Source organism: Amycolatopsis sp. NPDC043887 (assembly GCF_056435665.1).
Window position 1 is genome coordinate 1 of the sequence record NZ_JBWKEB010000021.1, and the last position, 56382, is coordinate 56382.

A 56382-nucleotide genomic window follows, 5' to 3' on the forward strand; every position below is an offset into this window, starting at 1 on the left:
GGGGCGTGGGGAAAAAACGTCCAGACTTTCGTTCATTGAGACCCCCCCAACCCGGCAAAATTGTTCCGGGGGGGGTAGAGGGGGTGGGGGGTGGCGATTCGGGTTCCACCCCGAATCGCCACTCACGACCAGCTGTACCCACACGTGTCCGCAGGTTCGGCTCCGACCGCACCTTTCCTGCACAGCTCACCTGAGTTCCACCTCCGCCCCGCGGTACAGCGGCCCCACCAGCAGACTCCCCCAGTTCGGCACCTGATCCGGCGTCGTGCCCATCGCCGGCGACACGAGGAGGTCGATCAGCCGCTGCTCGTCCGGCGTGTTGATCACCGAACCGCCCGCGCTCCCGCCCGAAGGCACGGTCCCGTTCGAGGGCAGGGTGCCGTCGGGATCGCGCGGCGGCGCGGGTTTCGAGGACCCGTCGTCGATGGCGCCGTCCGGCGGGTACTGCGGCCAGCGGCCCGGCGGCGGCACCTGGGGGTAGCAGCGCGGGCCGCGTTTGTCGTTGTACTTCGGCTCGTCGACGCCGGGCAGGTACTTGCCCCGGCTCGGCGTGAACTCGATGGTCACCCGGCTGACCTCGGGATGCGCGGTCCCCTTGCCGAACGCGAGTTCCGCGCGGGGCACCGATTCGGCCAGCTGCTTGAGCAGGCACGGGTACTCCGGCGCGTACTTCGCGAAGACGTCCAAGGTGGGCTGGAGGTTGGTGGTGAGGCGGATCAGGTTGTCCTGATTCACTTTCAGGAAACTCGTCAGGTCGATCGAGGCCGCGGTCACCGTCGAATACACGTCGGCGAGTCCGCGCTGGCTCTCGACCAGGGTCTTGCTCGTGGTGGTCAGGTCCGAAAGCGCGGCCAGCAGATCCGGCGCGGCCTTGTCGTAGACGGCGGCGGCGTCGGCCAGCCCGGTGATGTCGGCCTTGAGGTCGGGCAGCGACGGGTTCACCTTGCCGAGATAGCCCGAAAGCCCCGCCAGCGTCGCGCCGAGCTGCTTGCCCTGACCGTCCAAAGCGGACGCGACGGCGTTGAGCGTGCTGGCCATCTTCTCCGGCTGGACGGCCTGCAGCAGCGGCATCACGTTGCCGAGCACGGTTTCCAGCTCGATCGCGCTACTGCTGCGGTCCTGCGGGATGACGTCGCCCTCGGCGATGTGCCGCTCCGGCTTGTTCGGTATCTGCAAAGCGACATACCGTTCGCCGAACAACGTCTTGGGCAGCAGCCGCGCGGACACGTTCGACGGGATGACCGACGTCTTGTCCGGTTGCAGCGCCAGTTCCATCGTCGCGCGATCGCCGTGCGCCTGGATCGTCCGGACCTCGCCGACGACCATCCCGCGCACCTTCACGTCCGCGCCCACGCGCATCTGGTTGCCGATGCGGTCGGTCTCCAGTTTCACCAGGGTCACGGTGGTGAAGGCCTTCTGGTAGAAGGCGATGGTGGTGACGAAGAACAGCACGACCACCACGAGGAAGATCAGCCCCAGCACCTGGTGCCGGAGCCGCTGCAGCAGAGTCCTCCTGTTCACCCGGAAATCCTCACCGTCGTCGTGGCGCCCCAGATCGCGAGGCTGAGGAAGAAGTCGAGGACCGAGATCAGCACGATCGACGTCCGCACCGCGCGCCCGACCGCGACGCCGACCCCGGCGGGCCCACCGCTGGCGGTGTAGCCGTAGTAGCAGTGCGACAGGATGACGAGCACGCTGAAGATGATCACCTTGAGGAACGACCAGAGCACGTCCTCGGGCGGCAGGAACAGCGTGAAGTAGTGGTCGTAGGTGCCCGACGACTGGCCGTAGAGCCAGATCGTGATCTGCCGCGAGGCGAGGTACGACGAAAGCAGGCCGACGGCGTAGAGCGGGATGACCGCGGTGACGCCGGCGATCACCCGCGTCGTCACCAGGTACGGCAGGCTCGGCACGCCCATCACTTCGAGCGCGTCGATCTCCTCGGAGATCTTCATCGCGCCGAGTTGCGCGGTGAACCCGCAGCCGACGGTGGCCGAAAGCGCCAGCCCGGCCGAAAGCGGCGCGACCTCGCGGGTGTTGAAGTACGCCGAGATGAACCCGGTGAGCGCGGCGGTGCCGAGCTGGTTCAGCGCGGAGTAGCCCTGCAGACCGACGATGAGACCGGTGAACAGCGTCATCCCGATCATCACGCCGAGCGTCCCGCCGATCACCGCGAGCGCGCCGGTGCCGAAGCTGACCTCGGTCAGCAGGCGGAAGATCTCGCGGCCGTAGCGCCGGATCGTGCGCGGGGTCCAGGCCAGCGCGCGGAAGTAGAACGACAGCTGGCCGCCGAAGCCTTCCAGCATCGCGCCGGGACGCGCGATGATTTCGAGCGTCCGGTCCGAAACAGCGGGTTCACCTGCCATGTCACATCGCCTTCGGCGGGACGATCCGCAGGTAGATCGCGGTCAGCACGACGTTGATCAGGAACAGCAGCAGGAACGTGATGACCACGGCCTGGTTCACCGCGTCGCCGACGCCCTTCGGCCCGCCCGCCGGGTTCAGCCCGCGGAACGCCGCGACCACCCCGGCGACGAAACCGTACAGGAGCGCCTTGATCTCGCTGATCCACAGATCCGGCACCTGGGCGAGCGCGTTGAAGCTGGCGAGGTACGCGCCGGGGGTGCCGCCCTGCATGACGACGTTGAAGAAGTAGCCGCCGAGCACACCGACGACGCTGACCAAACCGTTCAGCAGCACCGAAACCACGATCGCGGCGAGTACGCGGGGCACGATCAGGCGCTGGATCGGGTTGACCCCGAGTACCTCCATCGCGTCGATCTCTTCGCGGATCTTGCGGGCGCCGATGTCGGCGCAGACCGCGCTGCCGCCCGCGCCCGCCACGAGCAGCGCGGTGATCAGCGGGCTCGCCTGCTGCACGATCGCGAGCGCGCTGGCCGCGCCGGTGAACGACTGCGCGCCGATCTGCTGCGTCAGCGAGCCCAGCTGCAACGCGATGACGGCGCCGAACGGGATCGCCACCAGCGCCGTCGGCAGGATGGTGACACTGGCGAAGAACCAGCACTGCTGGATCCATTCGCGGAACTGGAACGGGCGTTTGAAGATCGCGCGCAGGACTTCCCACGACAGGGTCGCGAGCCTGCCGACCTGTGTGAGCGCACCCGTACCGGGGACGGACACCGTCGCTCCCACAGAACCTCCCAGTCGCCTGCCCCGAGTCTTACTCCACCTGTCAACGCCCCAGTGCGTTAGCGGTGTTCACTTTGCTCTCGGCACCTCCGCGTCAGTCCATCCATGCCCCCACCACCACCCTCAACGGAGGCGCTTCGCGCCCGATCAAAATCTGAGAGCATGCGTGGCCGTGGCGCCGCCGTCCGCGACGAACTCCGCGCCCGTGCTGTACGAACTTTCGTCACTGGCCAGGAACAGCACGAGTTTCGCGATGTCCTCCGGCTGCCCGACGCGGCCGAGGGCGACCTTCTTGCCCACCCACGACATGTCGACTTTCTGCCCGCCCGCGGCGGCCGCGACCATCGGGGTGTCGATCGCGCCGGGATGGACCGAATTGACCCGGATGTTCTTCGCGCCGAGTTCGAGCGCGGCGACCTTGGTCATCCCGCGGATCGCGAACTTGCTCGCGGTGTAGGCGACGAGGAACGGCATTCCGGCGAGCCCTTCGACTGAGGACACGTTGACGATGGAGCCGCCTCCGGCCCCGGTCATCGGTTCAACGACCGAACGCATCCCGAGAAACGCGCCGATCTGGTTGACCCGGATGACGCGTTCGTAGTCGGCGAGCGTGGTCTTGCCGAGTTCCGAGAAGTGCAGGATGCCCGCGTTGTTGACCAGTACGGTCGGCGGGCCGAACTCCGAGACGGTGCGCTCGATCGCGGCGTCCCATTCGGCCTCGTCCCCGACGTCGAGATGCTGGTAGACGGCGGACTCACCGAGATCGGCGGCCAGCTTCTTGCCATCGAGGTCGTTGATGTCGGCGATCACCACGCGCGCGCCCTCGGCGACGAACAGCCGCGCGGCCGCCTCGCCCTGCCCGCGGGCGCCGCCGGTGATCAGCGCTACCTTGTGATCGAGCCTGCCCATCGTCATCCACACCTGTTCCTGTTGTTCACGGCAGCGACATGATCTCGGACGCGGAGAACATCCGCTCCGGGTCGCGGTCGGCGAAGTAGCCGCCCACGCTGGTGGCGAGTTCGTCGGCGGTCCAGGTGCCGTTGACGGTGTCGAACCGCTGTTCCACCGACGGCGGCCGCATCAGCGCGACCATCCCGCCGTAGACGAGGAACACCTGGCCGTTGACCCGATCGGCCTCGGGCGAGCAGAGGAACGACACGAACGGTGCGACGTGGTCGACCGAAAGCGGGTCGATCCCTTCCGGCGCGTCGGCTCCGAAGACCGCTTCGGTCATCGCCGTCCGGGCGCGCGGGCAGATCGCGTTGGCGCGGACGCCGTAGCGGGAAAGACCGCGTGCGGTGGAGACGGTGAGCGCGGCGATGCCCGCCTTGGCCGCGCCATAGTTCGGCTGGCCAGGGGCGCCGAGCAGGAACGACTCCGACGCGGTGTTGACCACCCGGCCGTACACCGGCGCGCCGTCCACTTTGGACTTGTCGCGCCAGTACGCCCCGGCGTTGCGCGAAAGCAGGAAATGCCCGCGAAGGTGGACCCGGAGCACGGTGTCCCATTCGTCGTCGGACATCGAGAACAGCATCCGGTCGCGCAGCACGCCCGCGTTGTTGACCAGGACGTGCAGCCCGCCGAAGTGGTCGACGGCGGCGGTGAGCAGCGCGTCCGCGGTCGCGGACTCCGACACGTCGCCGGTGACCGCGACGGCCTTGCCGCCCTCGGCCTCGATCTCGTCGGCCACCGCCCGCGCCGCGGCCGACACGTCGTTGACCACCACCGACGCTCCCGCGGCGGCCAGCGCCAGCGCCTCGGCCCGGCCGAGTCCCGCGCCGGCCCCGGTCACGATGGCCGTCCTGCCGTCCAAACTCACTCCGGGCCTCCTTGCCTCTCCGCACACATTAGAATCTGTTCTTGCTCGATGCAAGCAGCAAATAGACGGTGTTAACCACGTATGAGCAGGGCATTTTTCGGACAGCTCGCCACAGCCTGAGTAACACGTTCTACTTGATTCTGTGGAACTTCGGCCGACGCGAGGACAAGTTCCTCGTCGTCGTCGAGATCGAAGACCTCGGGCACGAAGCCGACACAGATCGCGTTCGCCTCGCAGAGCGAGCGATCGACGTCGATCTCCATATTCCCTCCTCGCCGCCATACCTGGTACAACTAGAACAGGTTCTACCCTACCGCTGCGAGCGGCCATGGCACCAGTAACGAGCACCGACGGCAGAGGTGACGGATGCGGATCGACTACACGCCGGAGCAGCGGGCGCTGGCGGCGGAACTCAGGGAGTACTTCGCCGGGCTGATGACCCCCGAACGCCGTGAAGCTCTGGCCGGTGACGGCGGCGAGTACGGCAACGGCCTGGTGTACAAGGAAATCGTCCGGGACCTCGGCGGTGCGGGCTGGCTCGCGATCGGCTGGCCCCGCGAGTACGGCGGGCAGGACCGGCCGATGCTCGATCAGCTCATCTTCACCGATGAGGCGGCCGCGGCGGGGGTGCCCGTCCCGTTCCTCACGGTGAACACCGTCGGGCCGACGATCATGCGCTACGGCACCGAAGAACAGAAGGCGTTCTACCTGCCGAAGATCGCCGCCGGCGAGCTGCACTTCGCGATCGGCTACTCCGAGCCGGGCGCGGGCACCGACCTGGCGTCACTGCGCACCCGCGCGGTCCGCGACGGCGACGACTACGTCATCAACGGCCAGAAGATGTGGACAAGCCTGATCGAGTACGCCGACTACGTCTGGCTGGCCGCCCGCACCGACCCCGACGCCCGCAGGCACAAGGGCCTGAGCATGCTGATCGTGCCGACCTCGGCCCCCGGTTTCTCCTGGACGAAGGTGCACACGGTCGCCGGTCCTGGCACGAGCGCGACCTACTACGACGACGTGCGCGTCCCGGTGACCTCCCGGGTCGCCGGGGAGAACGAGGGCTGGCCGCTCATCACGAACCAGCTCAACCACGAACGTGTCGCGCTGACCTCGGCCGCCCCGATCCAGACGTCGCTGCGCGAGGTGCGGAGCTGGGCGCAGACCACGAAACTGCCCGACGGCTCGCGCGTCATCGACCAGCCGTGGGTGCGGCTGCACCTGGCGCGGATCCACACGCACGCCGAATACCTGAAGCTGCGGAACTGGCGGATCGCCTGGGCGGCCACTAGCAGCGAGCTCGGCCCGGCGGAGGCGTCGGCGACGAAGGTCTTCGGCACGGAGTTCGCGACCGAGGCGTACCGGCTGATGATGGAGATCCTCGGCGCGGGCGCCGTCGTCCGCGAGGGCTCCCCCGGTGCCCAGCTGCGCGGCCGGATCGAACGGCTGCACCGGTCTTCGCTGATCCTCACCTTCGGCGGCGGAACCAACGAGATCCAGCGGGACATGATCGCCGCGACCGCCCTCGGCCTGCCCGTCACGCGCTAGGAGACACCCATGGACTTCACGCTCACCGAAGCGCAGCAGGATCTCGCTTCGCTCACGCGCCGGATCCTGACGGACAAGGTCACCCCCGACGTGCTGGGGCCGCACGGTTCCGGCGGCTTCGACGCTCCACTGTGGACTTCACTGGCCCAGGCCGGGGTGCTCGACGCCGCGTTGCCGCAGTCGGTCGGCGGTGGCGGATTCGGGCTGCTGGAGCAGTGTTCCGTGCTGGCCGAGATCGGCCGCGCGGTCGCGCCCGTGCCCTATCTGACGTCGGTCGTCCTGGGCGCCGCCGCCGTTGCCGAATTCGGCGACGGACGGCTCGCGGAGCGCTGGGTCGTCCCGGTCTTGCGCGGTGACCACGTCCTCGCGGTCGCGCTGCCGGACTACGGCGTGCCGTGCGGGTTCACCGCCGAGGCCGACGGCGACGGCTGGCGGCTGACCGGCGCGCAGACCGCGGTGCCGTCGGGCGCGTTCGCGCACGGGTTCCTCGTCGAAGCCGCCATCGACGGCGGCCGTCAGGTGTTCCTGCTCGACCGGGACGCCGTGACGGTCTCGCCGCAGCGGACCGTCGACCACGCCGACGCGGCACTCGTCGAGCTGTCCGGCGCGAAGGCCGCCACATCCTTGGGCGACATCGGCGAATGGCTGCGACTGCGGGGCACGGTCGGCGTCTGCGCGCAGCAGCTCGGCGTGGTCGAACGGGCGCTGGAGCTGACCGCGGCGTACGCGCGGGAGCGCAAGCAGTTCGGCCATCTCATCGGGAGTTTCCAGGCGGTGCGGCAGCGGCTCGCCGACGCCTACGTCGACGTCGAAGCCGTCCGGCTGACGTTGTGGCAGGCCGCCTGGCGGCTCAGCGAACGGTTACCGGCGGCCGAAGAGGTCGCGACGGCGAAGTTCTGGACGGCCGAGGCCGGGCATCGCGTCGCGCACACCGCCGTGCACGTCCACGGCGGGGTCGGCATCGACGTCGACCACACACTGCATCGCTACTTCGTCGCGGCGAAACGGCTCGAGTTCACCCTGGGCGGAGCGACCACGCAGCTGCGGGGCCTCGGCGACCTGCTGGCCGCGGACCCGGCATGACCCCCACGGTCACGGAACTCCTGCTCGCGCGGGCAGAGGACCGCTCGACCGGCCTGCTGTTCGAAGACCGGCGCTGGACGTGGGCCGAGCACATCCGGGCCTGCGCCGGGCACGCCGCCGCGCTCACCGCGATCCTGCGGCCCGGCGGGCACTTCGGGCTGCTGGCGGACAACGTTCCCGAGTTCTCGTTCCTGCTCGGCGGGGCGGCGCTCTCGGGACACGTGCTGGTCGGCCTGAACCCCACGCGCCGGGGCGCGGCACTGGCCCGTGACGTCGCACTGGCCGACTGCGAGGTGGTGTTCGCCGAGGAAAAGTACCTTCCGCTGCTGCCCGACGCCGGTGTGCCGGTGCTGCCGCTGAGCGAGCTGGGGCCGGCGCGAGAAGCTTTCGAGCCCGTGGCCGCGAAGCCGGAAGACCTGCTCATGCTGATCTTCACGTCCGGCACCAGCGGTGACCCGAAGGCCGTCCGGTGCACGCACGGCAAGATCGCCTACCCCGGCGAGATGCTGGCCACCAGGTTCGGTCTGTCCACACAGGACACCGTGTACGTGTCGATGCCGATGTTCCACTCCAACGCCATCATGGCGGGCTGGTCGGTCGGGCTCGCCGCTGGCGCGGGGATCGCGATGCGGCGGCGGTTCTCGGCCTCCGGTTTCCTGCCGGACATCCGGAAGTTCGGGGCGACATACGCCAACTACGTCGGCAAGCCACTGTCCTATGTGCTCACCACTCCCGAACGGGACGACGACGCCGACAACCCGCTGAAACTGGTCTACGGCAACGAAGGCGCGGAAGCCGACCTCGCCGCCTTCGGCACGCGATTCGGCTGCCACGTGGTCGACGCCTTCGGTTCGACCGAGGGCGGAGTGAACTTCGGAAGGGACGCCTCCACCCCGCCCGGTTCGCTCGGCCGCCTGCTCGACGGCGTCGCCGTCCTCGACCCGGAGACCGGAAAACCCTGTCCCCCGGCGGAGTTCGATGAAGGCGGAAGGCTACTCAACGCCGCCGAGGCGGTGGGCGAACTGGTCAACACCGGTGGCCCGGGCTTCTTCGCCGGTTACTACGGCGATCCGGCGGCCGAGGCCGAGCGGATGCGCGACGGGATGTACCACACCGGTGACCTGGCGTACCTGGACGCGGACGGCTACTGCTACTTCGCGGGACGGCTCGGCGACTGGCTGCGCGTCGACGGCGAAAACCTCGGCACCGCCCCGATCGAACGCGCGCTCCTGCGACATCCCGCCGTCAGCGAGGCCGCCGTGTACGGCGTGCCGGATCCGCGGGTGGGTGACCAGGTGATGGCCGCCCTGGTCTGCCGGTCGCCGATCGACGCCGACGAGCTCGCCGCTTTCGTTGTCGCGCAAGGCGATCTGGGACCGAAGCAGCGGCCCCGGTTCATCCGGACGCTCGCCGAACTGCCCAGGACGGCGACGCACAAGGTGCTCAAACGGGAACTGGCGGCGGAAGGTTCCCGAGCGGCGTGGGAGCTGCGCTACCCCCGCGTTTAGTCCTCTGAACGCGATAGTTCGCGCTGACAACTACCGCATTCAGAGGACTAAACGCGGCAGTGAGCCCCGGGGCTGATCCCAGGGTCGGCACCGGTGATCTTCCCGATGCCCCGGCACCCGCCCGCTGCCTACGTTCGGTGCCATGAAACGAACAACGCGCCGGATCGGCGTACTGGCGACCACTCTCGCCCTGCCCGCCGTCCTCCTCGCGCCGCCCGCGTCGGCGGCGCCCGTCCGCTTGAGCCTTCCCGCGCCGACAGGTCCGTACGCCGTCGGCAGCACCGACCTCCATCTCGTCGATCACTCCCGCCAAGACCCGTGGGTTCCCGGTGCGACAAGGGAATTGATGGTCACCGTGCGGTACCCGGCCTTGCCGAGCGGAAAGCCGAAAGCGCCGTACATGGCGCCAGGTGTCGCGAAGGTGGTGGCCGAGGGCGACGCCGTCAAGCTGGGCATGACGGCGGACCAGCTCGACTACCGCTTCCCCACCCACTCCCGGATCGGCGCGCCCGCGATCGGTGGCAAGCGGCCCGTCGTGCTGTATTCGCCCGGCGGCACCCTGTCGCGTTCGCACGGCACCACCCACCAGGAACAGCTCGCGAGCGAAGGCTACGTCGTCGTGGCCATCGACCACACCCACGAAGCGGAAGCGGTGGAGTTCCCCGGCGGCCGTGTCGAGAAGAAGGCCTTGCCGCCGTCGAGCATCGAGGTGTCGAAACGCGTGATCGACACTCGCGTCCGTGACACGCGCTTCGTCCTCGACTCGCTCGGACTGACCGAGGCCGGCATGTTCGGCCACTCCGCCGGCGGGTTCACCGCGGGCGAGACGATGGTGAGCGACCGGCGCGTCGTCGCCGGAGCGGATCTGGACGGCAGCATGGCCCACTCGCAGTCGCAGCGGATCTTCGGCCGCGTCGCCGACGAGGGACTGGACCGGCCGTTCCTGCTGATGAGCGCCGGTGACCACAGCGCCGCGTCGGACGCGTCCTGGCAGGAGTTCCTCCGCAACCAGCGTGGCTGGACCCGCGAGGTGCGGTTGCCGGACGGGGAGCATTTCAGTTTCACCGACTACCAGACGCTGTTGCCGCAACTGGGCAACGCCCCGGCCGCCTTCGTCGGCACCATCGATCCGGCGCGGAGCGTCGCCACGCAGCGCGCTCAGCTCTCGGCGTTCTTCGGCAAGACCCTGCGTCACCGAAGCAGCGCCGTGACCAAGGTGTCCTTGAGCCAGGCTTCGTAGTCGTCGTGACTCCACCCGGCCTCGGCGACGAGGCTGGTGTGGACGTCGGCGCTCATCAGGGCCACGGCGATGTCCGCGGCCCTGGGTACCACGGCGCGCCCGCTCTCTCGGACGCGGCCGACGACCATCTCGACGCCGAGCCGGTTACGCCGGGCACCTTCCGCCTGTGTCGCGGCGATGTCCGGATCGACGGCCGCACCGGAGCCGAGGATCGTGACGATGTCGCCACAGCGTTCCCGGACCTGGCGGGCGACCGTGGCCAGGAGGCCGAGCAACGCGACCGGATCCTCGGTCCGCTGCGCCTCGGCGACGAGGTCGGGGATCCCGGCCTCGTCGTCGAGGAGGTCGACGAGCCCGCCGAGGACACCGGCCTTCGAACCGAAGTGGGCGTAGATGGTCTGCGGGGACACCCCCGCTTCCTGGGCGATGAGGCGGATCGGTGTCCGCGCGTACCCGCGCTCGGCGAAGAGGCCGCGGGCCGCCGTCAGGATCGTGCGCAGCGTCAGCGCCTCACGACGGTCGCGCAACCGGACGATGCCGGGCAGGTCCGCGGGCATGTATGCTCCTCGAAAATTTGGAACGTTGTTCTAACCAATAGATCGATGTTCTGGAAAGGATAGCGATGACCACCGAGGAGATCATCACCGCGCTGGAACGCGCCTGGAACGCGGGCGACGGCGAGGCGTGGGCCGCGAACTTCGCCGAGGACGCGGATTTCGTCGACGTCCTCGGCCGCATCCAGCGCGGCCGCGCGACGATCGCACGCGAGAGCCAGAACATCTTCGACACCATCTACCGGGGCAGCACGCTGCGGATCCGCCAGGTGTCGAGCCGTCCGCTCGGCGGCGGGTTCGATCTCGTGCACACCGCCACCACGCTGACCATCCCCGCCGGTCCCCTGGCCGGGGAAGCACGGGCGGTGCAGACGAAACTCGTCCACGACGGGCGGATCGTCGCGTTCCACAACACGATCCGTGGCGATATCGCGGCGTTCACCGGCCACGACGCGGATCTCGCGGCCCGCTCGCCCCAGGAGTGGGATTCCTGACGGGGCTCAGGCAGGGGCGTTGATCGGCCGCAGCCGTCGCGGTCCCGTGTCGGGCCGGGACGGCGGCGGGCCCAGCACGATCCGCGCGTTGGCGACGAAGGCGCCGTCCGGCGAGGCGAGGATCGGGTCGAGCGTCATCGAGCGGACCTCGGGGTTGTCCTCGGCGAGCGCCGCGACGCGCAGCACGATGTCCTGGAGCGCGGCCAGATCCGCCGGTTCGTCGCCGCGGTACCCGGTCAGCAGCGGCGAAGTCCGCGGTTCGCGCAGCAGCGTGGCGGCGTCGACGTCGGTGAGCGGGACCGCACGGTAGGCCCTGTCCCCCAGCAGCGTGCTGACCAGCCCGGAGAGACCGAACGACACGAGCGTGCCGAACGACGGATCGTCCTGCAGCCCGACCACGCACGAAATGCCCTTGGGCGCCATCCGCTGGACGTAGACCTCGTCGTCATGGGAGATCTCGCGCAGATCGGCGTACGCCCGGCGTACTCCGTCCACAGAGGACAGATCGAGCCGCACGCCCGCGAGGTCCGGCCTGCCGCGCAGCCGCTCGTCGACGGCCTTGAGGGCGACCGGGAAACCCAGCTCCTCGGCCGCTTTCACCGCCTCGTCCGCGGACGAGGCGACCTGGAACGGGACCACGTCGATGCCGTAGCAGCCCAGGAGCCGGACCACGTCGTCATCGGAGAGCAGCGTCGTTTTGCCCTCCTCGGCCGCCAGCAGTTCGCTGACGATCACCTGCGCCTGCTCGGCGTGCAGGCCCACGGGCCGCACCAGGTTCCCCTGCGGCCGCTGCCGCCAGGCGGCGTAGCGCACGACTCGCGCGAGCGCGTTCACCGCACGTTCGGGGCTGGGGTAAGACGGGACCGAACCCCGCGTCGGCACCCCGTCCTCGGACAGCACGGCCAGCTCGTCCGGCACCCCCTCGACGGCGAGGAAGGTCGACACGATCGGCTTGTTCTTGTCCATCTCGACGACGACCTCCCGCAGCGCGCGGGCGTACGCGGTGCCCGGGATCGCGAGCGGCGGCACGAAGACCACGACGAGCGCGTCGGTCTCCGGCGAGTTGAGCGCCTCACGCACGGCCGCGGCGAATTCCTCCGGGCTCGCCTGCGGCCCGACGTCGACCGGATCGGCGGCCAGCCGGAGGCCGTGCGCCCGCGCGGTGTCGGCGGCGAGCAGCCCGATCGCGCTGGAGTTGCCCACGATCGCGACCCGTGGGCCGGCGGGCAGCGGCTGATGCGCGAAGACCAGCGCGGTGTCGAAGAGCTGCGCGAGCGTGTCGACACGGACGACACCCGCCTGTTCGAACAGGGCCTGGACGCTGGACTCGTCGACCTCCGCCGACGTCGCGGCGAGCTGCGGACGGACCGCGTGCCTGCCGGATTTCACCGCCACCACCGGTTTCGTCCGCGCCAGCCGCCGCGCGAGCCGCGCGAACTTACGCGGGTTGCCGAACGATTCCAGGTACAGCAGGACGAGGTCGGTCGCCGGATCGGTCTCCCAGTACTGGAGCAGGTCGTTGCCGGAGACATCGGCCCGGTTCCCCGCCGAGACGAACGTCGACAGCCCGAGACCTCGCGCCTCGGCGTCGGCGAGGATGGCGGTGCCCAGCGCGCCGGACTGGCAGAAGAACCCGGTGCGGCCGCGCGCGGGCAGACGGGGCGCGAGGGTGGCGTTGAGCCGGACCGACGCGTCGGTGTTGAGCACACCCAGGGCGTTCGGGCCGACGACCCGCATCCCGTGCGCCCTGGCCTCCCCGACCAGCCTCAGCTCGGCGTGCAGCCCGTGCGGCCCGGCCTCGGCGAACCCGCCCGAGACGATCAGGAGGGTCTTGACCCCCTTGGCCAGCGCACCGTCCAAAACGGACTCGACGGCCTCGGCGGGCACGGCGACCAGCGCGAGGTCGACGTCCTCGGGGATGTCCACGACGGACGGATAGGCACGGACGCCGCGGACGGACTTGTGCTCGGGGTTGACCGGGTAGACGGTGCCGGCGAAATCGGCGCTGAGGAGGTTGGTGAGGGCGACGTAGCCGATCTTCGTCGGATCGGTGGACGCGCCGATCACCGCGACCGACTTCGGGTGCAGCAGATTGTGCACGCTGCGCGCCTCGGCGGCCTGCTCCCGGGAACGGGCGACGGCGAGCGACTCCTCGGTCGGGTCGATGTCGAACTCCAGGTGCAGCACGCCTTCCTCGATCTCGCGGCTGACCTGGTAGCCCGCGTCGCGGAAAACGCGGACCATCGCCGCGTTCTCGGCGAGCACCTCGGCGACGAAGCGGCGAAGTCCGCATTCCGAGGCGGCGGCGGCCAGATGTTCCAGCAGGATCGACCCGAGCCCGCGGCCCTGGTGGGCGTCGTCGACGACGAACGCGACCTCGGCCGACGGCCCGTGTTCGAGCCGTTCGTACCGGCCGACCGCGACGATGTCGTCGCCCAGCAGCGCGACGAAGGCGACCCTGTCGTGGTGGTCGACGACGGAGAACCGTTCGAGGTCGCGCTGCGGGATCCGCGGATAGGCGCCGAAGTACCGGAAGTACCGGGTGCGTTCGGACAGCCTGCCGTGGAAGGCGACGAGCCCGTCGGCGTCGCTGGGGATCACCGGACGGAGATGCACCGTGCCGCCGTCGGAGAGCAGGACGTCGGCCTCCCACTCGCGCGGGTAGTCGTACGGGTCGCGTTTGGTGTCCTCACTGGCCATGTCAGTCCCTCGGATCGTCCGGATCGAGTCCGTGCAGCGGGAAGATCGCGCGGCGGGTGTCACGGATGGCGATGTCGACCGGCTCGTCCTCTCCGTCTCCCCACGGGACGAACACGGTCTCGCGGCCGTCGGACATGCCTGCCGGGAGCTCGGCTTGCGGCGCCGCCCTGGAGATCGACGCGACCCAGTTCGGCGGCAGCGCCGTCGCCGGGTCGACGTCGCGCCCGAGCACGGTGGCGAGCAGATGGGTCCAGGAGCGCGGCACCACCCGGATCAGCTGGTAACCACCGCCGCCCACGGCGAGCCAACGGCCACCGGCGTGTGCTTCGGACAGTTCGCGCAGCCGCCGGTAGATGGCGCGATGGCCGTCCACCGACAGCGAGAGGTCCGCCAGCGGGTCCTCCTCGTGCGAGTCGACGCCGCACTGGGTGACGAGGATCTGCGGCCGGAACTGTTCCAGCAGCGACGGCACCACCGCCTCGAACGCCCGCAGCCAGCCGGTGTCGCGGGTGCCGGGCGGCAGCGGGAGGTTGACCGCGGTGCCCTCGGCCCCGCCCTTGCCGATCTCCGCCGAGTACCCCGTTCCCGGCCACAACGTGAAGGGGTGCTGGTGCAGGGAAACGGTCAGCACGCGCGGATCGTCGTAGAAGGCCGTCTGCACGCCGTCGCCGTGGTGCACGTCGGTGTCGACGTAGGCGACGCGGTCGAAACCGTGGTCGAGCAGCCACGAGATCGCCACCGAACAGTCGTTGTAGACGCAGAAACCCGACGCCTTGCCCGGCATCGCGTGGTGCAGCCCGCCGGCGATGTTGACCGCCCGCGTCGCCTCACCCTCGGCGATCTTCCGCGCGGCCAGCAGCGTCGAGCCCACGACCAGCGCGGAAGCCTCGTGCATCCCGGTGAACACCGGGTTGTCCTCGGTGCCGAGCCCGTGCGCGAAGTCGGCACCGGTCATCGGCGCCTGCCGGACGGCCTCGATGTATTCGGCCAGGTGCACGCGGCACAGCTCGTCTTCGCCCGCCGGGCCGGGGACGAGCAGGTCGACCCCGTCGAGCACGCCGAGCTCGGTGGCGAGCCGGATCGTCAGTTCGAGCCGCACCGGATTGAACGGATGCTCGCCGCCGAGGTCGTAGCCCAGCAGCGAGGAGTCCCATACGACGGCCGGTGCTCGCATGGTCCGAACTCTAGTGCCCGGACGCGGCTCGTGCGTCGTTCCGGACGCCCGCGGGTCAGCCGGGCAGATCTCCGGTGGCCACCGGGCGCCCCGGATCGCGCGACCAGTGCGACCACGAACCCGCGTACAACGCCGCGGGCTCCGGGTGACCGGCGACCTCGAGCGCGAGCACGACGGACGAGGCGGTGACGCCCGATCCACAGTAGACACCGACCGGGGTCCCCGGGGTCACGCCGAGACCTTCGAACCGCTCGGCCAGTTCCGAGGCGTCGCGCCAGCGCCCGTCCTCCCCGAGATGCCCGGAGAAGGGCGCGTTGACCGCGCCGGGGATGTGCCCGGCGCGCGGGTCGATCGGCTCGGTCTCCCCCGCGTACCTCGGCCTCGCCCGCGCGTCGAAGAGCAAGCCGTCCCTGGCGAGCGTGGCCGCCTCGTCCGCCTCCAGCACCGGCATGCCGCCGGGCTTCACGACGATGTCCCCCTCCTCGGGCGAAGGGGCCTCGGCGGTGACGGGGCGCTCCTCCTCGGTCCAGGCCGCGAACCCGCCGTCCAGCACGGCGACCTCGGCGTGCCCGGCCCAGCGCAGCAGCCACCACGCCCTGGCCGCGACCGAACCGTCGGCGTCGTCGTAGACCACGACCGGATGACCGGCGCGGACCCCGGCCGCCCGCAGATGCCGCTGAAGCGTCTCCGGTTCCGGAAGCGGGTGACGGCCGCCGTCGCCCGGCTCCCCGGCGAGCGCCGTGTCGAGGTCGACGTACACCGCGCCCGGGAGATGCGCCTCACGGTAGGAATCGGCGCCGGGCGGGCCGGCGAGCCGCCAGCGGACGTCGAGCACTACGGAGCGTGCCGATTCCGGCCCGGACAGCTGCGCGGCGAGTTCGCTGGTGGTGATCATGGGGCGCATGGGCCCATCTTTCCGTGCCGCACGGCTCCCTGCCCAGCTTGGGGGACTTTTCCCGCCTCGGTGCTTGTTCTCCCCACGCCTGCGTCGCTGTCAGTGCCAGCGACTACGATGAGCAACGCGGACGAAGGGGACAGCGTGAACGATCTCATCGACACCACAGAGATGTACTTGCGTACCATCTACGAGCTCGAAGAAGAAGGTGTCGTCCCGCTGCGGGCCCGGATCGCGGAGCGGCTGCAGCAGAGCGGCCCGACCGTGAGCCAGACCGTCGCCAGGATGGAGCGCGACGGACTGGTCGTCGTCGCGGACGACAGGCATCTGCAGCTGACCGAGCACGGTCGCGAACTCGCCATCGCGGTCATGCGCAAGCACCGGCTGGCCGAGCGCCTCCTGGTCGACGTCATCGGCCTGGAGTGGGAGCACGTCCACAACGAGGCCTGCCGCTGGGAACACGTGATGAGCGAGGCCGTCGAGCGCAAGCTGGTCAAGCTGCTCGACCACCCCACCACGTCGCCCTACGGCAACCCGATCCCGGGGCTCGACAAGCTCGGCGACGGCGATCCCGCTCCACCCGCCGAAGCCGACCTCGTGCGGCTCGACGAGTTCGCCCGCATGGGCGGCGGCGAGGTCGAGATCCGCCGCATCGCCGAGCACGTCCAGCTGGACGAGACGCTGATGACGGAGCTCAAGTCGGTCGGCATCGTGCCCGGCAGCCGGGTCAAGGTCGGCAAGACGGCGCCCGGCGGCACCATCGAGGTCACCGGCGGGAGCAACACCGCGCAGGTGCCCGTGTCGGCGCTGCACGCCGTGCTGGCGCAGGCCAGGTGAGCGCCGCGTCCGACGCCGCGGAGACCTTCCTGGCCCTCCACGGCCGGGCTCCGTCCGGGGTCTGGTCCGCGCCGGGCCGGGTGAATCTGATCGGTGAGCACACCGACTACAACGACGGTTTCGTGCTGCCGTTCGCCCTGCCGCACCGGCTCGCCGCCGCGGCGACGCCGCGCGAGGACGGTGTGCTGACCGTGGCCACCCTCGGCTCGGACGGCCGGGTCCAGGAATCCGGCCCGCTGACCGTCGCCGACCTGCGGCCCGGCTCGGTCGAGGGGTGGGCCGCGTATCCGGCGGGGGTCGCGTGGGTCCTGCGTGACCAGGGCCTCGGCGCCGGCGCGGACGTGGCGATCGCGGGGAACGTGCCGTCGGGGGCGGGCTTGTCCTCCTCCCACGCGCTCGAATGCGCTGTCGCGCTCGCCCTGCTGGGGCTGGCGGGCACCATTCCGGGCACCGGCGGGGGTTCGCCGAGCCTGCACGAAGTGGCCCGCTGGGTGCAGCGTTCGGAGAACGACTTCGTCGGGGCGCCGACCGGTCTGCTCGACCAGACCGCTTCCCTGTGCTGCACGGAATCGAACGTGCTGTTCCTCGACGTCCGCTCCGGCGAGATGGAACAGGTGCCGTTCCCGCTGGAGGAATCGGGCGTCCGGATCCTGATCATGGACACCCGCACGAAGCATTCGCACGCCGAGGGCGGCTACGGCGAACGCCGCCGGGGCTGTGAGCGTGCCGCGGAACTGCTCGAGGTGAAGGCGCTGAGGGATATCAGCGTCGATGGGCTGGACGCCGCGCTCGGCAGGCTGCCGGACGACCTCGTACCGCTGGTGCGCCACGTGGTGACCGAGAACCAGCGCGTCCTCGACACCGTGGACCTGCTGCGGGCGGGCCGCATCACCGAGATCGGTCCGCACCTGGACGCCTCGCATGTGAGCATGCGCGACGACTACCGGATCTCCACCCGTGAACTCGACCTCGCCGTCGATTCGGCCCGCGAAGCCGGGGCCCTCGGCGCGCGGATGACCGGCGGCGGCTTCGGGGGTTCCGCGATCGCGCTGGTCCGCGAGTCCGATGTGGACACCGTCGGGCGAGCGGTGAAGGCCGCGTACGAAGCGGCGGATCTGCGCCACCCCAGGCTGTTCACCGCCGTGCCATCGCGTGGCGCGGGCCGCGACGAGCTCTAGCGCGGGTTCGGCCCCGCTTTGGCGTGATTCGCGTGTCCAGGCACGGGACACGCGTGCTTGGAGACGGAACACGCCGACGCCGGATTCCGTGAGCCGCACCCGCACCCCGGGGCGCGGCCGGTGCCCGGGGGCGAGGACACTGGGCCGCGACCGCATCCGCAGCAGAAAGGCGCGAACGTGACCGACGAACCGACCAAGACCCTGAAGCTGATGGTGACGGGCGGAGCCGGTTATGTGGGCAGCGTCTGCGCGGCCCGCCTCATCGAGGCCGGGCACGACGTCACCGTGGTCGACGACCTCTCCACCGGGCACGCCGACGCGGTGCACCCGGACGCCACCTTCGTCGAGGGCGACGCCGCCGAGGTCGCCCGGCGGCTGCTCGGCGACGGCTTCGACGGTGTCCTCCACTTCGCCGCCAAGTCCCTGGTCGGCGAGTCCATGACGGATCCGGCGAAGTATTGGGAAGGCAACGTCCTGACCTCGCTCCGCCTGCTCGAAGCGATGCGCGACCACGGCACGAAGCGGCTGGTGTTCTCCTCCACCGCGGCCACCTACGGCGAGCCCGAGTCCTCCCCCATCCCGGAGACGGCGCCGACCCAGCCGACCAACACCTACGGTGCGACGAAGCTGGCCATCGACCACGCGATCACCTCGTTCTCGCGCGCCCACGGCATCGCCGCCGTCAGCCTGCGCTACTTCAACGTCGCCGGCGCCTACGGCTCCTTCGGCGAGCGGCACACCACCGAAACCCATCTGATCCCCCTCGTGCTCCAGGTCGCCACCGGGGACCGCGAGCGGATCCAGATCTTCGGTGACGACTACCCGACCGCGGACGGCACCGCCATCCGCGACTACATCCACGTGGTCGACCTCGCCGACGCGCACCTGCTGGCCGTGCGCCACGCGGCCGACGGCGAACACCGCATCTACAACCTCGGCAGCGGCACCGGGTTCTCGGTGCTCGAGGTGATCGAGGCGTGCCGCCGCACCACCGGCCACGAGATCCCCGCCGCGGTGGCCCCGCGGCGGGCGGGCGACCCGTCGGTGCTGGTGGCCTCCAGCGAGCGGGCCGGTGACGAACTCGGCTGGAAGCCCGAGCGCACCGACCTCGACGGCATCGTCGCCGACGCCTGGGCGTTCACGCGGTCCCGCCAGAACGCCTGAGGCCGATCTCTTGCGTTCCTTCGGCTCGCTGCCGAAGGACCACGTCGGCGACGTCGGACGGCGGCACCATCGCGTCCAGAGCCCTGGCCAGGAGTTTCGTCAGCCCGTGCCCAGGGTCGGCTTCGCCTGCCCTGGCCAAGGCGATCCCGGCGGTCGCCAGGTCGCCCCGGACATAGGCGGCGTGCGCCTTCAGGGCGAGCGCCTCGGCCGCTTCCGGTGGCGGGATTTCGCGGGCAAGCGTGAGCCAGAGATCCTCCGCCGCGCGGGCGAGCGCTGAGTCCGCGGGGGCGGCGGTGAGCATGCAGGCGCCGCGGACCTCGACCAGGGAAAGCGCCCAGGCCAGCCGGACGGCCTGGTCGTCCGTGATCGCCGGGTCGCCGCTGTCCGCGCGGGCGAGCGCGGCGTTCACCTCGGCGATCCCGGCCTGGACGAGGTCCGGGGCCCTCCATGGTGGATCGTCCAGCCTGGTGAGGAGATCGGCGCGTCTGGCGAGCGCCTCCGGCGCGACGGGGTCGAAGAGTCGCTCGAGTTCGTCCCGGCTCGCGTGGGTGACCTGCCCGGCACCGGTGACGACCGCGGCGGCCACCGAATCGCGCGGATCCGGCAGCAGACCGCCACAGGTCCTTTCCCGGTAGCACGCCCAGCGCACCTCGGCGGCGATACGCGGTGCCCATACCGAATGCAGCAGCGGGATGCCGTACTCGGCCAGCGAGGCTTCCACGCGCCGGACGAACCGGCGGCGCGGGGGCCGTCCCGCCTTGTTCGCGGGACCGCCACCGACCACCGCGACGATGGCGCCGGTGTGGCCGGTCAGGGCGAGCCGGACCGCGAGTTCACGCGCCTGGTCTTGTTCCAGGCCCGGCGGCGGCAGGTCCACACGCATGAGGAGGCCCTGACGCTTGCGGTCCTGGTCGCGGAGGCCGAAGACGACGACGGAGTCCTCGGGGTGGAATCCGAGGAGGTACGGGATCGCGGCGAGCAGGTCCGCCGGATCCGTCAGATTGACCTTGGTCCTGCCGGTCGGAGTCGATGTGGTCATGCCCCCACCTTGCGGCGGGAATGGGGCCGCCGGGTGGGGGCACGACACATCTGTGGACAGCCGGGACCGTTGTGGACAACCGCCGCGGGACCGAGCGCGGGGACGCCGATCCTGTCGGTGGGGTGGTCTACAGTGCCCGGCCCGCGGGGTCAGCCGCAGTGTTCGAACGGGCTCTCGTAGGCGTTCGACCCGACCGAGCCGCCCCACTTGACGCAGGTCGCGGCGGCCGTCTTCTTCACCGGGCCGGCGTAGTAGGCGAAGCTGCCGGAGTCGGTCACGCGAGCGGAACCCTGGCCTTCGAGGAACGCCGACACCGGCGACGCGGTGCCGAGCGAAACCGCCTTCAGCGTGGTGACGCAGTTGGCCTTGGTCGACGCGTTGTAGAGCAGGTACGCGGTACCCGAACCGTTCGCGAGCCCCTGCGAGTCGACGACCGAGAACCCGCTGCCACACACCTCGGTGGCCTCGTACGGGTTGCCGCCGCACGAGTTCTTGCTGGTGAAGTTGGTGTGGCCGTAGTACGGCACGGCGACCCCGTTCAGCACCGCCTTCTGCGCGACCCCGTTGAGCCGCTGTTCGAAGTGCAGGTGGGGGCCGGTCACGCCGCCGGTCGCCCCGGCCGTGCCGATCTGCTTGCCGAGGCTGACGGCCTGGCCGACCGAGACGGACTGGGTCGACAGGTGCGCGTACCGGGTACGCCAGCCGCCGCCGTGGTCGATCTCGACCCAGCGCCCGTAGCTCGTGCTGCCCTCGTTGGCGACCCTGGTGACGGTGCCGCCCGCCGACGCCAGCACCGGCATCCCGGTGATCCCCGACTTCTGGAAGTCGACCGAGTTCGCCGGGCTGTGCCCGCTGAACGTCGCCGCCGTGACCGTGACGCCGCATTTGAACGGGACCTGGAAGTTCGGGGCGGCCGACGCCTGCGTCGTACCGGCGAGGGTCAGGCCGAGCGCGGGGATGACGGCGGCCGCGGCGAGCACTGCGAAACGGCGCAACCTGGACATGGAGACCTCCATCAGGTGGGGAAGCCGGACAGCCCGAAGCAAAGCCGGGGGAAATACATTTTCCGTACAAGCCCGAGGTCGGGTCGGGGTTTTCCACCCGAAACGCCGGACCCCGTCCCGTCCGGCGCCGCCATCGCGTGCCGCGAAAGCCACTTCGCAACACGCCCTCGGCCTCGGCGTCACCACGGCACATCGATGACGTAGTGAAGGCCTCCTTCCCTGCCCTCAGGGTAAGGAAGGAGGCCTTCACGGACGTCGCGGCAGAGTGAGCGCCGGACATCCGGAGCAGGCTCGCTCAGCCGAAAGCGGCTCGCAGCGCGGGTTTGCCACCCGCCACCGGCAGCACCAGCGAAGTACGGTTCAGCTCGACCGAGACACCGGCGCCCGGCTTCGGCCGGAGCGTGTAGTCGTGGTCGCTGGAGGCCACCAGGAACTCGATCTTGTGCCCGGCCGCGAGCAGGTAGTCCTTCGCGACCAGTTCCACCTCGACCTTGTAGTTCTCACCAGGGGTGATCGGGTCGGTGCGGGCGGGGTCGCGCCGGTTCTGCGGGTCGGTCCAGCCGCGGGTGATCACCTTCGCCGTCCCGTCCGGAGCGCGGTCGAGGAGCACCGCGGTCACGTTCGCGGCCGGCTTGTCGAAGGACAGCGACAGGTCGGTCTTCACGGTCCCGGAAAGCCGCACGGGCTGCTTCGCCGCGGTGGTCGAGTACAGCAGCCGGTGGCCCGACGACGCCGCGGCCGCCAGCTGTTCGATCGTCTTGCTCGCGTCGTCCGCCAGCGTCTCGACGGCGGCCTTGCCCGGAACGGGGTTGCGCGTGTCGAGCTTGCCCTTCGACGAGCCGCCGGGCCACGGGTAGAGCTTGACGTCCTGGGTGCCGGGCAGCGGCCACTCCGGCTCGTCCACCCACGACTTGTCCTCACGCTGGATGGTGGCCTTCGGCTCACGCTCGATGCCGTTGTCCACGTCGTAGAGGTAGTGCGACATCCACTTGTTCAGCGTGGCGAGCCAGACGTCGCGGCGGAGGCTGTACGGGTCGGCGTGCCCGGCCTGGTGCAGCCAGATCTTGTGCTCGACGCCGCGCGCCTTGAGCATCTCGTACCAGCGGGTGCCCTGGTCGGTCTTGACATTCCAGTCGCCGAAGCCGTGCACCACGAGCACTGAGGCCCGCACCTTGTTCACGTCGTTGCGGTAGTTCCGCGCGTCCCAGAAGCGGCTGTAGTCACCGGTCACGCGGTCCTGGTCGACCGCGATGCCGTCGATCAGCGGACGGCAGACGGCGCGATCCTGTCGCGTGTGGACGTAATCGGCGAGCACGTCCGCGTCCTCGCCCTGGAATCCGCCTGCCGCGACGACGGCGCCGTCGTTGCGGTAGTAGTCGTACCAGCTGGAGATCGCCGCGATCGGGACGATCGTCTCCAGCCCCTCGACGCCGGTGCTGGCCACGGCGTTGGGCAGCGTCCCGTTGTAGGAGACGCCCATCATGCCGGTCTTGCCGGTGCTCCAGTCCGCGACCGCGGCCTTGCCCGCCGCGTCACGCGCCGTCGCGCGGCCGTTCAGCCAGTCCACAATGGACTTCGCGCCGATGGTCTCGTTGACGTCGCCGCTACTCGGGCAGCCGGTGGACTGGCCGCTGCCGAGCGATTCGCCGTACACCACCGCGAACCCGCGGGCGGTGAAGTAGTCCTGGTAGCGCCAGCTGATCGGGGCGGCGTTCGGGCCGACGGTCTTGGTCGCGATCCGCGGGCCCGCGGGGACGCGCTTCGCGCCGGGCACGTACAGCTCGACGTCGACGTTGTGGTTCGCGACGTCGTTGCCGCCCGCGTAGTACGGGCTGGCCTGGTAGACGACCGGGACCTTCATGCCCTGCTGCGTCGCGCGGGGCCGCACCACCTCCGCGTGCACGAGGTCGTCCTTGCCGTCGCGGTCACTGTCGACCGGCGCGGTGACCCAGACGTTCTCCCGGATGACGTCCGCCGGGTCGAACACCGGCTGGGCTTGGCCGTCCTTGAAGACCGGCGTCGGCGGCGCGTCGGCTTGAGCGGGCAACGCCGTCGCCGGAAGGACCAGAACGGCGGTGAACAGGGCAGCGAGCCTGGCGACTCTCACAGGACCCCCAATGGCGGGCGGGCAAGACCCAGCTGAGGTTTCCGGCCACCCGAACAGGTGTCAAGAGACTAACGTCGGAGGCATGCCGAGCGCACTGGAAGCACCGATCGTCGCCGTCACCGTCTACCCGCACCACGCCCGGATCACCAGACGGGCTTCGGCTGTACTCGACGGCGAAACGCGCTTCGCCTTCGCGGGCCTGCCGTGGAACCTGGACGCCGACTCGGTCCGCGTCACCGGTTCCGGCCCGGCGGTCATCGCCGGGGTCGACGTCACCGTCGAACGCCATCCCGCGCCCGCGGACGCCTCCCTGCGCGCGCTGACCGAGCAGCGGCACGCCGATCAGGCGGTGGTCGACGAGGTCGCGGACGCCGTCACCGCGGAATCCGCGAAGGTCGATCTGCTGACCGGGCTGGCGACACGCAGCGGCAAGAGTTTCGCGAAGGCGCTCGCGGCGGGTACGGCGGAACCGCCCCGGGTCGCCGAAGTCACCGACGCGCTCGGCACGCAATTGGCCGAGGCGCTCGGGAAACGCCGCGAACTCGGCATCCGCCTCGCGCGGCTCCGCGACGACCTCAAGGCGCTCGACCGCGAGATCGAGGCGAAACAAGGAACGTCCGAAGTGGACAGCGCGACGGTCACGGTCGAGCTGGAGAGCCAGGAGGACGGCGCGGAAATCGGCCTCGAGCTGTCCTATGTGGTCGCGAACGCGTGCTGGGAGCCGGGTTACGACGTACGCGTCCGCGGCGAGGACGTCTCGCTGACCTGGTACGGGCGGATCACCCAGCACACCGGTGAGGACTGGCCGGAATGCGAACTGGCCCTCTCCACCGCGCGGCCGGCGAACACCGTGGAGGTGCCGGAACTCGATCCGTGGTTCCTCGACCGCGTGCGGGAGTACACGCCGTCGATGGCACGCATGGCGTACGGCGGCGCGTCGCCCGCGGGCGGCGGGATCCCGGAGTCGGTGGGCATGCCGGCCCCCGGCGCGCCCCCGATGGCGGCGCGGACCGCGTCCGTCGAACAGGGCACCACCGCGGTCACCTACCGGCCCGGCCGCCCGGTGGCGGTCCCTTCGGGAGCGCAGGGTCACCGCACGACGCTCGCGCAGCTGGAGCTGACCGCGAAACTGGGTTACGTCACCGCTCCGGTGGTGTCGCCGGAGGCGTTCCTGCGGGCGACCGTCGTCAACACCTCGCAGCACACCCTGCGGCCGGGCAAGGCGTCTGTGTTCCACGAGACGGAATTCGTCGGCACCACCCGGCTGGACGTCTGGGCGCCGGGTGAGGAACTCGAACTCGCCCTCGGCGTGGACGACCGGATCCGGATCGAGCGCGAACTCACGCACCGCACGGCGAGCAAGGCGACACTGTCCGGCGTCCGCAAGCGGGAAGCCGCCTACACCACGACGATCGTCAACCACAGCCCGCGCGAAGCCGTCGTGACCGTGTTGGACCAGGCGCCGGTCTCCCGGGACGACGCGATCACCGTCCGGGACGTGCGCACCGTGCCGGAACCGGCGGAGCGGACCGAGCTGGGTGAGTTCACCTGGCGGCTCACACTCGCTCCGGGGGCGAAGGCCGTCGTGACGCTCGGGTACCGGGTGGACGTCGCGAAGGGGGTCGAGCTGGCGGGCTGGCGGGAGTAGACGGTTCACCCGGCCACCCCGGGCGGCGGAACTCACAGCAGGCCGCGCCGGCGTGCGGCGACGACGGCGTCGCGGCGGTGGTTGACGCCGAGCTTCCGGTAGATGCCGCGAAGATGGGTCTTGACCGTGTTCACCGACACGAAGAGCGAATCGGCGATCTGCTCCGCGGTGCGCATCGACGGCAATTCGGTGAGGAGTTCGAGCTCGCGTGAGGTGAGCGATTCGACCGGGGGCGCGGGGCCGGCCGGTAGTGCCTGCAGCACGGTACCCGCGAACTCTTCGATACGCCCGAACCTCCCGGCGCCGCAAACCAGTAGTTCCCGGATGTGCTGCCCGGCGTCGTGGAAGGGCCGTAACGCCTGCTGGGGTGCCGCGAGGTCGAGTGCACGGCCGACGGCGTTGTGCGCCCGGTTCTGTTCACCGGCTTGGTCGGCGAGAACGGCTTCGAGGAGCCAGCTGTCGATCAAGGTACGCGCCACCAGAGGGCTGGTCTGGCACTCGATCACCGGCTGCAGGCGGCGGCGTGCGGCGCCGGTTCTGCCGCGGTGAATGTGCATGAGCGCGGTGAGCAGCGCGTGCTCCGCGTAGGGGGCCAGCAGGTGCCGATTCTGTTCGGTCACGTCCGCCGCCCAGGTGGGTTCTCCGACGCGAAGGGCCAGTCGTTGTTCGATCGGAGCCGTATAGGCGACGAGCCAGGGAGTGCTCGGCTGCGCCGCGAGCCGTTGCCGGTGCCCCCGCAGCGCTTCGACGACCGCGTGCGGATCGGCGGCGAGATCGAATTCGACGGCGGCGCTGAGTGTCACCGTCAGCATTTCCACGGCCGGCTCCACGGCCGCGGGCGAAAGGTGAGTCGCCAGTGCGGAGAACCGGCGGGCGCTCTCCTGGTCCAGCCTCTGATAGGCCGCCAGCCCGAGAACCGCATACAGGAAGGCGGTCCGCGCGGTCTCCTCCCAGCCGCGAGCACGGGCCAGCTCGAGGGCGGCATTGGTGTGCACCGCCAGCCCGGCGAGGTCACCCTGTACGCACGCGATGGCCGCGAGGTGGGTCCTGCACTGCAGGCTGACTGCGTCGCGCCGCTCCGGAGTGGCCATCCGCAGCGCGCGTTCCAGATCGCGGGTGGCGTTCGAGAGGCCACCCAGCCACAGAGCCGCGGTCCCGCGGGTGAGGAGGGCGAGCAGGTCGAGGTCGAAATCGCCGGAATCGCCCGCGCTCGTGGCGCGGAGTTCGGCGAGCGCTTTCTCCATGTTCCCGCCGAATCTCGCCCGATAGAGGACGGCCACGGCGTTCAACGCGCGCAGACGCCCGGAACGAAGGGGCTGCGCCGAATTGTCGACCCTGCCGAGGTATCGGTCCGCGGTCACGAGGTCATGAGAGTCGAGGGCGGCGACCGCCGCGGTGAGTGCCACCTGAGGCCGGGCCAGGATGTGCTCCGGAATCGCGCCGAGCAGCGTGTGCAATCGCGATCCTTGTCCTTTGAGGACGGTTTGCAGCCCGAACCGCTGGATGTACCGGGTGACCTGCTCTTCGTCCTGCGCGGCGACACTGTGCTCCAGCGCGGTGAGCACGTCGCCGGAGTCGGTGAACCATTCGGCCGCCGAACGGTGGAGCCTGCGGTAGGCCCGCGGGTGACGGCGAGTCAGCTCGGCACGCAGGTAGTCGCGGAGCAAGGGGTGGCAGCGGTATCGAGGACGGTCTCGGCCGTGCCGGGTGACCAGCGCGTTGGTGCGGGCGAGCGTGTGCAGAATCTGCCCGGAGTTCTCCTGCCCGGTCAGCCGGGTGGCCAGCTCGTCGGTGACGTCAGTGCACACCGAGGTGCTCAGCAGGAACTCACGGATGTACGCGGGTTGCGGGCCGAGGATCTCCCCGGACAGGTATTCGGCCAGCAGGCGGTCGTCGCCGGTGAATGCTCGAATCGTCTCGCTCGCGTCCGATGAGGCGGCCAGTGAAAGGGTGAGGAAACGCAGGCCCGCCGCCCAGCCCTCCGTCCGTTCAGAGATCTTGTCCAGATCCGCCTTCGTCAGCGCGAGGTTCTGCCTGGCGAGCAGTCTTCCGGTTTCCTGCTCGGTGAAGTTCAGCTGGTGCGCCGTGATTTCCCGCAGCCTGCCTTCCAACCGGAGCCGGGGCAGGATCAGCGGTGGCGGGAACCGGGTCGCGATGACGACCCGCACTCCGGACGGCAGGTAGCGCAAAAGCATGTTCACGTTCTTGATCGCGGCCGGTGCGGACAGCTCGTGTGCGTTGTCCAGCACCAGGATCACCGGCCGCGAGAGCCGGTCGCACATGTCGATGAAGGCGGCGATGCCTTCGTGAGCGGAAGCGTCCCGCGCCGGCGTCAGTTCGGAGACGACGTCGTCCTCGACGCTTCGGTCAAGCGCGCAGAGGATCGACGACCACAGTGAGAATACCTTGTTGTCGTTGGCGTCCAGCGAAATCCACGCTACATGTTCGTCGGTGGCGTGGTGGCGTGCTCTCCGCCCCAGCCAGCTGCCGAGCAGCACGGTCTTGCCGGATCCCGCGGGTGCGTTGATCAGCGTGACGCTGGGGGTTTGGCCGGTGGTGGCCTGATCGAGGACGTCCAGCAACCGGTCCCGCTCGAGAATGTCGCAGGCGGACGGTGGTGGTGCGAGCTTCGGCGACGGCACCACGACCGGGTCTACGTCGTGCGCGCCCGGTTCCGCACCTTCGGCAGGGGTCACCGGCCGGTGCATGACATCGCCGTGCTGGAGATGACATGCCAGACGAAGGCGAAGACCCGAGAAATCCCGGTGAAGACGAAAGCGAGACCGGAAATAACGGCGTCCACTGTCCCTGAGGACCGGCTGGCCCCCGGTTGCGCCGAAAGAACCAGAACGAATGTCATTCCCATCAGGACGAGTTTTGCTCTGGACCGAAGATGCGGCGCAGTGCTCACCGATTCACTCCCTTCGATTCCCCAGAACGGGTGAGGGGACCGATTTTGCTCACCCCAAGCGGCGGTCACCTCCTCCTTTGCGGGTGAGTCGGGACCGGTGACCGCGGCCCCTCGTCCAAAAGGGTGGCCGCCGCTAGAATCGATTTCTAGTGTTGGGTAACGAAGCCGAGGGCTCGTTTTCACCCGCCATGAAGGAGGAGCTCCGTGCCCCAAGGGCGCATTCTGGAGTCAGCGGATCGCGAAGCCTGCCCCAGCCCAAGGCTCCGCCGTCCGCATGCGGTACCGGGTAGCAGCTCCCCGTTGGCCCGCAGGAGCTGCGCGTGTCGGGGCGTCGGAGGGCGTGGCGAATGGGCCCGAGGAAACGCGGAGGCGAACTCCACCCGGTACCGCATCCGAACTTCCGGCGGTGAGACCGCCGTGCGTGCGTTGCCCGTCACCGACAAGCGAAGCGTTGGCGGGCAACGCGATTCGTTGCTGAAGAGCGATCTCGGACGGGAGTCACGGAATGACGGATGACTCGCTCACCGTGCTCCCGCTCGCGATCACCATGATGGCCGGGCCGCAGTTCGTGTCGGCGTTGATCCTGATCACGACGGCGCGCGCGGTGCCGACATCGCTCGCGTTCGTGGCGGGCGTCGCGGCGGCCGCCACGGCCGGAACCGCGCTCACGACCTGGCTCGCGGGGTTCCTGCCGCCAGATCCCCTCGTCTCCGATTCGGACGGCTCGCTCTACACGATCATCGAGTACGTACTGGTCGCGATCCTGGTGGGGGTCGCGATCTGGAACTGGACGCACCGCGAAACCGCGGACCCGCCGAAATGGCTCGGATCGCTCATGTCGGCGGGTCCCGGGCGCGGGTTCCGCACCGGATTCCTGCTCATCGCGTTCTTCCCCTCGGACGTGCTCGTCATGTGCGTGGTCGGCCTCGACATCGCCCGCAGCGGGGCGGGTTTCAGCGCGGCCATCCCGTTCCTCCTGACCACCACCCTGATCGCCGCGCTGCCGCTGCTGGCTTACCTGCTCTTCCGGCGGCGCGCGGCGCGGGTCATGCCGGACATCCGGGACTGGACGAACGCCCACGGCTGGCTGCTGAACATCCTGGCATGCCTGTTCTTCATCGTGCTCATCCTGTTCTGACGTCGGCCGGTTCCCGGCGAGGCGAACCCACCAACGCCGTGACCCAGCTGCCGGCCGGGTCGTCGACGAGCATGGCCAGCGCCAGCAGAGTCGCGGGAACCGAGAGCAACGTCCCGAGTGGCCCGAGCACCCAAGCCCAGAACACCAGCGCGACGAAGGTCGCCGTGGCGGACAACCCGACGGCGTTGCCGACGTAGCGCGGCAGGAGCAGCGACTGCATCACGAAATTGATCACCACGTAGACCACCACCACCGCCAGCATGGCCTGCCAGCCGCCGTCAAGGACCGCGAGCGTGGCAGGCGGGGCGAGGCCGAGCAGAAAGCCGATCGTCGGTTGTAGTTGGTCACGAACGACAGCAGGCCCCACAAAGCCGCGAGCGGTACCCTGAGCAAGATCAGCGCGATGACGTCCATTACCGCGACGACGAGGACGAAGGCCGTGGTCACCGCCAGGATACACCCGGACACGACGGCCGAAGTCGCGCAGCGCTTCGGCCGTCCGTGCCCGCTCACCCGCGATACGGGCGATCCGGCTGTCGATGTCCGCGGTTTCGGCGCTGAGGAACAGCAGCAATCCCAGCAGGAAGACCAGGCTCGTGGTGACACCGGTCAGATCGGCGAGCAGGGAGCCGAGATACGAAACGAGCTGCCGGGGTCGATGGACTTGAGGATGTCGCGCAACTGCGCCTGCCCGGCACCGAATTCCGCCAGCGCGTCGGCGATTTCGGCATACAGACCGGCGATCCGGTCCGCGTAGCGTGGCAGGAGCGCGGCGAGCTGGGCGACCGACACGATCATCGCTACGCAGAAGGCGATGAGTATCCCGTGAACGAACACCACGAGCGCCGCCGTCGCGGCCCAGCGAGGAAAGCCGAGGCTCCGCAACCGGCCGTGTGCGGGGCTGAGCGTGATCACGATGACGAGCGCCAGCAACGTCGGCGCCACCAGCCACGCGACCGCCTTGATTCCCGCGATACCGACCACGATCGCGGCCGCGCCGAGCAGGACGACGAGCGCTCGCGGTGTTCGAGGTGTGGGCCGGTCTGTCACCACAACCCGCGATTCGGGGCTTCGTCACCGTGGACGATGACCGCCCAGATGACCGTCACGCACAGGGCGATCACGATCGTCGACCACAGCGGATGCGCCGCGAGGAACACCAGATGGGTCAACGCGTTGCCGGCGGCGAAGAGCACCGCGATCACCCTCGCCCAGATGGCGCCCGAGACGAGGACGCCGCCGGCGATCGCCACCAGCACACCACCCACCAGATGGGCCCACGCCCAGCCGGTCAGGTCCAGGACGAGCGTGTACTCCGGACCCGCGATGTAGTAACCGCCCTGGACCAGGGCCACGATTCCCGCGATGGCGTTGAAAACGCCGAGGATGACCATGATCACGCTGGCGAAGAAGATCCACCCGGTCCAGATCGGCCGTAGCCCGGACCGGTGCTCTCCCTGGCGATGGTCGGTGAGATCGGCGTCGGCACTCCAATGCTGACTCATTTCGGCCCCGTTCCCGGTTCGTCGGCGGTCTGGAATTCCTGTTCCATCGAAAAGGTTTCGCGAAGTGCCTTCTCCTGTTCAGAGGTCAAGTTCGTGAAGAACAGCTCTGGCGTTTCCTGGCCGCTGAAGGCCTGTCGCACCTTGTCCATGACGGCGCCCGAGCTGAGCAGGAACAGGGCCGACGTGCCTTCGGTGACTTCTCCCCTGATCCGCCGGATCAGGTCGTCGTCGATGCCGTAATCCGACGCCAATCCGCCGACGGTTCCCGCGGCGGCCCCGAGCGCCGCGCCGAGCAGCGGCACGAGGAAGATCAGGCCGAAGAGCATTCCCCAGAACGCCCCGGTCAGCGCGCCGCGACCGGCCAGATTGCGCAACTGGCGGAGTTTCGGCTTGGACGCGCCTTCCGGCCACGTCACCGTCGCGGCGTCGTGTATCGAGATGAGCTGGCTTTTCGCCAGGCTCTTCAGCGTCTCCGCCGCGCGGTCCGCGCCATCGGCCGAGCGGAACATCCAGATGGTCAACGTGTCCACGTCTCACCGTCCCTTTCTGAAAGCTGGTGATACGACCACGGCCATCGCACAGTGACGACGGGAGCGCGCACATCACCTGAGACGGATGAGCGTCGTACTCCCCTCCCAGGCCGGGAACTCATCCGCCCGAGGTGATGCCCGGCTTTCCGGGAACGGTCCAGATTGGTCGAAAAGCCCGTCCGGCAAGGAGTTGCCTGTGGACCACCCATCGCTGATCGCCGACCATGGATTGATCGGGGACCTGCAGACCGCCGCGTTGGTGAGCACCGACGGCGCGATCGACTGGTTCTGCAGTCCCCGATTCGATTCTCCGAGCGTGTTCGCCAAGCTCCTGGATCCCGGCGGCGGCCACTGCCGTGTCCGTCCCGTCCAGGAGCCGTACACCTCGCGTCAGTTCTACTTTCCCGGCACCGCCGTACTGATCACCCGGTTCATGACCAAGCTGGGTACCGGCGAGGTCATCGACTTCATGCGCCCGGTGCACGCACCACACGCGACCCCCGGCCACCGGCTGATCCGGATGATCCGCTGCTTGCGCGGACACATCGAGTTCTCCGTGGACGTCGTCCCGCGATTCGACTACGGGCGCCGACCGCACACCACCACCGTCACCGATGACGGCGCGCTGTTCGACAGCGGGCTGTCCGCCTTGACCCTGCACGCGGTCCGGGAACCCGGAGACGCACAGCTGGCGCACATCCACGTCATCGAAGGCGGCGTCTACGGCTCGGTCGCCTTGGAAACCGGGCAGGTCCGCGGTTTCATGTTCGAGTCGGACGGCGGGGAGCCGCGCTCGATCCGGGTCACCGAGATCGAGAAGGTCTTCGAGGACACCGTTCGCTATTGGCGCGACTGGCTGAACCGCTCGACATACCGGGGACGCTGGCGCGAAATGGTCGAGCGATCGGCGATCACCCTCAAGCTGCTGACTTTCGCACCGACCGGGGCGATGGTCGCCGCACCGACCACGAGCTTGCCGGAGCAGATCGGCGGCGAACGGAACTGGGACTATCGCTACACCTGGGTGCGGGACGCGTCCTTGGCCGTCTCTTCGTTGCTGGCATTGGGATTCACGGATGAGGCGATCGCTTTCGCCCAGTGGCTCCGGGAACGCCATCTACGCGGCGATGGACGACTGAAGATCATGTACCGCGTGGACGGCTCATCGGACCTGCTGGAGGAGTCCTTCACGCACTGGTCCGGGTACCGCGGGTCGGTGCCGGTGCGGATCGGCAACTCCGCGTCCGATCAGCTCCAGCTCGATGTCTACGGCGAACTGCTCGACGCCGTGTACCAGGCCGATCGACGGGGTGCCAAGGTCGGGCAGGAGGGCTGGAAGGCGCTGGCAGGCCTGCTCGATTGGCTCGCGGAGAACTGGGATCAGCCGGAGGAGGGAATCTGGGAAACACGGGAAGGAAAGGCCGACTTCACCTATGGCCGGCTCATGAGCTGGGTCGCCTTCGACCGGGGCATTCGCCTCGCGACGGCAAACGGCCGTCCCTGCGCGCTCGACTCCTGGCGGCACGAGCGCGACCGCGTCTACGAACAGATCTGGGAGCACGGCTGGAATCCGCTCAAACAGGCCTTCGTCCAGCGGTACGGTTCCGACTCCCTCGACGCGTCGCTCCTTCGCATGGCCGACGTCGGTTTCATCACCCCTTCCGACCCCTGCTGGCTGGCGACCTTGACCGCCATCGAGAAGGACCTGGTCACCGATAGCCTCGTCTACCGCTACGACCCGCGCGTCTCCCCTGACGGCCTTCGAGGGAACGAGGGCACCTTCTCGCTTTGCACGTTCGGATACGTCACCGCTCTCGCCCGCGCCGGGTACCTGGAGAAGGCACGGCTGACGTTCGAGAAGATGCTGACCTACGCCAACCACGTCGGTCTGTACGCCGAGGAGATCGGCCCGACCGGCGAGCAGCTCGGCAACTTTCCGCAGGCGTTCACTCACCTCGCGCTCATCGACGCCGCGCTCACGCTCGACAGCGCCATCGGCGACGGAGCGTACCGGGAGGCGGAGCCGCCGCTGACCGCGCGGTACAGGTGACCGTGAGCGGTAAGGACGGTTCTGGTGGGCCCGCGTTCAGTCACCCACCGGCGTGCGCTCCAACCGTCCTTACCGCCCACGAGACCAAGCGCCCGGAACGACCCTCATGGCACTTGCGCGGCTCAACCCTGCGAGATGTAGGCCTCGAGATGCTCTTGGCTCTTCTCCAGTTCTTCCATCCGGGTCTTCACGACGTCGCCGATGCTCACGATGCCCGCGAGCCTGCCGTCGGCCACGACCGGGACATGCCGGATACGGCGTTCGGTCATCAGCACGGACAGCTGGTCCACCGAATCCTCGGGGCCGCAGCTGGCGACCATCTTGGTCATGATCGCGGACACCGATCCGTCGAGCAGCTGGGGCCCGCGCTCGTTGAGCCGGCGCACCACGTCCCGTTCGGAGACGATCCCGACTATCCCGCCATCGGCGTCCACGACCACCAAGGCACCGACGTTGTGCTCCGCGAGTCTTTCGAGCAGCTCGGTGACGTTCGTCTCCGGCGAGACGGTCGCGACGGCCGTCCCCTTCTTCCGCAACAGATCGGAAATCCGCATACGCGCTCCTCCCGGACAGGTGACCTGAATCACTCCAGGTTATGGCCTGAGCGCCCCGGGCGAAAGTCCGGAGAGTCCGGTTCGAGGCCCAGCCTGTCCGCGAGCGCGCCGTACGCCTCGATGATCCCCAGGCCGTACGGGTCGTCGCCGAGCGCGCCGAGTGTGTCCCGCCCCAGCCGCCACTGGGCCTTCGCGGCCTCGTGATCACCGAGTTTGCGGTGGTCCTCGGCGAGGTTCAGGTGCAGCGACGGGTAGAATCCGCGCACGGCCAGCGTCGCGTGGTACTCCTTGGCACGTTCGTCGGTGAGCGAATCGGCCGCCGCGAGAGCGCGCAGATCCCAGGCGAGTTCGTCGGCCGGGTCGTCGCACACGTCGGCCATGTAGTGCGCGAGCGCGCACCGGTGGAGCGGGTCACCGTCCTCGCCGATCCGTTCCCACAGCGCCGCGAACTTCTCGCGCGCGCCGGCGCGGTCACCGGAGATGTGCAGCTGGAGGCCGGTGTTGATCTCGGCCATCACTTCGTCGGTCATTTGACATCCGAGGCCGGGGCAGCCCAGGTGTTGCACGCCGACGTCGTCTTCCCGGAGAACCCGGCCTTCGCCCATTTCATCTGGTTACGACGGCTGCCGTGGGTGTCGCTGTCGTCGGCGCGGCCGTAATCGTCGAGGGCGGCGTTGGCCAGCGACCTGCTGATCGAACCACGACCGGCGGCGGCCGCGAGGGCGAGCGCGCCGAAACAGTTCGCCTGCAGCTCGATGCGGCGGACCAGTTCCTTGTCGGCGGGCGAGTTCTCCTCCGGCGACGACATCTTCTCCGCGGCGGCCGACAGGATCCCGCTGGAACGCTGGATGTGGTGCCCGTACTCGTGGGCCATCGTCGCGAGATGGCGGGACCGCTCGAGGCCCGCGTCGCCCAGCATCCACTGGGTCGGCGCGTAGATCGTGGTGTCGCCACCGCAGTAGTAGGCGACGGCCTCGTTCTCGCCCGGCGCCTTCCCGCAGGCGCTGGTCTCGGGCAGCGTCACCTGCACGGTCACCGGCAGCGCGGGCTCGTTCGCCTGGTCCAAGGCAGGCTTCCAGGCTTCGGCCAGGCACGACACGAACGTCTTGTAGTACGTCTCCAGTTTCGACGGCTCGCGGCTGATCGCGGGCAGCCGGCAGGTGACCGCGCCGAGCGCGACCCCGTCCGCCAGCAGCGGGTTCGTCTCGAGTTCCCGCACCTCCTTGGGCGCGGGCTTCGCGTTCCCTGCCGGCGCCTTGGCCCCTTCCGAGGTGTACACGCCGGGCACCGGGAGGGCCTGGCCGTCGACCGTCCGCGGTCCGCCCGCCATCGCCATCCCGGTGGCGGTCAGCGCGGCGACGATGAGCAGACCGACCACGGCGGCCCCCGGGTTCCGGCGAGGCGGCGAAGGCGTGAACGGTCTGGGTACCTCGTCGGTGCCGGTCATGGTGTCCCCCAATGTGCGAGTCCACAGCATACGGAGCAGAAGCGGGTCAGGCGAAGAACGGGCACCTGGTGGCGCGAGGGCCGCGGCCCCGGCGAGACTGTGGGTATGAGTGACGAGGACCCGTACCTGTGGCTGGAAGACGTGACCGGCGAAGAAGCGCTGGGCTGGGTGCGAGCCCGCAACGCCGAGGCTCTCGCGGAACTGGCGGGCGGCGACGAACGGTTCGGCGGGATCCGTGACGAGGTCCGCGAGGTCCTCGACGCCGACGACCGGATCCCGTACATCCGGCGCCGCGGCGAATACCTTTACAACTTCTGGCAGGACTCGGCCAACCCCCGGGGTCTGTGGCGCCGCACCACCCTGGAGCAGTACCGCCTCGACACGCCGGAGTGGGAACTCCTCCTCGACGTCGACGCGCTGGCCGAGGCCGAGGGCGAGAACTGGGTGTGGCAGGGCGCTGCCGTCCTCCGCCCGGGTTATGACCGCGCGCTGGTCGAACTGTCGCGGGGCGGCGCCGACGCGACGGTCGTCCGCGAGTTCGACCTCGACGAGCGCCGGTTCGTCGAAGACGGGTTCTTCGTGCCCGAGGCCAAGACCAGGATCGGCTGGATCGACCGCGACCGCGTCTACATCGGCACCGATTTCGGTCCGGGGACGCTGACCGATTCGGGCTATCCGAGGCTGGCCAAGGAATGGCGGCGCGGCACCCCGCTCGAAGAGGCGACGGTGGTCTTCGAGGGCAAGGCGGACGACGTCTCGGTGTCCGCACACCACGACCCGACCGAAGGCTGGGAGCGTGACTTCGTCTACCGGTCGATCGACTTCTATCGCACGGAAAGGTATGTCCGGACGGCCGCCGGGCTCGACCGCATCGAGGTCCCCGAAGACGCGCAGACGTCCTCGCACCGCGAGTGGCTGCTGATCCGGCTTCGCTCGGACTGGACCATCGAAGGCACGACGTACCCCTCCGGTGCTCTGCTCGCCTCCGGATTCGACGCGTTCATGGCGGGCGAGCGCTTCTTCACGACCCTGTTCACGCCGGACGCGCACACGTCCCTGGAGTACTGGGTGTGGACGCACAACCACCTGCTGCTCTCGACCCTGTCCGATGTCCGGACGGACCTGCGCGTGCTCACGCCGTCCGACGGCTGGACCTCCCGCCCGCTCGCCGGCGCCCCGGAACTGGGCACCGCGCAGATCACCGGCACCGACCCCGACGTCAGCGACGAGTACCTGCTCGATTCCAGCGGCTACACCCAGCCGTCGACGCTGAGCTACGGGCACGTCGGGGGCGACGTCGAGGTCCTCAAACGCGCTCCCGCGTTCTTCGACAGCGAGGGCATGACGGTCACGCAGTACTTCGCGACATCCGAAGACGGCACGAAGATCCCGTACTTCGTCGTACGCCCCTCCGATGCCGAGGGCGGGCCGACCCTGCTGACCGGCTACGGCGGCTTCGAGGTCTCCCTGACCCCCGGCTACAGCGGCATCATCGGCCGCGGCTGGCTCTCGCGCGGCGGCACCTACGTCGTCGCGAACATCCGCGGCGGCGGCGAATACGGGCCGGACTGGCACACCTCGGTGACGAAAGCCAAGCGGTACAAGGTGTACGAGGACTTCTCGGCCGTCGCCGCCGACCTCGTCGAGCGCGGCATCAGCGAGCCCGCGCGCCTCGGCATCCAGGGCGGCAGCAACGGCGGGCTGCTGATGGGTGTCATGCTGACGCGCTACCCGCATCTGTTCGGCGCGATCGTGAGCCAGGTGCCGCTGCTGGACATGAAGCGGTACCACAAGCTCCTCGCGGGCGCGTCGTGGATGGCCGAGTACGGCGACCCCGACGATCCGGCGGAATGGGACTTCATCGGGAGGTACTCGCCATACCAGAACGTCCGCGCTGGACGCGAGTATCCGCCGGTCCTGTTCGTCACCTCCACCAGGGACGACCGCGTCCATCCCGCGCATGCCCGTAAGATGGTCGCGCGGATGCTGGAGCAGGGACACGACGTGCGGTACCACGAGAACATCGAGGGCGGGCACGGCGCGGCGGCCGACAACGAGCAGCTGGCGTTCAAATGGGCGCTGATGCTCGAATTCCTGTGGGAGAAGCTCGCCTGACGTGTCAGGAAAGGGTCGTTCAGGACAAGAAATGTCCTGAACGACCCTTTCCTGACACTCGGCTCACTCCGCGACCTTCGCCAGCACCACCCCTCCCACGATCAGCGCCATCGCGGCGAAGCGGCCGAAGCCGACCGGATCCTTGTGGACCACGATGCCGAACACGATCGCGCCCACCGCGCCGATACCGGTGAAGACGGCATACGCGGTCCCGACCGGGAGCGAGTCCATCGCCTTCGACAGCAGGTAGACCGCGGCGACACCGAGCACGAAGCACAGCACGGTCGGCCAGAACCGGGTGAAGTTCTCCGTCGGCTTGATGCTCTGCGACCAGGCGACCTCGACGACTCCCGCCAGGAGCAGGATTCCCCAGCCCATCAGACTTCCCTTCCGGCCGAAGCCAGCTTTTCGACGCCCAGGAGCGCCTGCTCCCGCGACGCGATCCGGTCGGGGTCACGCGGGCTCAGCCGCGGGTCGACGAGAGCGTTCGTGAGCTCGGCGTTCAAGAACGTGACGTCTCGAACGTCGTAATGCCCGGCGAAGAAGTCGCGCAGGTAGCGCTCGTGATGGTCGACCGGCTCCCGCGGCGTGCCAGGCAGGTAAGTGCCGCCACGCGCTCCCGCGACCACGAAAGCCTTGCCCGCCAAGGACATCTTCGGGAACGTCACCTGGTCGATCCACAGCTTGAGCGTCGCGGGGATCGAGAAGTTGTACATCGGCGCCCCGATCAGCACGACGTCGGCGGCGAGCAGTTCGGCCAGCAGCGGCTCGATGACCGCCCAGGCCTCGCGCTGCTCCGGCGTCTTCACCACCGAGGCGTAGCCGGCCGGGTCGGTGATCCCGGCCTGGAGGAGGGCGTCGCAGATCTCGGTCCAGGCCTGGCCGATCGGTGGCACCGGGTCGGCCGCCACGTCGCGGTAGGTGTAGCCCGCGCCCGGGTTCGCGGCGCGCCAGACATCGGCGAAACGAGCACTCAGCTCGCGGGAGAACGACGCGCTGCGGGCACTGGAGTCGAGGTGGAGAAGGTGGCTCATCGGGACCTCCCGGACCAGGAAGTGGACACGGCGTCCACTTGCTTCGCCGGGTACAAGTGGACGCCGCGTCCGGATATTCCCTAGGCTGCGAACATGCCGACGGAAGATCTGCTCGCGAACGGCCCGGGACGGGAACGCTCGGACGCCGCCCGCAACCGAGCGAAGATTCTGAAGGCCGCCGAAGAGCTCTTCGCGGCGCGCCCGGCCGCGGACGTCACGATGGAGGACATCGCCCAAGCGGCCGGGGTCGGCCGGGCGACGCTGTACCGCCGCTACCCGGACCGCTCGGCGATCGCCGTCGCCCTGCTGGACGAGCACGAGCGGGAATTACAGGAGCGGCTGCTCACCGGCCCTCCTCCCTTGGGACCCGGCGCGCCGCCCGCCGAGCGGCTGGCCGCGTTCTACGCGGCGATGATCGGGCTGCTCACCCGGCACGCGCATCTCGTCCTCGGCAGCGAGGTCGGGCACTCGCGTTTCACCAGCGGGCCGTACCGGCTGTGGCGCACCCACGTCCGCCACCTCGCCGAGCAGGCGGAAGCGAAGGACCCGGACGCGCTCGCCGACATCCTGCTGGCGCCGCTCGCCGCGGACGTGTTCCTCCATCAAACGGGCGAACTCGGCCTGAGCGCGGAACGGATCACCGACGCACTGGCCGAACAGGCCCGGCGAGCGCTCGCCTGATCAGCCGGCGAGGCCGTCGACGACGAGCTTCATCACGGCCTGCCAGTGCTCGCGCTGCACGGCACGCTCTTCCGGGCCGGCGAGCCGCTCCTGATGGAAGACCACGACCGTCTTGCCCGGCCCTGCCGGACGGAGCCCCACCTGGACCGTGCTCTCGTGATCCCAGCCCTTCGGACGCCAGGTGAGGCGGATCTTCTCCTGTTCGCGGTAGCCGCGGACCTCGCCGACGGTGCCCTCGGCCGTCTCGTACGGCGCGCCCTTCTCCGGCTCCAGCCGCACGTCACCCAGCCAGGCCGCCAGGCCCGGACCCGAGATGTACTCCCAAACCTGCTCCAGCGGATACGCCACCGTCTTGGACACGCCGATCTCCCAGCCCGCGTCCTTCGTCTTGCCGATCATCACGCCTCCGCCGTAACCGTCTTACCTGGTTTCCGAAACCGACTATAGTGGTTACATGACTCCGGGAACAAGACTGCTCGTCAACGCCCAGGGTGAGCGGTACCGGTTCGATCCGGGCAGCCTCAGCCTCGAACTCATGCTGACCGGCGGCCCGGGCCCATACGAGCGCTACGAAATCGCGCACACGCCGTCCGACCTCGCCGAATGGTTCACCGGCTCCCGGCTGGCACTGACCGCTCCCCTGACCGACGTCCGGATCCGGCCCGCCGAACTCGCCGCGCTCAAGGAACTCCGGGACACGCTCTACCGCGTCGCGCCCGCCCTCGCCCGTGGCGAAGCGCCGTCGGACGACGACGTCGCCCTCCTGAACAGCGGAACCGCGGAGACTCCGAGGCCGCTCGTCGACCCGAAGACACGGCGGCTCGCCTGGGCACCGCCCGTCACCGGGAAACAACTTCTCGGTGCCGTCGCCCGCGACGCCATCGGCCTCGTCGCGGGCGAGCGGTCCGGCCGCGTCCGCGAATGTTCCGCGGACGACTGCTATCTGCTGTTCTTCGACACCTCCCGGTCGGGCAACCGCCGCTGGTGCTCGATGGAGCGCTGCGGCAACCGCGCCAAGATCCGGGCCTACCGGGCCCGCACCGAAACCGTGTGATCGCTAGGATTCCCGGCGATGCAGGGTGAGACGAAACTGGAACAGCGCGTCGTGGAGACGGCGGAAAAGCTGCTGGCAAAACGGAAATCGGTGACCGCGCTCGACATTCTGAGCGGTATCGGCTGGCTGCCGGAGAACGTGCTCAAAAGCTGGCAGCAGGGGCGGATCCCCGATCTGTCCACGGCCTTGCCCGTGAGCGCGGAGAAACTGGAGTTCGCTCTCGGCGCGCTTCACCGGTGGACGTGGGAAAAGGCCCTCGAAAGCTCGGAGATCGAGCATGTCGGCGCGACCCGCGACCGGGCGGTCCTCCGGGTGACTTCGGGTGAACTGGCCGGTCTCGAGCCGCTGTTCCGGACGCAGTGGCTCATGCCGGGACTGTCCGAAGCCAAACGTGCGCAAGTGCTCGCCCGGCAGCAGAAGGCACCGGATCTCGTCGTCTCCGTGGCTTTGAAGGACTGGACCTGCGCCGACTGCGGCGGCACCGGCGATCTGTTGTTCCTGGAGAACGAAAAGCCGCACTGCCTCGACTGCGCCGACCTCGGTCACCTGGTCTTCCTGCCCGCCGGCGACACCGCCCTGACCCGCCGGGCGAAGAAGGCGAGCCGGCTTTCCGCCGTGGTCGTCCGCTTCAACAGGTCACGGAAGCGCAGTGAGCGGCAAGGACTGCTGGTCGAGGAAGCGGCGCTGCGCGGCGCCGAGGAACAATGCCTCGCCGACGAGGACATCCGGGAACGGCGCCGCGACCGGGATCGCGAACGCCGCGTCCACGAGGACGTCGAGTTCACCGCCCGGTTCCACACCGCGATCAAGGAGATGTTCCCCGGCTGCCCGCCGGAGCGGGCACGCGCCATCGCCGAACACGCCGGCCAGCGAGGCAGTGGCCGGGTGGGCCGGTCCGCCGCCGGGCGGGAACTGGCCGAACGAGCGGTGTTCCTCGCCGTCGTCGCCTCGATCCGGCATCTGGACACCGAGTACGACGATCTCCTCATGGCGGGCGTGGACCGGCAGGCCGCCCGCGACCGCATCCGCACCACCATCGACGCGGTGCTCGAACGCTGGCGTTTCTGACCGCTGTCACGTTCCGGGCGCGGGCCTCGTCCAGTGGGCATGTTCACCGCATATCTCATCGTGGCCATCGTCGCGATCGCGAGCAACGCCGGGATCGCCGCCGCCGACTTGGCACGTGCCCCGTTCGTCCTCAAGAACTCGGCCGAGGTCAACGTGCCCGAATCCTGGATCCCGGCACTCGCCTCCCTGAAGGCCGCGGGTGCCGCAGGGCTGCTGCTCGGCCTGCTCGGGGTGCCGTTCCTCGGGACCGCGGCCGCGGTCGGGCTCGTGCTGTTCTATCTCGGCGCCGTCCTCACCCACGTGCGGGCCCGCGTCCTCTACAACATCGCCTTCCCCGCCGGTCTCTTCGCGCTGGCCGTGGCGACCCTCGTCCTCGATCTCGCTCAGGCGAGGTAGGGACCGAAGTGTTCGGCGACGACGTCCGCGACCGCCTCGGCGCCTTCCGAACCGTCGACCCGCAGCACCCGGATGCCGAGTTCCTTCGCGGTACGGACGGCGTCCTCGGCGACGAGCCGATCCCGCTCGATCCGGTTGCGCTGCGCGCGTTCGGGATCGCTGACCCGGTGCGCCACCGCGGCGGCCCGGGGCACGCGCGAAGCTGGTGCTCACGGAAACCGTCGGTGGGCACCATCACGATCATCCGCCGCGGTGAGTCCAGCAGCGGCGCGACCAGGTCCGGGCGCAACCCCCAGCCCTCGGCGAGGATCGGGCGTCCGGAGACCAGCGCGCGCAGGTCGTCCAGCACCCATTCGAACCGTACCGGGAACCCGGCGATCGTGTCGGCGGCCGTCCGTTCGGGAGTGGTGTCCACCCATACGGTCTCCGGGTCAGGATCCGTGGTGGGCAGACCATCGCGGACGCGGTGCGCGATGCGGCGGTCCTGATGACCGCGGGCGTCGTGGAAGTCGTAGTGGTAGACGGTGATGCCGTGGCGGTGCGCCAACAGCCGGGAAACGGTGGACTTTCCCGCCCACTGGCCACCGCAGATCCAGAGCGCCTGCTCGAGCGTGCCGAACGGATCGCTGATTTCGCCGTCGATGATCACTGATTCCCTCCCTGACGCGATCGTACGTGCCAAGCTCGAGGGGTTCACGATTTCAGGGGGAGCCACTGTGACAGCACCACGTTACCGACCCGACCGCCGCGGCAGGCATCTCGAGGACTGGCGACTGCGGCCGTCGGATTCCGCACGATTCCTCGAATACCGCGGCATCCCGGCCACCGCCGATCACGTACTCGGTGTCCTGCCCAGAGCCAGGAAGGTCGGGACCTTGAAACACGACGCCGAGTGGCCGTACCGGATCCGCATGGACTTCGAGCCCGACCGTTCACTGAACGATTTCATGGACTTCCTGAAAGAGGTCCTAGTCATCCAGATCGAGCAACAGGGCTACGTCGACGCGGCGATCGCGCTGGACTTCTACCGGCGGCCGGTCGAAGAAGAATCGTCAGGGACCGTCCACACCGAGACGGGAAGCCTGCTTCGGAAGATCAAGGATTACGCCCCGACCGAGCAAGAAGAGTGGAATCTTGCGGGACAGGCGCTGTGCGACTCGTTGAGTGACGTGGTGGTCCGGCACGAGTGGTTCAACGAAGCCACTCGTATTCTCGCCGTCCCCGGCCACACCCGGGCCAAGCGCTCGGTCAGCGTCATGCTCGGCGCGCTCCTCTCTCAAGAACTCGGCATTCCGCTGACCACCGTCGAACCGAAGAGCGAGGATCGGAAACCCGCCAAGAACATGACATCTGAAGAACGTAAAGCGTTGCTCCACGAATTCCGGGTCGAGGAGGACCTCGAAGGCCGGACGGTTCTCGTTCTCGACGACATCTATCACACCGGGTACACGATGGCCGGAGTCGCCAACGCGGCCAAAAGAGCCGGAGCCACCACGGTCCTGGGCCTGGCCGCTGCCAGGAACCTCCGCCGCTAGATCGACGACGCGAGCCTCTGCGGGGACGGCGAATCGCCATCCCCGCACAGCTCGTGAACCTAGCTGCAGCCGGACGTCGCTCCGCACCCTTCGCAGGCGTAGCAGGAACCGGCGGGCCGCATCTTGGTGCCGCAGGTCATGCAGAGCGGCGCGTCGGAGGCGGTGCCGAGGTTCAATTCGACCAGTTCCGCCGTCGAATGCGCCACCTTGGCCGGCTCCGCGGATGACGAGTCCACAGTGGACCGAAGGGCGTCGAGGTCGACGTTCTCCGGTTCGGCGGCGGGTGCCGCGCCGTAGTTCGCCTCGACCTGTGCCGAACGTTCGTCGGCGGTGAAGATGCCGAGCTGCGAACGCTTTTCGTACGGCAGGTAGTCCAGCGCCAGCCTGCGGAACAGGTAGTCCATGACGCTGGTGGCGATGCGGATGTCCGGGTCGTCGGTCATGCCGGCGGGCTCGAAGCGCAGGTTGGAGAACTTCGAAACGTAGAACTCCAGCGGGATCCCGTGCTGCAGGCCGACGGAGATCGACATCGAGAACGCGTCCATCACGCCCGAGAGGGTCGATCCCTGTTTGCCGAGCTTCACGAAGATCTCGCCGAGGCCGTCGTCCGGGTACGAACCGGCGTGCAGATAGCCCTCGGCGCCGCCGACGGTGAACGACACCGTCTGGCTGGGGCGCTTCTTCGGCAGGCGCTTGCGGACCGGCCGGTACTCGACGACCTTTTCGGCCTCGGGCTCGGCCTTCTCCTTCTTGCCGGTGGACAGCGGCTGGCCGACCTTGCAGTTGTCGCGGTAGATCGCGAGCGCCTTGAGGCCGTACTTCCAGCCCTGGAAGTAGATCTCCTCGACCTCTTCGACGGTCGCCGACTCCGGCATGTTGACCGTCTTGGAGATCGCGCCGGACAGGAACGGCTGCACCGCTGCCATCATCCGGACGTGCCCCATCGGCGCGATGGACCGCTCCCCCACCGCGCAGTCGAACACCTCGTAGTGTTCCTGGCGCAGGCCGGGAGCGTCGACGACGTGGCCGTGCTGGGCGATGTACTCGACGATCGCCTCGATCTGCTCGGCCTGGTAGCCGAGTGAGGCCAAGGCGCGCGGGACTGTCTGGTTGACGATCTGCATCGAACCGCCGCCGACCAGTTTCTTGAACTTGACCAGCGAGAAGTCCGGCTCGATGCCGGTCGTGTCGCAGTCCATCATGAAGCCGATGGTGCCGGTGGGGGCGAGCACCGAGGCCTGCGCGTTGCGCCAGCCGCTGGTCTCGCCCAGTTCGATACCGCGCTTCCATTCCTGGGTCGCGAGCGCGCGGACCGCGGCGTCGTTCGAGTGGTAGGTCCGCACCAGTTCGTTGGCGGCGGCGTGCTTGCGCATGACCCGCTGGTGCGCCTCGGCGTTGCGCGCGTAGCCCTCGTACGGCCCGACGACGGCGGCGAGTTCGGCGGAACGCCGGTACGAAACACCGGTCATCAGCGACGTGATCGCGGCGGCGAGCGCGCGGCCGCCGTCGGAGTCGTACGCGTGCCCGAGCGCCATCAGCAAGGCGCCGAGGTTCGCGTAGCCGATGCCCAGCTGGCGGAACTTGCGGGTGGTGTCGCCGATCGCCTCGGTCGGAAAGTCGGCGAAGCAGATCGAGATGTCCATCGCGGTGATGACCAGCTCGACGGCCTTCGCGAACAGCGGCGCGTCGAAACCGCCGTCCTCGGTGGCGAACTTGAGCAGGTTCAGCGAGGCGAGGTTGCAGCTGGAGTTGTCCAGGTGCATGTACTCCGAGCACGGGTTGGACGCGGTGATCCGGCCCGACTCGGGGCAGGTGTGCCAGTCGTTGATCGTGTCGTCGTACTGCAGGCCAGGGTCGGCGCATTCCCAGGCGGCCCGCGCGATGGTGCGGAACAGCTTCTTGGCGTCGACCCGGTCGATGACCTCGCCGGTCGTCCGGGATCGCAGGCCGAAGTCGCCCTCTGTCTCGACGGCCTGCATGAACTCGTCGGAGACGCGGACCGAGTTGTTCGCGTTCTGGTACTGGACGGAGGCGATGTCCGAGCCGGAAAGGTCCATGTCGAACCCGGCGTCGCGGAGGACCTTGATCTTCTCCTCTTCACGGGCCTTGGTCTGCACGAACTCCTCGACGTCCGGGTGGTCGACGTCGAGCACGACCATCTTCGCCGCGCGCCGTGTGGCGCCACCGGACTTGATGGTGCCCGCGGAGGCGTCGGCACCGCGCATGAAGGAGACCGGACCGGAGGCGGTGCCGCCGGAGGACAGCAGCTCACGCGAGGAACGGATGCGGGAGAGGTTCAGGCCGGCGCCGGAGCCGCCCTTGAAGATCAGGCCCTCTTCGCGGTACCAGTTGAGGATCGACTCCATGGTGTCGTCGACCGAGAGGATGAAACACGCCGAGACCTGCTGCTTCGACGTCGTGCCGACGTTGAACCACACCGGCGAGTTGAAGCTGAACACCTGGTGCAGCAGCATCCAGGTCAGCTCGTGCTCGAAGACCTCGGCGTCGGCTGGGCTCGCGAAGTAGCCGTGTTCGCGACCGGCGTTCACGTAGGAGTGGACGACGCGGTCGATCAGCTGCTTGAGGCTCTGCTCCCGCTGGGGTGTGCCGACGGCGCCGCGGAAGTACTTGCTGGTGACGATGTTCGTCGCGTTGACCGACCAGAAGCCGGGGAACTCGACACCGCGTTGTTCGAAGTTGACCGTACCGTCACGCCAGTTCGTCATCACGACGTCCCGGTTCTCCCAGGTGACCTGGTCGTACGGGTGGACGCCCTCGGTGGTGAAGACACGCCGCACGGTGAGCCCGCCGGCCTGTTTCTTCTTCCCGCTCGTCCGCGTTGTGGCCGGGTTGCCTGTTCCCACGGTCTCGGTCATGGGTCTTTCCCTCACTCCCACGCGGGAGGCGGCATCAGCCGTCTTTCGCGTCTTGATCGCTCTCGTCCGGTGTGGCAGCCATGGCCTCACGAAGGTCCGAGATCTCCTTCTCGAAGTCCTCGACCGAGGAGAAGGAGCGGTAGACACTGGCGAACCGGAGATAGGCGACGCCGTCGAGTTCGCGCAGGGGGCCCAGGATCGCCAGGCCGACCTCGTGACTCGGGATCTCCGCCAGCCCCGCCGACCGGATCGATTCTTCGACCCGCTGCGCGAGCTGCTGCAGCGCGTCGTCGTCGACCGGCCTGCCCTGACAGGCGCGGCGCACCCCCCGGACCACCTTGTCCCGGCTGAACTGCTCGGTGACCCCGGATCGTTTGACGACGGCGAGCACCATCGTCTCCGAAGTGGTGAAGCGCCGGCCGCAAGCGGCGCAAGAGCGCCTCCGCCGGATCGCCTGACCCTCATCCACCTCTCGGGAGTCGACGACCCGAGAGTCCGCATGCCGGCAGAACGGGCACCTCATCCGCCGATCACCTTCCCCTCCGCGCCGGCCGGTCCCGAATGGACGCCCGTCCCGCCGCCACGCAACGACGAAAGATCGACATGTGGATCGATCCGTGGACATCCGGTGGGTGAACACCGGCCAGCTGTGGACAACTGGTACCGAGTCTACCCCAAGCTATGGACCAACTACAGCCATGTAACTACTACATATAGCGGTGGAGACTAGAACGCAGGTCGGGCACACGCAAGCGCAACAGCCCTGCCGTTCAGACACGAATGAGGAGCTCACCCACGAGGGGTGAAAACGACATGAGGATCACCTCCCGCCCTTCGCGACCTCGGCCGCGACCGGCACCGTGAGCGGCAATCCGGGGACGAGAACGGCGTCTTCCAGGGCGTTGAGTTCCTTGATTCTGGCGACGACCGCGCCAGTGTCACTTTCTGGCGCGAAACGCGCCGCGAGATCGGACAGGGTGTCCCCCGCGGAAACGGACACCGTCGTGGTCCGTTCGGGCACCGCGGCGCCGGGAACACCGGCCAAGAACAGACCCAATCCGGTGATGACCCCGGCGACGAGCAGGGCCATCCCGACGAGCGAGGGCCACCTGAGCGGGAGCCGCCGCGGCGCCGGGCAAGCCGGGGAGGCGGTGGCCACGCCGGGACGGCGGCCCGCCACGACTCGCGCCCTGGTCGGCGGGCGCAAGGGCTCGGCACGTCCGCCCCGCACCATCCGCACGGGCCGGGTCGCCCCTGCCGGAACGGACCTGGGGGAACTGGGCCGCACCAGTCCTCGATCGGCCAGAATCGACATCGGAACCTCCTCGCAACTCCTGCTGCGCTCGCACCGGGCCGGGACCCGGCGATCAAGATCGAACAGGCGTTCTATCGAACGCCCGTGCGAATGTGTACCACCTCCCACCGACAAAAATCGAGCGACACGGCGTGTCCATCGAACAGATGTTTGAAATCGTCGTCCCGGCGGGCTAACGTCGTTGACCAGGGCGTCTGCTGCGCGGACGCCGCCGGTGCCGTGGGCGGGGAAGATCGTCCGCCACCGGCGAAGACACGCGAAGTCGGTCCGGGCGACCGGACGTACTGGGAGGCGACGCAGAGATGAAGGAGCGATACGGTGGCTAAGGAGAGCAAGGCGGGGAACGCGCCTAGGGGCTCGGGCAAGGTGCGCGCCTTGCCCGAGGTCTACGAGGTGGACGAGACCCTGACCGTGCGGCAGCAGCAGGTGCTCGACGTGATCAAACTGTGGGTGAGCCGGTTCGGCTACCCGCCGAGTGTGCGTGAGATCGGCGAGGCGGTCGGGCTGACCTCCACTTCGTCGGTGTCGCACCAGTTGCAGGCCCTGCAGCGCAAGGGTTATCTGCGACGCGACCCGAACCGCCCGCGTGCGGTGGGGGTGCTCGCCACGACGGACGACAACCCGATGGGCATCGACGTCGAGCAGCCCCAGTCGGCCGCGAAGGCCGCGTACGTGCCGCTCGTCGGCCGGATCGCCGCCGGTGGGCCGGTGCTGGCGGAGCAGGCGATCGAAGACGTCTTCCCGCTGCCGAGGGAGATCGTCGGCGAGGGTGAACTCTTCCTGCTGAGCGTCACCGGTGACTCGATGGTCGACGCCGCCATCACCGATGGCGACTGGGTCGTCGTGCGCCAGCAGCCCACGGCCGATCCGGGCGAGATCGTGGCGGCGATGATCGACGGCGAGGCGACGGTCAAGACGTTCAAGCGCAAGGACGGCCACATCTGGCTGATGCCGCACAACGAGGCGTACGAGCCCATCCCGGGTGACGACGCCACGATCCTCGGCAAGGTCGTCGCCGTTCTTCGCAGGCTGTAGTCCGGAGCCGGAGCACGCCGGGATCCCGGGTCACCCGACCCGGGTCAGACTCGGCAGCTTCGGCAGGCTCTTCGGTCAGGCGCGCCGCTTGCGCAGCCTGCCGACCAGGAGAAGGCCGCCGATCACGACGACCGCGGCGATCCCGACCTGCACGTACGGGAAGTCGGACCCCTGGCCAGAGCCACGGGCCGCGGAGGTCCCGCCCGACGTGCTGCCCTCGGACTTCGCCGCGTCCACGGCGAGTGCGGCCGCGCCCTTCACCGCACGGATCTGCTCGCCGACGCCCTCCCCGCCGGACAGCAGCGTCCCGTCCGGATCGAAGGCGATCGCCTCGCCCTGCTTCTCGTTCGGCAGGGGCACGCGCACGGGTTCGCGCTGCAGCGCGCTCTTCAGGTCTCCGTCGGTGACGGCGTAGAGGTAGGCATCCGTGTAGGTGCGCAACGCGACCACCGAGCCGTCGGCCATCGAGGCCGCGCCGGTCACCGTCATCGAGCCGATCGACCCGACGGGTCCGCCCGGCGTCGAAGTCTCTTTGATCTGCAGCGACCCCACGCTCTCCAGCGGAGTCGGGCCAGGGCTGGCGAGCGGCCCCGTCGGCCGGTACACCTTCGCGTCGCCGAAGACGTCCTTGGTGATCAGGTACGGCGTGCCCGTACGGTCCATGATCAGCGCTTCGACGTCGTGCTGCCCGTCGGGATAGGTGAGCCGGTGCAGCGTGGCCTTGCCTTGGGGGGTCAGCGAGATCAGCGCGACCGTGTCCCGCCGCTTGCGGTTGTCGCCGGTGTCGGAAAGCCAGAAGGTGCCGTCGGCGGTGCGGGCGAGATCCTCGGGGTCGTACGGGTCCGTCGCGGCCGAGATGACCTTCTGGACCTTGCAGTCGCGGCCGAGGACGAAGACCTGCGTCTTGGTTCCGCCGTCGTTGAGGGCGTACAGATGCTCTCCGTCGGAGACCAGGCCGGAGAGTTCGCTGAGCCGGGAGTCGCTGTTCTTGCACACCGGCTGCGGCGCCGGGACCTCCTGAGCCAGGGCGGGAGCCGTCCCGCCGATGAACGCCGCCAGCATGACCGCGGCCGCGACAATCCCCCGCACATCCACCTCCGTACCGTGGAACCCCTGAAGCCCCACACTACGGAGACGTCCGGGACGGCGCGCAGTTCGGTGCGGATGCCGAGATGGGGCGGAATGTCGCGAAGGCCACTTTCAGCGGCGAGCCAGGCTCCAGTACGTGAAGGCCCCCTTCCCTACCTTCAGGGTAGGGAAGGGGGGCCTTCACGTACTTGCTTACAGAGCCGAGTTCGTCTGGAATTCGCTCAGCGCCGCGGCCAGCTCGGGCCTTCCGCGGACGACCAGGCGCGTACCGGTCTCGACGTGCTCTTCCTCCAGCACCTCGCCGTCGGCGTGGGCTCGGGAGACGAGCTCGCCTCGCGAGTACGGGATCAGCACCTCGACCACGACCTCGGGCCTTGGCAGCTTCTCCGCGATCACCTCGGCCAACTCCGTGATCCCGGTGCCGGTCCGCGCCGAAACCTGCACCGAACCGGCCATCTGGTGCCGCAACCGGGCCAGCGACACCTCGTCGGCGGCGTCGGCCTTGTTGATCACCAGCAGCTCCGGTGGGAGCGGCTCGGAACGGCGCTTCGTGATCTCGGCGAGCACTTCGCGCACCGCGTTGACCTGCTCTTCGGGCGTCGGGTCGGAACCGTCGACGACGTGCACGAGCAGGTCGGCGCTCGCCGCCTCCTCCAGCGTCGAGCGGAACGCGTCCACCAGCTGGTGCGGCAGGTGCCGGACGAAACCGACCGTGTCGGTCAGCGTGTAGGTGCGGCCGTCGGGGGTCTGCGCCCGCCGGGTCGTCGGATCCAGCGTGGCGAACAGCGCGTCCTCGACCAGCACCCCGGCGCCGGTCAGCGCGTTGAGCAGGCTCGACTTGCCGGCGTTGGTGTAGCCGACGATCGCGACGCTCGGCACCTCGTTGGCCACCCGGCGACCGCGTTTGGTCTCGCGGATGGTGTCCATCGCGGCGATCTCGCGGCGCAGCTTCGACACGCGCTTGTTGATCCGCCGCCGGTCGGTTTCGAGCTTCGTCTCACCGGGACCGCGCAGACCCACACCACCGTTGGCGCCGCCCGCCCGGCCACCGGCCTGCCGGGACAGCGCCGCACCCCACCCGCGAAGCCGCGGGATCAGGTACTGCAGCTGGGCCAGCTCGACCTGCGCCTTGCCCTCCTTGGAGCGGGCGTGCTGCGCGAAGATGTCGAGGATCAGGGCGGTGCGGTCGATGACCTTCACCTTGACCTTCTCCTCCAGCTGGCGCAGCTGACCGGGCGAAAGCTCCCCGTCGCAGATCACCGTGTCGGCACCGGTGCCCGCCACGATCTGGCGCAGTTCCTTGACCTTGCCCGAGCCGATGTAGGTGGCGGGATCCGGGCGGATCCGCCGCTGCACCAGGCCTTCCAGCACCTCGGAGCCTGCCGTTTCGGCCAGCCGGGCGAGTTCGGCGAGCGAGGCTTCGGACTGGAGGGCGCTGCCCTCGGTCCACACACCGACCAGAACGACGCGCTCCAAGCGCAACTGCCGGTATTCGACCTCGGTGACATCCGCGAGTTCGGTGGACAGGCCCGCTACCCGGCGGAGCGAGGCGCGGTCCTCGAGCTCCAGTTCGCCGGTCGATGGGTCCATGTCGTTCAGATCGTTGTGTGTCAGTTCCGTCATCGTGCCTCCATGGTCCCACGTTTCGGCGGCGGGACCGAATTCATTACCTGCTGGGATACTTCGACAGGTAGATGGCCGTGCGTTTCGCGTCCGGGTCGACCGGCCGCGAGATGAAGTCGTCGACGAGCTCCATCAGCCTTGTTTCGAACTCGGCGATCTGCTCGTCCGGTACCTGGACGACCATGCGCGTCTGCTGCACCTCGTCGAATCCCACGTCGGCGATCTCGGCCAGATAAGCCTCGAAGATCGCCTGATCGATCCCCCTGTCGCGGGAATCAAGATGCCACGACAACCCGGTCGAGCGATACGGAATTTCTTTCGCACCGCGCGTGCCGCGTCGCGGCGGGAGCGCTTCGAGGAACCCCGTGTCGACGAGCTTGCGCACGTGGTGCAGCGTCGTCGCCGGGTCGCGATCGAGTCGTTCGGCGAGTTCCTTGTTGGTCAGCGCCTCTGAGTACGTCAACCTGATGATGCGCAGCCTTATTCCGGAGGCCATGGCGGCGATCTCGGCCTCGGTGGCGGCACGTCGTGGAGTGGGCACGGAGACAGCCTAGAGCCGAAAGTGATTGACAGTTTCCAATCACTCACGCCAAGGTGGCGTCGTGCGCAGAGACTCCCTCTTCTTCCACGCGGACTTCCGGCGGCTCTGGGCGGGTGACACCGCCAGCCAGGTGGGCGCTTTCGCCGGGCACACCGTGATCCCCCTGCTCGCGGCCACCGTGCTGGCCGCGACGCCGTTCCAGATGGGGCTGCTGACCGCCGCCGAGACCATCGCGTTCCTGATCATCGGGCTGCCCGCCGGGGTGTGGGTGGACCGGATGCGGCGGCGGATGCTCATGCTGCGGGCCGACTTCGTCCGCGCGGCGTTGCTGTTCAGCGTTCCGGTCGCCTGGTGGGCCGGCGTGCTGTCGCTGACGCAGCTCATCATCGTCGCCACGCTGGTCGGGGTCGCGACAGTGTTCTTCGACGTCGCCTACCAGTCGTACTTGCCGTCGCTGGTCGGCCGGGAACATCTTCTCGAAGGCAACGCGAAACTCCAGGCCAGCCAGTCGGTCGCGTTCCTGACCGGACCTGGTATCGGCGGCGGGCTCGTGCAGCTGGCGGGCGCGGCCAACGCCGTGCTGATGACCGGGGTGGGCTTCCTGACCTCCGCGCTGTGCCTGCTGCGGATCCGCACCGTCGAAGAGGTCCCCGAACGGCAGGCCGACGAGAAGCTGCTCCCCCAGATCGTCGAAGGACTGCGCTTCGTGTTCACCGACGCGGCCCTGCGCTCGATCGTCGCCTGCACCGCGACGGCCAACCTGGCCAACGGCGCCTTCACCACCGTGCAAATCCTGTTCCTGAACCGGGAAGTCGGCCTGTCGCCGGCGGTCATCGGTGTCGTACTGGCGACCGGTGGCGTGGGCGGGATCATCGGGGCGATCCTGGCCGGGCGCATCACCCGGCGGATCGGGCAAGCCCGCTCGATCTGGTTCGTCCCGCTGTTGACCTGGCCGTTCCAGCTTCTGCTCCCGCTCGCCGCGCCGGGCTGGCGGATCGTGCTGTTCCCCGCGGCGCTGGCGATCGCGGGGTTCGGGATCATCGTCTACAACGTCGCGCAGGTGTCCTACCGGCAGGCCGTCTGCCCGGACCGGCTGCTCGGCCGCATGAACGCCAGCGTGCGCTTCGTGGTGTGGGGCATGCTGCCGCTGGGCGGGCTGGTCGGCGGTGTGCTGGGTGAGGCGATCGGGATCCGGGGAACGCTGTGGTTCGCCGCGGTCGGCGAGGCGGCCGCGGTGTTGTGGGTGGTCTTCTCGCCGATCCGGAAGCTTCGCGACCTTCCCAAGGAGCCGATCGCGGTCGGTTAACCGAGCCCGGCCCACCAGGTTTCGTCGAGTTCTCCGCGGGCGACGATCTCCGCCGGGCCGGTCAGCGTGGACCCGCCGCGATGGACTTCGACCACCACGCGGCCACCGGGGATGTCGACGGTCGCTTCGCCGGTGTCGGTGCCCGCGAGGTGCAGTGCGGCGGCGACCGCGGCGACCGTGCCGGTGCCGCAGGACCGCGTCTCGCCGACGCCGCGTTCGTGGACGCGCATCTTCAGCGCGTTGTCGCCCAGCAGGTTGATGAACTCGAGGTTCACGCCGTCGGGGAACACGTCGGAGTCGAAGTCGGGCTGGTCGCGCAGGTCGAGCACGTCGACGTCGTCCTCGACGACCGACACCAGGTGCGGGTTGCCGACGTTCACCGCGACACCGGAGAACGGCTGCCCCGCGACCACGGTCACCGAAGTACCGGTGATCGTCGCCGGTCCCATCCGCACCGTCACCGATCCGTCCGCGTGCATCCGGACCGGCCGGTCTCCGGCGCGGGTGCCGATGACGAAGTCGCGCTCGATCACGAGCCCGGAATCGACCAGGTGACGGACGAAGACCCGGACACCGTTGCCGCACATCTCCGCGATGGAACCGTCGGCGTTGCGGTAGTCCATGAACCATTCGCCGCCGGACTCGACGCCCAGTGCGGACGACCGCACGATCCGGAGCACACCGTCGGCGCCGAGGCCACGCCGGCGGTCGCATAGCGCCGCCACCCGCGCTTCGGTCAGCTCGAGGCGGCCGTCGGGGTCGGGAAGCAGCACGAAATCGTTCTGTGTGCCGTGTCCCTTAAGGAATTCGATGCCGCCCATGCCCGCAAGATTACTGGGCCGTCGCTTCGAGGACGCGCTCGGCCAGCCGCTCCGAACCGCCGTCGAACCACTGGATGCGGTTGTCCCGCCGGAACCAGGACCGTTGCCTTCGCACAAACCTGCGGGTGGCTTGCGCGGTGACCTCGGAAGCGGTCTGGAAGTCGCCGTCGCCGTCGAGCGCGGCGATCACCTGCTGGTAGCCCAGCGCCCTCGACGCGGTGAGCCCGTCGCGGAGTCCGCGGCCCAGCAACGTCCGGACCTCGTCGACGAGTCCCGCTTCGAACATGAGCTCCACGCGGCGATCGACGCGGGCGTCGAGTTCGGCCGGTTCGCGGTCGATGCCGATCAGGACCGTGTCGTAGCGCGCGGGTCCCGGTTTCGGCAGGTTCGCCGAGAACGGTTCGCCGGTGATCTCGATGACCTCCAGCGCGCGCACGATCCGGCGGCTGTTGGTCGGCAGGATGGCCGCCGCGGCCACGGGGTCGAGTTCGGTGAGCCGGGCGTGCATCGCGGCGACACCGATTTCGTCGGCTTCGGCGGTCAGCCGGGCGCGCACGTCCGGATCGGTGCCGGGGAACTTGAGGTCGTCGAGCACGGCTTGGACGTAAAGACCCGATCCGCCGGTGAGGATCGGCACGCGGCCGGCGTCGAGGAGTTCTTCGACGCGCTGACGTGCGTCGCGCTGGTATGCGGCGACGGACGCCGTCTCGGTGACGTCGAGGACGTCCAGCAGGTGATGCGGCACGCCCCGCCGCTCTTCGGGGGTCGCCTTGGCCGTCCCGATGTCCATCCCGCGGTACAGCTGCAACGCGTCCGCGTTGACCACCTCACCCCCGAGGGTGAGGGCGAGTTCGACCGCCAGGGCGGTCTTCCCGGTCGCCGTGGGCCCGACGACCGCGACCGGCCGGATCACGCGTGCTCCCAGACCGCGACGTGGTAGCCGACGCCGAACGGCGCGGCGGAGTAGAGGACCTCGGCGGTCCAGTCCCCGTCCGCCGCCAGTCCGGCGAGGACCTGCCAGGGCGCGCGGCCGCCCGCCCCGAGTTCGGCCGCCAGGACCGGGTCGAGTGCGGACAGGGCGCCCGTGTCCGCCTTGGCCAGCGCGTCGCGGATCCCGGCGTCGAAATCCCCCGCGCGCTCGTCTTCGCCGCCGGGGGAACGCGGACCGTGCCGGCTCGAACCGTCGCCGAGGACGAGTATCGCGGCGGGCTCTCCCAGCCCGCTGGCGAACTCTTCGCACTGGTCGGAGGGAGTGGCGGGGTCGACGAGGCGGACTCGGACGGACGACGCGCCGCCCTGCTCACGCAGCCAGCCGGCCACGAGCGCGGGCAACGGCAGCTCGGTTTCGGGAGCAGTCACCCGGCTGAGTGAGACTCCGAGGTCGACGCCGAATCCCCGGAAGGAGCCGCTCGCGTGCTCCGGCACCTCGGGCGCCCCCGTGGCCGCGCCGATGACGATCCAATCCGGCGAAACGCTGGTCAGGCGCCTCGCGGCGTCCAGGCAGGCTTCGCGCAGCTCGGCGCACTCGTCCGCCGCTCCGGCGGCGAGTTCGGGGATGAGCAGCGGGGGTTGCGGGAGCACGGCGACACGGCGGATCACGGCCGCCGACGTTACCTTCCCCGTCCGCGAGGACCGGCAACCGACCGCCACGGAGGGTCCTCCGGAAGTAGGATCACTGCCCTCTGGTGGTTCATCCGGTTCCACGGTGGACGCTGAGCTGCTTGAATGCCGCAAGGGGTTGATACCCCCGAAGCAAGACGGCAACGCATTACCCGGCCCCGCCGCTAGGCGGGGCGCCCGCGCCAGCGGGCGTACAGGCGATAAGGAGCCTGCGATGGCCCAGGAGAACACGTCCACCGGTACCCCGGCACCGCACCCCGTGCCGCACGCGCTCGGTGGCGGGCACCCCGCACCCCCCGTGCCGCCCGCCGAGCCCAGCCCGTCCGCTTGGGGCAGGGTCGACGACGAAGGAACGGTCTACGTCACCACACCCGACGGCGAGCGCGCGGTCGGTGTCTGGCAGGCCGGAAGCCCGGACGAGGGTCTGCTCCACTATGCGCGCCGCTTCGACGACCTGCGCACCGAGGTCGAGCTGCTGGAAACCCGGCTGGAGTCCGGCGCGGGCGATCCGAAGCACGCCCTGGCGACGGCCACGCAGCTGCGTGACGGCCTCGCCGAAGCCGCCGTCGTCGGAGACATCGCCGCGCTGAGCGGCCGCATCGAACAGGTCATCTCCCACGCCGAGAAGGCACTGGCCTCGGCCAAACAGGAGCGTGAGGAAGCCCGCGCGGCCGCCGTCGTCCGCAAGCAGGCCCTCGCCGACGAGGCCGAGAAGCTCGCCGCCGAGTCGACCCAGTGGAAGGCCGCCGGCGACCGGCTGCGCGCCATCCTGGACGAGTGGAAGACCGTCAAGGGTGTCGACCGCAAGACCGACGACGAGCTGTGGAAGCGGTTCTCCAAGGCCCGTGAGGCGTTCAACCGGCGCCGCGGCTCGCATTTCGCCGAGCTCGACAAGCAGCGCGCGGGTGCCAAGCATCGCAAGGAAGAGCTGATCGCCGAGGCCGAAGCGCTCTCGGAGTCCGAGGACTGGGGCGAGACGGCGGGTCGCTACAAGGA

55 protein-coding genes (1 of these 55 only partly in view) are annotated in these 56382 nt (G+C 69.2%); 21 read left to right on the plus strand and 34 right to left on the minus strand.

Going from position 1 to position 56382, the window contains the following annotated elements:
* Positions 1–186 precede the first annotated feature (186 nt).
* The 6 genes from AC069H_RS37460 to AC069H_RS37485 all read right to left on the minus strand — a co-directional run bounded on the left by AC069H_RS37460 (position 187) and on the right by AC069H_RS37485 (position 5232).
* On the minus strand, positions 187–1521 hold the full coding sequence (locus AC069H_RS37460; protein ID WP_478235481.1) for an MCE family protein: 1335 nt from the start codon (positions 1519–1521) through the stop codon (positions 187–189).
* Positions 1518–2366 carry an MlaE family ABC transporter permease gene (locus AC069H_RS37465; protein WP_340683278.1) on the minus strand — a complete coding sequence of 283 codons (849 nt, stop codon included), beginning with the start codon at positions 2364–2366 and terminating at the stop codon, positions 1518–1520. The genes AC069H_RS37460 and AC069H_RS37465 overlap by 4 nt, the downstream gene beginning before the upstream one ends.
* Position 2367: 1 nt before the next feature.
* Positions 2368–3153, minus strand: a complete 786-nt coding sequence (locus tag AC069H_RS37470; RefSeq protein ID WP_125675589.1) for an MlaE family ABC transporter permease — start codon at positions 3151–3153, stop codon at positions 2368–2370.
* A gap of 144 nt (positions 3154–3297) precedes the next feature.
* On the minus strand, positions 3298–4059 hold the full coding sequence (locus AC069H_RS37475) for a glucose 1-dehydrogenase (RefSeq protein WP_478228686.1): 762 nt from the start codon (positions 4057–4059) through the stop codon (positions 3298–3300).
* A 25-nt stretch (positions 4060–4084) separates the two neighbouring features.
* Positions 4085–4969, minus strand: a complete 885-nt coding sequence (locus AC069H_RS37480; protein WP_478235482.1) for a 3-oxoacyl-ACP reductase — start codon at positions 4967–4969, stop codon at positions 4085–4087.
* Between the two features lie 71 nt (positions 4970–5040).
* Positions 5041–5232 carry a ferredoxin gene (locus tag AC069H_RS37485; protein WP_478235483.1) on the minus strand — a complete coding sequence of 64 codons (192 nt, stop codon included), beginning with the start codon at positions 5230–5232 and terminating at the stop codon, positions 5041–5043.
* 103 nt (positions 5233–5335) lie between these two features.
* On the opposite strand from AC069H_RS37485, the gene AC069H_RS37490 reads away from it, so the two are divergent.
* The 4 genes from AC069H_RS37490 to AC069H_RS37505 all read left to right on the plus strand — a co-directional run bounded on the left by AC069H_RS37490 (position 5336) and on the right by AC069H_RS37505 (position 10348).
* Positions 5336–6517, plus strand: a complete 1182-nt coding sequence (locus AC069H_RS37490; RefSeq protein ID WP_478235484.1) for an acyl-CoA dehydrogenase family protein — start codon at positions 5336–5338, stop codon at positions 6515–6517.
* Between the two features lie 9 nt (positions 6518–6526).
* Entirely contained in the window at positions 6527–7600 is a 1074-nt protein-coding gene (locus AC069H_RS37495; RefSeq protein WP_478235485.1) for an acyl-CoA dehydrogenase family protein, read from the plus strand.
* Positions 7597–9108, plus strand: a complete 1512-nt coding sequence (locus tag AC069H_RS37500; protein WP_478235486.1) for a long-chain-fatty-acid--CoA ligase — start codon at positions 7597–7599, stop codon at positions 9106–9108. Before AC069H_RS37495 ends, AC069H_RS37500 begins: the two co-directional genes overlap by 4 nt.
* A gap of 142 nt (positions 9109–9250) precedes the next feature.
* A complete protein-coding gene (locus AC069H_RS37505) occupies positions 9251–10348 on the plus strand; it encodes an alpha/beta hydrolase family protein (protein ID WP_478235487.1) in 1098 nt (365 codons plus the stop codon).
* Here AC069H_RS37505 and AC069H_RS37510 read toward each other — a convergent pair.
* Positions 10300–10905: a TetR/AcrR family transcriptional regulator gene (locus AC069H_RS37510; RefSeq protein ID WP_478235488.1), complete on the minus strand. Its 606-nt coding sequence runs from the start codon at positions 10903–10905 to the stop codon at positions 10300–10302. The two genes, AC069H_RS37505 and AC069H_RS37510, sit on opposite strands and share 49 nt — an antisense overlap.
* 65 nt (positions 10906–10970) lie before the next feature.
* On the opposite strand from AC069H_RS37510, the gene AC069H_RS37515 reads away from it, so the two are divergent.
* Positions 10971–11396: an SgcJ/EcaC family oxidoreductase gene (locus tag AC069H_RS37515; RefSeq protein WP_478228694.1), complete on the plus strand. Its 426-nt coding sequence runs from the start codon at positions 10971–10973 to the stop codon at positions 11394–11396.
* A 6-nt stretch (positions 11397–11402) separates the two neighbouring features.
* Here AC069H_RS37515 and AC069H_RS37520 read toward each other — a convergent pair whose 3' ends face one another.
* Genes AC069H_RS37520 through AC069H_RS37530 form a run of 3 tightly spaced genes read right to left on the minus strand, consistent with a single transcriptional unit; the run spans position 11403 to position 16174 of the window.
* Positions 11403–14096: a bifunctional acetate--CoA ligase family protein/GNAT family N-acetyltransferase gene (locus AC069H_RS37520; protein WP_478235489.1), complete on the minus strand. Its 2694-nt coding sequence runs from the start codon at positions 14094–14096 to the stop codon at positions 11403–11405.
* Between the two features lies 1 nt (position 14097).
* On the minus strand, positions 14098–15270 hold the full coding sequence (locus AC069H_RS37525; RefSeq protein ID WP_478228696.1) for an acetoin utilization protein AcuC: 1173 nt from the start codon (positions 15268–15270) through the stop codon (positions 14098–14100).
* A 55-nt stretch (positions 15271–15325) separates the two neighbouring features.
* Positions 15326–16174 carry a sulfurtransferase gene (locus AC069H_RS37530; RefSeq protein WP_478228697.1) on the minus strand — a complete coding sequence of 283 codons (849 nt, stop codon included), beginning with the start codon at positions 16172–16174 and terminating at the stop codon, positions 15326–15328.
* A 108-nt stretch (positions 16175–16282) separates the two neighbouring features.
* Between AC069H_RS37530 and AC069H_RS37535 the strand changes: the two genes are divergently transcribed.
* The 3 genes from AC069H_RS37535 (at position 16283) to galE (ending at position 19344) form a co-directional block, all read left to right on the plus strand.
* On the plus strand, positions 16283–17002 hold the full coding sequence (locus AC069H_RS37535; RefSeq protein WP_378436529.1) for an iron-dependent transcriptional repressor DtxR: 720 nt from the start codon (positions 16283–16285) through the stop codon (positions 17000–17002).
* Positions 16999–18180: a galactokinase gene (gene galK, locus AC069H_RS37540; protein WP_478235490.1), complete on the plus strand. Its 1182-nt coding sequence runs from the start codon at positions 16999–17001 to the stop codon at positions 18178–18180. Before AC069H_RS37535 ends, galK begins: the two co-directional genes overlap by 4 nt.
* A 210-nt stretch (positions 18181–18390) precedes the next feature.
* Positions 18391–19344 (plus strand): UDP-glucose 4-epimerase GalE, encoded by a 954-nt coding sequence (gene galE, locus AC069H_RS37545; protein WP_478228779.1) that lies wholly within the window; start codon positions 18391–18393, stop codon positions 19342–19344.
* Here galE and AC069H_RS37550 read toward each other — a convergent pair.
* The 3 genes from AC069H_RS37550 to AC069H_RS37560 form a co-directional block, all read right to left on the minus strand.
* Positions 19319–20383 carry a DUF4192 domain-containing protein gene (locus tag AC069H_RS37550; RefSeq protein WP_478228699.1) on the minus strand — a complete coding sequence of 355 codons (1065 nt, stop codon included), beginning with the start codon at positions 20381–20383 and terminating at the stop codon, positions 19319–19321. The genes galE and AC069H_RS37550 overlap by 26 nt on opposite strands.
* 149 nt (positions 20384–20532) lie before the next feature.
* Positions 20533–21387: a M23 family metallopeptidase gene (locus AC069H_RS37555; protein ID WP_478235491.1), complete on the minus strand. Its 855-nt coding sequence runs from the start codon at positions 21385–21387 to the stop codon at positions 20533–20535.
* A 295-nt stretch (positions 21388–21682) separates the two neighbouring features.
* Positions 21683–23494 (minus strand): Xaa-Pro dipeptidyl-peptidase, encoded by a 1812-nt coding sequence (locus AC069H_RS37560; RefSeq protein ID WP_478228701.1) that lies wholly within the window; start codon positions 23492–23494, stop codon positions 21683–21685.
* Between the two features lie 82 nt (positions 23495–23576).
* On the opposite strand from AC069H_RS37560, the gene AC069H_RS37565 reads away from it, so the two are divergent.
* Positions 23577–25142 (plus strand): DUF4139 domain-containing protein, encoded by a 1566-nt coding sequence (locus AC069H_RS37565; protein ID WP_478235492.1) that lies wholly within the window; start codon positions 23577–23579, stop codon positions 25140–25142.
* Between the two features lie 32 nt (positions 25143–25174).
* Here the strand turns inward: AC069H_RS37565 and AC069H_RS37570 are convergent, their stop codons facing one another.
* Positions 25175–27838, minus strand: coding sequence for a winged helix-turn-helix domain-containing protein (locus AC069H_RS37570; protein ID WP_478235493.1), 2664 nt, complete (start codon positions 27836–27838; stop codon positions 25175–25177).
* Positions 27839–28558: 720 nt separating this feature from the next.
* Between AC069H_RS37570 and AC069H_RS37575 the strand changes: the two genes are divergently transcribed.
* On the plus strand, positions 28559–29191 hold the full coding sequence (locus AC069H_RS37575) for a GAP family protein (RefSeq protein ID WP_478228704.1): 633 nt from the start codon (positions 28559–28561) through the stop codon (positions 29189–29191).
* Here AC069H_RS37575 and AC069H_RS37580 read toward each other — a convergent pair.
* Genes AC069H_RS37580 through AC069H_RS37595 form a run of 4 tightly spaced genes read right to left on the minus strand, consistent with a single transcriptional unit; the run spans position 29178 to position 31226 of the window.
* On the minus strand, positions 29178–29765 hold the full coding sequence (locus tag AC069H_RS37580; protein ID WP_478235494.1) for an AI-2E family transporter: 588 nt from the start codon (positions 29763–29765) through the stop codon (positions 29178–29180). The genes AC069H_RS37575 and AC069H_RS37580 overlap by 14 nt on opposite strands.
* 35 nt (positions 29766–29800) lie before the next feature.
* The gene (locus AC069H_RS37585; protein WP_478235495.1) at positions 29801–30241 is read right to left on the minus strand and encodes an AI-2E family transporter; all 441 of its coding nucleotides are present in this window, start codon (positions 30239–30241) and stop codon (positions 29801–29803) included.
* A complete protein-coding gene (locus AC069H_RS37590; RefSeq protein WP_478228705.1) occupies positions 30238–30696 on the minus strand; it encodes a DUF7144 family membrane protein in 459 nt (152 codons plus the stop codon). The genes AC069H_RS37585 and AC069H_RS37590 overlap by 4 nt, the downstream gene beginning before the upstream one ends.
* Positions 30693–31226 (minus strand): DUF1269 domain-containing protein, encoded by a 534-nt coding sequence (locus tag AC069H_RS37595; protein WP_478228706.1) that lies wholly within the window; start codon positions 31224–31226, stop codon positions 30693–30695. The genes AC069H_RS37590 and AC069H_RS37595 overlap by 4 nt, the downstream gene beginning before the upstream one ends.
* Positions 31227–31422: 196 nt before the next feature.
* Between AC069H_RS37595 and AC069H_RS37600 the strand changes: the two genes are divergently transcribed.
* On the plus strand, positions 31423–33276 hold the full coding sequence (locus AC069H_RS37600) for a glycoside hydrolase family 15 protein (protein ID WP_478235496.1): 1854 nt from the start codon (positions 31423–31425) through the stop codon (positions 33274–33276).
* A 122-nt stretch (positions 33277–33398) separates the two neighbouring features.
* On the opposite strand, the gene AC069H_RS37605 is transcribed toward AC069H_RS37600, so the two are convergent.
* The 3 genes from AC069H_RS37605 to AC069H_RS37615 are packed head-to-tail and all read right to left on the minus strand — an operon-like array spanning position 33399 to position 35277.
* A complete protein-coding gene (locus AC069H_RS37605) occupies positions 33399–33830 on the minus strand; it encodes a CBS domain-containing protein (RefSeq protein WP_340683302.1) in 432 nt (143 codons plus the stop codon).
* 29 nt (positions 33831–33859) lie between these two features.
* Positions 33860–34360, minus strand: coding sequence for a hypothetical protein (locus AC069H_RS37610; RefSeq protein WP_478228708.1), 501 nt, complete (start codon positions 34358–34360; stop codon positions 33860–33862).
* A complete protein-coding gene (locus AC069H_RS37615) occupies positions 34357–35277 on the minus strand; it encodes a neutral zinc metallopeptidase (RefSeq protein WP_478235497.1) in 921 nt (306 codons plus the stop codon). Before AC069H_RS37615 ends, AC069H_RS37610 begins: the two co-directional genes overlap by 4 nt.
* Positions 35278–35382: 105 nt before the next feature.
* Between AC069H_RS37615 and AC069H_RS37620 the strand changes: the two genes are divergently transcribed.
* Positions 35383–37392, plus strand: a complete 2010-nt coding sequence (locus AC069H_RS37620) for a prolyl oligopeptidase family serine peptidase (protein ID WP_478235498.1) — start codon at positions 35383–35385, stop codon at positions 37390–37392.
* A gap of 63 nt (positions 37393–37455) precedes the next feature.
* On the opposite strand, the gene AC069H_RS37625 is transcribed toward AC069H_RS37620, so the two are convergent.
* Both AC069H_RS37625 and AC069H_RS37630 read right to left on the minus strand, forming a co-directional pair.
* On the minus strand, positions 37456–37770 hold the full coding sequence (locus AC069H_RS37625) for a DMT family transporter (protein WP_478235499.1): 315 nt from the start codon (positions 37768–37770) through the stop codon (positions 37456–37458).
* Entirely contained in the window at positions 37770–38426 is a 657-nt protein-coding gene (locus tag AC069H_RS37630; protein ID WP_478235500.1) for an FMN-dependent NADH-azoreductase, read from the minus strand. The genes AC069H_RS37625 and AC069H_RS37630 overlap by 1 nt, the downstream gene beginning before the upstream one ends.
* Before the next feature lie 93 nt (positions 38427–38519).
* Between AC069H_RS37630 and AC069H_RS37635 the strand changes: the two genes are divergently transcribed.
* Complete coding sequence (locus AC069H_RS37635; RefSeq protein WP_478228713.1) at positions 38520–39107, plus strand: TetR/AcrR family transcriptional regulator; 588 nt, start codon at positions 38520–38522, stop codon at positions 39105–39107.
* On the opposite strand, the gene AC069H_RS37640 is transcribed toward AC069H_RS37635, so the two are convergent.
* Complete coding sequence (locus tag AC069H_RS37640; protein WP_478235501.1) at positions 39108–39506, minus strand: SRPBCC family protein; 399 nt, start codon at positions 39504–39506, stop codon at positions 39108–39110.
* Positions 39507–39561: 55 nt separating this feature from the next.
* Here AC069H_RS37640 and AC069H_RS37645 point away from each other — a divergent pair, with 55 nt between their 5' ends.
* The 3 genes from AC069H_RS37645 to AC069H_RS37655 are packed head-to-tail and all read left to right on the plus strand — an operon-like array spanning position 39562 to position 41625.
* Positions 39562–40161 carry a CGNR zinc finger domain-containing protein gene (locus AC069H_RS37645; RefSeq protein WP_478235502.1) on the plus strand — a complete coding sequence of 200 codons (600 nt, stop codon included), beginning with the start codon at positions 39562–39564 and terminating at the stop codon, positions 40159–40161.
* An 18-nt stretch (positions 40162–40179) separates the two neighbouring features.
* Positions 40180–41229 (plus strand): DUF2293 domain-containing protein, encoded by a 1050-nt coding sequence (locus tag AC069H_RS37650; protein ID WP_478235503.1) that lies wholly within the window; start codon positions 40180–40182, stop codon positions 41227–41229.
* A gap of 39 nt (positions 41230–41268) precedes the next feature.
* Positions 41269–41625, plus strand: a complete 357-nt coding sequence (locus AC069H_RS37655) for a DoxX family protein (RefSeq protein WP_340683312.1) — start codon at positions 41269–41271, stop codon at positions 41623–41625.
* On the opposite strand, the gene AC069H_RS37660 is transcribed toward AC069H_RS37655, so the two are convergent.
* On the minus strand, positions 41613–41819 hold the full coding sequence (locus tag AC069H_RS37660; protein WP_478235504.1) for a hypothetical protein: 207 nt from the start codon (positions 41817–41819) through the stop codon (positions 41613–41615). The two genes, AC069H_RS37655 and AC069H_RS37660, sit on opposite strands and share 13 nt — an antisense overlap.
* A 272-nt stretch (positions 41820–42091) precedes the next feature.
* Between AC069H_RS37660 and AC069H_RS37665 the strand changes: the two genes are divergently transcribed.
* Both AC069H_RS37665 and AC069H_RS37670 read left to right on the plus strand, forming a co-directional pair.
* On the plus strand, positions 42092–42277 hold the full coding sequence (locus AC069H_RS37665) for a hypothetical protein (RefSeq protein ID WP_478235505.1): 186 nt from the start codon (positions 42092–42094) through the stop codon (positions 42275–42277).
* 64 nt (positions 42278–42341) lie between these two features.
* Positions 42342–43160 (plus strand): ComF family protein, encoded by an 819-nt coding sequence (locus AC069H_RS37670; RefSeq protein ID WP_478235506.1) that lies wholly within the window; start codon positions 42342–42344, stop codon positions 43158–43160.
* A gap of 59 nt (positions 43161–43219) precedes the next feature.
* Here AC069H_RS37670 and AC069H_RS37675 read toward each other — a convergent pair whose 3' ends face one another.
* From AC069H_RS37675 to AC069H_RS37685, 3 genes are all read right to left on the minus strand, one after another.
* A complete protein-coding gene (locus AC069H_RS37675) occupies positions 43220–46036 on the minus strand; it encodes a vitamin B12-dependent ribonucleotide reductase (RefSeq protein WP_478228719.1) in 2817 nt (938 codons plus the stop codon).
* A 34-nt stretch (positions 46037–46070) separates the two neighbouring features.
* The gene (gene nrdR / locus AC069H_RS37680) at positions 46071–46559 is read right to left on the minus strand and encodes a transcriptional regulator NrdR (protein WP_034311932.1); all 489 of its coding nucleotides are present in this window, start codon (positions 46557–46559) and stop codon (positions 46071–46073) included.
* Between the two features lie 297 nt (positions 46560–46856).
* Positions 46857–47351, minus strand: a complete 495-nt coding sequence (locus AC069H_RS37685) for a LysM peptidoglycan-binding domain-containing protein (RefSeq protein WP_478235507.1) — start codon at positions 47349–47351, stop codon at positions 46857–46859.
* A gap of 318 nt (positions 47352–47669) precedes the next feature.
* Here AC069H_RS37685 and lexA point away from each other — a divergent pair, with 318 nt between their 5' ends.
* Positions 47670–48386 carry a transcriptional repressor LexA gene (gene lexA, locus AC069H_RS37690; protein WP_037343289.1) on the plus strand — a complete coding sequence of 239 codons (717 nt, stop codon included), beginning with the start codon at positions 47670–47672 and terminating at the stop codon, positions 48384–48386.
* 75 nt (positions 48387–48461) lie between these two features.
* Here the strand turns inward: lexA and AC069H_RS37695 are convergent, their stop codons facing one another.
* From AC069H_RS37695 to AC069H_RS37705, 3 genes are all read right to left on the minus strand, one after another.
* The gene (locus AC069H_RS37695) at positions 48462–49475 is read right to left on the minus strand and encodes a hypothetical protein (RefSeq protein WP_478228721.1); all 1014 of its coding nucleotides are present in this window, start codon (positions 49473–49475) and stop codon (positions 48462–48464) included.
* A gap of 192 nt (positions 49476–49667) precedes the next feature.
* The gene (gene hflX, locus AC069H_RS37700; protein WP_478235508.1) at positions 49668–51098 is read right to left on the minus strand and encodes a GTPase HflX; all 1431 of its coding nucleotides are present in this window, start codon (positions 51096–51098) and stop codon (positions 49668–49670) included.
* 43 nt (positions 51099–51141) lie between these two features.
* On the minus strand, positions 51142–51639 hold the full coding sequence (locus AC069H_RS37705) for an ArsR/SmtB family transcription factor (RefSeq protein WP_034311941.1): 498 nt from the start codon (positions 51637–51639) through the stop codon (positions 51142–51144).
* Between the two features lie 61 nt (positions 51640–51700).
* On the opposite strand from AC069H_RS37705, the gene AC069H_RS37710 reads away from it, so the two are divergent.
* Complete coding sequence (locus AC069H_RS37710; RefSeq protein ID WP_478235509.1) at positions 51701–52945, plus strand: MFS transporter; 1245 nt, start codon at positions 51701–51703, stop codon at positions 52943–52945.
* On the opposite strand, the gene dapF is transcribed toward AC069H_RS37710, so the two are convergent.
* From dapF to AC069H_RS37725, 3 genes are read right to left on the minus strand one after another with little or no spacing between them, the layout of a single operon-like run.
* Positions 52942–53766: a diaminopimelate epimerase gene (dapF, locus tag AC069H_RS37715; RefSeq protein WP_478235510.1), complete on the minus strand. Its 825-nt coding sequence runs from the start codon at positions 53764–53766 to the stop codon at positions 52942–52944. The two genes, AC069H_RS37710 and dapF, sit on opposite strands and share 4 nt — an antisense overlap.
* A gap of 10 nt (positions 53767–53776) precedes the next feature.
* A complete protein-coding gene (gene miaA / locus AC069H_RS37720) occupies positions 53777–54679 on the minus strand; it encodes a tRNA (adenosine(37)-N6)-dimethylallyltransferase MiaA (RefSeq protein ID WP_478235511.1) in 903 nt (300 codons plus the stop codon).
* On the minus strand, positions 54676–55365 hold the full coding sequence (locus AC069H_RS37725) for a class III extradiol dioxygenase subunit B-like domain-containing protein (protein ID WP_478228727.1): 690 nt from the start codon (positions 55363–55365) through the stop codon (positions 54676–54678). The genes miaA and AC069H_RS37725 overlap by 4 nt, the downstream gene beginning before the upstream one ends.
* 235 nt (positions 55366–55600) lie before the next feature.
* Here AC069H_RS37725 and AC069H_RS37730 point away from each other — a divergent pair, with 235 nt between their 5' ends.
* Positions 55601–56382: the 5' portion of a DUF349 domain-containing protein gene (locus AC069H_RS37730; protein ID WP_478228728.1), read on the plus strand. The gene runs 532 nt beyond the window's last position; 782 of the gene's 1314 nt are visible here — the first part of the coding sequence; its start codon is at positions 55601–55603; the stop codon falls past the right edge of the window.

Bases quoted from the DNA above. Each gene is read 5' to 3' on its own strand.
- AC069H_RS37465 (WP_340683278.1), bottom strand. From the start codon at position 2,366: ATGGCAGGTGAACCCGCTGTTTCGGACCGGACGCTCGAAATCATCGCG.
- AC069H_RS37475 (WP_478228686.1), bottom strand. From the start codon at position 4,059: ATGGGCAGGCTCGATCACAAGGTAGCGCTGATCACCGGCGGCGCCCGC.
- AC069H_RS37485 (WP_478235483.1), bottom strand. From the start codon at position 5,232: ATGGAGATCGACGTCGATCGCTCGCTCTGCGAGGCGAACGCGATCTGT.
- AC069H_RS37490 (WP_478235484.1), top strand. From the start codon at position 5,336: ATGCGGATCGACTACACGCCGGAGCAGCGGGCGCTGGCGGCGGAACTC.
- AC069H_RS37495 (WP_478235485.1), top strand. From the start codon at position 6,527: ATGGACTTCACGCTCACCGAAGCGCAGCAGGATCTCGCTTCGCTCACG.
- AC069H_RS37500 (WP_478235486.1), top strand. From the start codon at position 7,597: ATGACCCCCACGGTCACGGAACTCCTGCTCGCGCGGGCAGAGGACCGC.
- AC069H_RS37505 (WP_478235487.1), top strand. From the start codon at position 9,251: ATGAAACGAACAACGCGCCGGATCGGCGTACTGGCGACCACTCTCGCC.
- AC069H_RS37510 (WP_478235488.1), bottom strand. From the start codon at position 10,905: ATGCCCGCGGACCTGCCCGGCATCGTCCGGTTGCGCGACCGTCGTGAG.
- AC069H_RS37515 (WP_478228694.1), top strand. From the start codon at position 10,971: ATGACCACCGAGGAGATCATCACCGCGCTGGAACGCGCCTGGAACGCG.
- AC069H_RS37520 (WP_478235489.1), bottom strand. From the start codon at position 14,096: ATGGCCAGTGAGGACACCAAACGCGACCCGTACGACTACCCGCGCGAG.
- AC069H_RS37525 (WP_478228696.1), bottom strand. From the start codon at position 15,270: ATGCGAGCACCGGCCGTCGTATGGGACTCCTCGCTGCTGGGCTACGAC.
- AC069H_RS37530 (WP_478228697.1), bottom strand. From the start codon at position 16,174: ATGCGCCCCATGATCACCACCAGCGAACTCGCCGCGCAGCTGTCCGGG.
- AC069H_RS37535 (WP_378436529.1), top strand. From the start codon at position 16,283: ATGAGCAACGCGGACGAAGGGGACAGCGTGAACGATCTCATCGACACC.
- galE (WP_478228779.1), top strand. From the start codon at position 18,391: ATGGTGACGGGCGGAGCCGGTTATGTGGGCAGCGTCTGCGCGGCCCGC.
- AC069H_RS37550 (WP_478228699.1), bottom strand. From the start codon at position 20,383: ATGACCACATCGACTCCGACCGGCAGGACCAAGGTCAATCTGACGGAT.
- AC069H_RS37555 (WP_478235491.1), bottom strand. From the start codon at position 21,387: ATGTCCAGGTTGCGCCGTTTCGCAGTGCTCGCCGCGGCCGCCGTCATC.
- AC069H_RS37565 (WP_478235492.1), top strand. From the start codon at position 23,577: ATGCCGAGCGCACTGGAAGCACCGATCGTCGCCGTCACCGTCTACCCG.
- AC069H_RS37575 (WP_478228704.1), top strand. From the start codon at position 28,559: ATGACGGATGACTCGCTCACCGTGCTCCCGCTCGCGATCACCATGATG.
- AC069H_RS37590 (WP_478228705.1), bottom strand. From the start codon at position 30,696: ATGAGTCAGCATTGGAGTGCCGACGCCGATCTCACCGACCATCGCCAG.
- AC069H_RS37605 (WP_340683302.1), bottom strand. From the start codon at position 33,830: ATGCGGATTTCCGATCTGTTGCGGAAGAAGGGGACGGCCGTCGCGACC.
- AC069H_RS37610 (WP_478228708.1), bottom strand. From the start codon at position 34,360: ATGACCGACGAAGTGATGGCCGAGATCAACACCGGCCTCCAGCTGCAC.
- AC069H_RS37615 (WP_478235497.1), bottom strand. From the start codon at position 35,277: ATGACCGGCACCGACGAGGTACCCAGACCGTTCACGCCTTCGCCGCCT.
- AC069H_RS37620 (WP_478235498.1), top strand. From the start codon at position 35,383: ATGAGTGACGAGGACCCGTACCTGTGGCTGGAAGACGTGACCGGCGAA.
- AC069H_RS37625 (WP_478235499.1), bottom strand. From the start codon at position 37,770: ATGGGCTGGGGAATCCTGCTCCTGGCGGGAGTCGTCGAGGTCGCCTGG.
- AC069H_RS37630 (WP_478235500.1), bottom strand. From the start codon at position 38,426: ATGAGCCACCTTCTCCACCTCGACTCCAGTGCCCGCAGCGCGTCGTTC.
- AC069H_RS37635 (WP_478228713.1), top strand. From the start codon at position 38,520: ATGCCGACGGAAGATCTGCTCGCGAACGGCCCGGGACGGGAACGCTCG.
- AC069H_RS37640 (WP_478235501.1), bottom strand. From the start codon at position 39,506: ATGATCGGCAAGACGAAGGACGCGGGCTGGGAGATCGGCGTGTCCAAG.
- AC069H_RS37645 (WP_478235502.1), top strand. From the start codon at position 39,562: ATGACTCCGGGAACAAGACTGCTCGTCAACGCCCAGGGTGAGCGGTAC.
- AC069H_RS37650 (WP_478235503.1), top strand. From the start codon at position 40,180: ATGCAGGGTGAGACGAAACTGGAACAGCGCGTCGTGGAGACGGCGGAA.
- AC069H_RS37655 (WP_340683312.1), top strand. From the start codon at position 41,269: ATGTTCACCGCATATCTCATCGTGGCCATCGTCGCGATCGCGAGCAAC.
- AC069H_RS37675 (WP_478228719.1), bottom strand. From the start codon at position 46,036: ATGACCGAGACCGTGGGAACAGGCAACCCGGCCACAACGCGGACGAGC.
- nrdR (WP_034311932.1), bottom strand. From the start codon at position 46,559: ATGAGGTGCCCGTTCTGCCGGCATGCGGACTCTCGGGTCGTCGACTCC.
- AC069H_RS37685 (WP_478235507.1), bottom strand. From the start codon at position 47,351: ATGTCGATTCTGGCCGATCGAGGACTGGTGCGGCCCAGTTCCCCCAGG.
- hflX (WP_478235508.1), bottom strand. From the start codon at position 51,098: ATGACGGAACTGACACACAACGATCTGAACGACATGGACCCATCGACC.
- dapF (WP_478235510.1), bottom strand. From the start codon at position 53,766: ATGGGCGGCATCGAATTCCTTAAGGGACACGGCACACAGAACGATTTC.